Source organism: Mesorhizobium sp. M1338 (genome assembly GCF_040318045.1).
Taxonomy (GTDB): domain Bacteria; phylum Pseudomonadota; class Alphaproteobacteria; order Rhizobiales; family Rhizobiaceae; genus Mesorhizobium.
Window position 1 is genome coordinate 1 of record NZ_JAMYLL010000028.1, and the last position, 55,485, is coordinate 55,485.

Sequence of the window (55,485 nt, forward strand, 5' to 3'; positions counted from 1 at the left end):
GCAGATCCTTGAAATGACCCAGAAAAACAACCGTTTCCGCCAACGCACCGGCATCGCAAGCCACATCGTCCATCCAAAGCATCCTTCAAAGAATCAGATGCTCTCGACAGATTCAGCTCCTAAACCCCTTGTCACGCGTTAACTCACCCGATTGCCCTGGCGAGATCGTGCGTTCTCTTTACGTTCTGATTTGCCCCTGATAGCCTAGCCTGTCGGCGGCACTGAGGCGCCCGACCCGTCGATGGTGGTGATGGCTGTCTTGTCTTTCCCTTGCGAATCCGGTCTCTCGCGCTGATGGAATTCTCTCCCCAACAGGACGAGGCGCTGCAAGCGGTTGCTCGCTGGCTAAAGACCGGAAAGCCGCAGCTGTTCCGGCTGTTCGGTTATGCCGGCACCGGCAAGACGACGCTGGCGCGTTATTTCGCCGAGCATGTCGACGGCCAGGTGCAATTCGCCGCCTTCACCGGCAAGGCGGCACAGGTTCTGCGCTCCAAAGGCGCGGTCAATGCGCGCACCATCCATTCGCTGATCTACAGGCCGAAGGGCGAGGAGTCGGTGTCGGACGAGGTCACCGGCAAGACGTCGATGTCGCCGACCTTTTCGCTCAACCGGCAGAGCCCGATCACGCGGGCGAAACTGGTCGTCATCGACGAATGTTCGATGGTCGACGAGCAGCTTGGCCGCGACCTGATGAGCTTCGGCACGCCAATCCTGGTGCTCGGCGACCCCGGCCAGTTGCCGCCGATCTCGGGGGGCGGCTTCTTCACCGACCACGAGCCGGATTTCCTGCTCACTGAAATCCACCGGCAGGCGCGCGACAACCCGATCCTGCGGCTGGCGCTCGATGTGCGCGAGGGCCGTGAATTCATGCGTGGCGACTACGGCACGGCGCAGGTGATCGGCAAGGAAGACGTCACCCAGGAGCTGGTGCTGAAGGCCGACCAGGTCTTGGTCGGCACCAACCGCACGCGGCGCCGCTACAATCAGCGGCTGCGCGAACTCAAAGGCTTCAATGCCGACTATCCGCAGGCCGGCGACAAACTGGTCTGTCTGCGCAACGATCCGGCCAAGGGCCTGCTCAACGGCTCGCTATGGAAGGTGATGACCTCGTCGCGCGAAACGGTGAAGCCCGGCATCAATCTGCTGGTGTCACCGGAAGAGGACGATCCGGATCGCGGTGTCGCCAAGATCAAGCTGCTCAAGGCGGCGTTCGAGGATCCCGACGCCGATATTCCGTGGCAGCAGAAGAAGCGCTTCGACGATTTCGACTATGGTTACGCGCTGACCGTGCACAAGGCACAGGGCTCGCAGTGGAACGAGATCGTGCTGTTCGATGAAAGCTGGGCCTTCAAGGAAACCCGCCAGCGCTGGCTCTACACGGCAATCACGCGGGCGGCAGAGCGGCTGACGATCGTCAGGTAGCAGGCAATCGGACGCTATCGCTCCCCGACAGGCTGCGCAGCAAGCCATTGCCAGGCGGCGGCTTCGTCTTCCGCCTTGAAGTGTCTGAATTCGATAGGCGGTGAGGGCGGCAGGAAGCGTTTTGCGTCCGCTATCCAGTCCGGTTCGCCTATCGCCGCGCAACGGCCGACATGTTCCAATGCATGAATGGCGCCCTGCTTCAGGGTCTCGTCCGCGATATCGGCCCAGTCGACGCCCTCGTGGTCGATGAGGCGCACCAGTACGTCGATGCGCTGGTGGAGGGCATAGGCAGCCTCCAGCAACCCGAAAAGGTTTTCGCCATCGGCCGCGGAAACGTGCCCGACGACGTCGATGGCGAAAAGGTCGTCACGGTTGGTCTCGACACGGCGAATCGCCGGCACGGCATCGAGAAAATTCATGGGTGCGTCCTTTCCCGGACTCATTCTTCAGTTCTTGGAACACCCGAAACCCCCTGTCTGTTCCCGTCAAAGGCATTATAGGTGGCGCATCGAATGATTTCCGAGGCCATCGCCATGCCCGCAAAACTCTCCGTCAATCTCAATGCCATCGCCATGCTGCGCAACCGGCGCGACCTGCCGTGGCCCAGCGTCACCGGCCTCGGCCGCATTGCGCTCGCGGCCGGGGCGCACGGACTGACGGTGCATCCGCGCCCCGACGAGCGGCACACAAGACACTCCGACTTGCCTGAGATCCGGTCGCTGATCGACGACGAGTTTCCGCGTGCGGAATTCAACATCGAGGGCTATCCGACCGAGGAGTTCCTGGCACTTGTGGAAAAGCATCAGCCCGAACAGGTGACGCTGGTGCCGGACGATCCGGCCCAGGCAACCTCCGACCACGGCTGGAACTTCGCGGCACAGGCCGCGTTCCTCACTCCGATCGTCAAACGCCTGAAGAAGGGAGGCTTTCGCGTGTCGCTGTTTGCCGATCCGGACCCCGATTGCGTGGCCGCCGCGCGCGATACCGGGGCCGACCGCATCGAGCTCTATACGGGTCCGTATGGAAGCTGTCATTCGGATTCCGCCAAAGCAGCCAAGGAATTGGAAAGGTTGGGAAAAACCGCCGATGCCGCGCTTGCCGCCGGGCTTCAGGTCAATGCCGGGCATGACCTGGTGGTCAGCAATCTGCCTGCGCTTGCCAAGCGCATTCCGGCATTGGCCGAAGTGTCGATCGGACATGGGTTGACAGCCGACGCATTGGAGTATGGCATGGCCGGCACGGTGGGGCGATTTCTCAAGGCCTGCGGGTGGTAGCGATGGCAGACTCGCGCGACAGAGATGGCAGCCATTACCCAACGGCACTTGATATTGCATCGCAGCAAGCGTAGAGCACCGCGCGCTTATCGGAGTGTCGTCCATGGCCCTTACCAATGCTGGTACTGAGGCAGAATCTGTCGAACAATCGAGCCATCCAGAGGTCGAACAGCACAGCACCAAGATTCTGATGCTGGGCGCGCTCGGTGTCGTCTATGGTGATATCGGCACCAGCCCGATCTACGCCTTTCGCGAAGCATTGCACGCCTCGTCCGGCGGCGATGTCGCCGAACGTGGCGACATCCTTGGCGTTTTGTCGCTGATCATCTGGTCGCTCACGATCACGGTTACAGTAAAATATATCATGTTCGTGCTGCGCGCCGACAACCGCGGCGAGGGCGGCGTGCTGTCGCTGATGGCGCTGGCGCGCGGCAGCTTCCCGACGCGCTCGGCGATCATTCTCGCCATCGGCATTGTCGGGGCCTCGCTGTTTTTCGGCGATGCCGTCATCACGCCGGCCATCTCGGTGCTGTCGGCGGTCGAGGGCATGAATGTCGTCACGCCTGCTTTCCAACCTTATGTGGTACCGCTGACATTGGTCATTCTGGCCATACTGTTCGCGGTGCAGCGGTTCGGCACGGGTGGTGTCGGCTTGGTGTTTGGCCCGGTGACCGCCGTGTGGTTCCTGGCCATTGGCCTTTCCGGTCTCAATCACATCGTCGCCGATCCGGAAATCCTGTGGGCAATCAGTCCGCACTATATCGCCGCCTTCCTGATCAATTCGCCCGACGTCGCTTTCGTCACCGTCGGCGCCGTCTTCCTCGCGGTCACCGGTGCCGAGGCGCTCTATGCCGATCTCGGTCATTTCGGCCGCAAGCCGATCGTGCTGGCTTGGCTGGCGATCGTGTTTCCTTGCCTGCTGCTCAACTATGCCGGGCAGGGCGCATTCGTGTTGGCCAATGGCGGAGTCGTCGGCCATCCATTCTTCGAGATGAACGGAGGCTGGACGCTGATCCCGATGGTCGTGCTGGCGACCGCCGCGACCGTCATCGCCAGCCAAGCGGTCATATCAGGCGCTTTCTCGCTGACCCGGCAGGCGGTGCAGCTCAACATGTTGCCGCGCCTCGAAATCCTGCACACGTCGGAGAGACAGTCCGGCCAGATCTACATGCCGCGCGTCAACCTCTTGTTGGCGTTGGTGGTGATGATGCTGGTCGTCGGCTTCGGCGAGTCCAGCAGGCTGGCCTCGGCCTATGGCATCTCGGTGACCGGCAACATGCTGGTGACGACGACCCTGCTCTTCGTCATCATGACACGCATCTGGAAATGGAACCTCTGGCCGGCAATCGCGCTGACGGCGCTGTTCATGTTCATCGATATAGGCTTCTTTGCCTCCAACATCGTCAAGGTGTTCGAGGGTGGTTGGGCCTCGTTGGCGGTGGCCTTCGCTATAATCATGGCCATGTGGACCTGGGTGCGCGGCAGTCGCTACCTGTTCGACAAGACCCGCCGCAACGAGATCCCGCTCGATTTCCTCGCCGGCAATCTGTTGAAGAAAAAGCCGCAGCTGGTGTCCGGCACCGCCGTGTTCCTGACCAGCGATCCGCTCAGCGCGCCAACCGCGCTGATGCACAGCCTGAAGCACTACAAGGTGCTGCATGAGCAGAACGTCATTCTTTCGGTGGTGACGGCGCCGCAGCCAGTGGTGCCTGACAGCGACCGGGTCAAGATGGAGACGGTCAACGAGCTGTTCATGCGGGTGACGCTGACCTTCGGCTACATGGAGCAGCCCAACATCCCGCGCGCGCTGGCGATCTGCCGCAAGCAAGGCTGGAAGTTCGACATCATGACGACCTCGTTCTTCCTGTCGCGGCGTTCGCTCAAGGCCTCGCCCAATTCCGGAATGCCTGTGTGGCAGGACCGGTTGTTCATCGGCCTGGCGCGCACGGCGGCCGACGCGACGGAGTATTTCCAGATCCCGACCGGTCGTGTGGTGGAGATCGGTACACAGGTGGCGATCTGACCGGCTCGGAATAAAAGCGGCTCTGCCGCGATCCTTCGCGCCCCCCTCTGTCCTGCCGGACATCCCCCACGAGGGCAGGGCTATCGCATATGGATTCTTGCGAAGAAGACCCCCACCCTAACCCTCCCCACAAGGGGGAGGGAACGCTGCCGCGTGCCTTTAATTCTTCTTTGGCACCGAAAAGACAGGCGATTCGCCTAGGTCAGCACCAACGGAAGTCTCCCTCCCCCTTGTGGGGAGGGGTTAGGGGTGGGGGTCCGTGCCGCGCAGGCATCTCAGGACTATGCCCGGCGAAAACGCCGCTTCAGCCCGCCAGGGCTGCTTTGTTCGCCTCGAGAAATTGCTTCAACGTCTTTGGCGTTCTGCCGGAAAGTTTCTCGATCGCGTCGGTCACCATGGCGATGCGGCCGGAGCGCGTGTTGGCGTCGAAGGACACGACGACGTCAGCGAAATCCTCGGGGACACCGGCCGCCTTCACGCCTTCGGTCAAGGCTTCATCCGGAACCTGCACGACATCGAGCGGCTTGCCGGTGACCTCGCTCACCAGGGCGGCGATTTCGGCCGTGGTGTAGGCGTGCGGGCCGGTCAACGTGTAGGTCTTGCTTTCGTTTGAGGCGCCAGCGAGGCCGGCGGCGATCGCCGCGGCCATGTCATCGCGTGCGCCGTGCGCAATGCGGCCTTCGCCGGCGGACGTATACCAGTGTCCCGAGGCGATCGCGTGCGGCAGTGCCATGAACAGATTCTCCTGGTACCAGCCGTTGCGGAAGATCGTGTAGGGGATGCCGCTCGCCTTGATCGCCTGCTCGGTGCTGTAGTGATCGTTGGCGAACAGCACGGGCGAAACTGGCTCGGGATTGGGCATCGAAGTGTAGAGCAGATGCGAAATGCCGGCGTTCTTGGCCGCGGCGACTGCATTTTCGTGCTGCTTCAGGCGTTTGCCGCTTTTGAGATCGAGATCGCCGGTCGAAATGATCAGCACCTTGTCGGCGCCCTTGAATGCGGTTTCCAGCGAAGCCGCGTCGTTGAAATCGGCGGCCCTGACGACAACGCCGCGTGCCGCCAAATCGGCCACGTTTTCTGGATTGCGTGTTGTGGCGATGATCTTTGCCGGCGGAACTTTGTGCGTGTCCAGGAGATAGTGGATGACGCCGCGGCCAAGCTGGCCGGAGGCGCCGGTGACGAGAAGGGTTTCGGTCATGGGGGATCCTGACGTTGCGCCGCAAGGGCGGATCGAGTGGTAGTCTCGGAAAGAGACCAGCACTAAAATAGGAATTGACCCACCGCCGTAAAGAAGGCAGTTTTTCGGGAGGTAGGCACAGGCAGGGAACCACCCATGGACGGCAAGGTCATCAATCTGAAATCGAAGATGGAGATCTATAAGGCGATGAGCGGGGACGGCAATTTCGCCAATTGTCCGGTCCGCGATGTCATCCAGGGCGTCAGCGGCAAATGGAGATCGCTGCTGATGATGGCGCTGGCTGAAAGACCCTATCGCTTCGGCGAGTTGAGGCGCCTGGTGCCCGATATTTCGCAACGCATGCTGACCCAGACGCTGCACGATTTGCAGCGCGATGGCTATGTCCATCGTGAGGTGTTCCCGACCAAACCACCGAGTGTTGAATACAGCCTGACCGATCTAGGGCGCTCGATGTTCGGCGCTTTTCATCAATTGATTCTATGGGCCGAACTCAACCACGATGCGGTGCGGATAGCGCGCGCCGATTTTGATGCCGCCCAAGGTTGAGCCGGCCAATGCCCGGAGCCGCAACTTGATTTCGCCCGACGGCTGAAGGATTGTCCTCGCCAATCAGGCTTGGGGCATCGAGATTTCATACCATATCGCAATTGCGGGCGCCGGCCCGGCTGGGCTGGCCATGGCGCTCTATCTCAAGCGTGCCGGGCATCGGGTCACCGTCTTCGAGCGCTTCGACGAACCGAAGCCGGTCGGCTCCGGACTGATCCTGCAGCCGACCGGGCTGACGGTGCTGGCCGATCTTGGCCTGCTCGACGACATACTGGCGCTGGGCAGTCGCATCGACCGCCTGCATGGCGCCGACGCTAACACAGGTCGTACCGTGCTCGACGTCCGCTATGATGCGCAACATGGCGGTCGCTTCGGGTTGGCGGTGCATCGGGCGGCCTTGTTCGGGGTGCTTTATCGAGCAGCGCAGCGCGAGGCGATCGCTATCGAAACCGGCGTTGAAGTCGAGGCGCTGGAGACGGGCGAACGGGCAACGCTGATCCGTGGCAACGGACGAAGGGCGGGGCCATTCGATCTGGTCGTCGACGCCGGCGGTTCGCGCTCGAAACTGCGACGCGCAAGCGCTCCAGGCGAGCCACGACCACTTACCTATGGCGCGTTCTGGGCCTCGCTCGGTTGGCGCGGCGAAGGTTTTGACGAGCATGCGCTGCTGCAACGCTACGACAAAGCGAGCGTGATGATCGGCGTGCTGCCGATCGGCCGGCCGGAGCCGGGCGCTGAAAAGATGGTGGCATTCTTCTGGAGCCTCAAGCCGGCCGATGCCGAGCGGGTGCGGGCAGTGGGTCTCGACGCCTGGAAGGAGAGGCTGGTCGCGCTGTGGCCCGAATGCGAGGCGTTCACCAGCCAGGTCGAGGATTTCGACCAGCTCTCGCTGGCGCGCTATGGCCACCACACGATGAAATGGCCGGCCGGCCGGCGGCTGGCCATCATCGGCGATGCGGCACACTCGACCAGCCCGCAGCTCGGGCAAGGGGCCAATATGGCACTGCTCGACGCGGCGGCGCTCAGCCATGCGCTGGCGAGGACGGCGAGTGTCGAGGCAGCGCTTGAAGCCTATGCGAAGGCGCGCCGCTGGCATGTGCGGATCTTCCAGGCGCTGTCGCTGGCGTTCACGCCGTTCTACCAGTCGGATTCCGTGACGCTTCCCTTTATCCGCGACAGGCTGGTGGCGACGGTGGCAAAAATTCCGCCGGCACCGCGGTTCCTCGCCTCGATGGTGGCCGGCACGGTGATCGATCCGTTCAAGCGGATCGGGCTTGCAGAGGCGAAATGGCCGGATCGCTTCGGTGGATGAGGCTCGAAAGGTATGATCCCTTCGCCCGCAGGAAGGCATGCAGGCCTTGCGGGTAGCCCGGCGCCACGGCGTGCTTGATCGACGGGCGTTCACTCAACGCCTGGCGCCAGGCGCGGACGAGCGGTTTACCGTCAAGGATGCCGAAATCACCGATCCGGTCGAAGGCGTCCAGATAGCGGAAGACCGGACCGTAAACGGCGTCGACCAGCGAAAAGTGCTCGCCGGCGAACCAGGGTCCGCCAAGCTCGTCCGCCAGTTCGGTTTCGAGACGATCGAACATGGCTGACAGCGCGCTGGATTCGGCCAGGAAGCCGGCCTCGGTCGACGCTGAATAGAACCGGCCGATGGCGTTGAGCGTGGCCGAGCCGAACTCGATCCAGGCACGGTGCCGGGCGCGGGTATAGGGGTCGGTGGGGTGGAGGGGATTGGCCTGCGTCTCTTCGAGGAGTTCGAGGATGACCGCGGATTCGAAGATCACCGTTTCCTCGCCATTTCGCTGCAGGCGCAGCAGCGGCACCTTGCCGAGCGGTGAAATCGCCTTGAACCAGTCCGGCTTGTTGGCGAGGTCGATATCGACGCGCTCGAACGGCACGCCCTTTTCAGCCAGTGAAATCGCGGCGCGCTGAACATAGGGGCAGAGATGGTGGCTGACGAGAATGAGCTTGTCGGTCATTTTACTCGCCCCAATGTCGGCGAGTTCGCGGATTTCGTGTTTCATTGGACTGGCTTTCCATAATTTAATGCACTTGCATCTATGTAAATGCATATGCATTGAACGTCAAGCTTGATGCAATTGCATCTATTGCCTATGCTGGGCCATGACCGAGACAGCCATGCCTTCGCCCGAAGCCATCAAGGCCTGGGCCCGCCTGATGCGCGTTTCGCGCCAGCTGGTGGAAAGCGCTGAAGAGGCGTTAAAGGCCGCCGGCCTGCCGCCGCTTGCCTGGTATGACGTGCTGCATGAGATCGCCGAGGCGGGCGAGGGCGGGCTGCGGCCGTTTCAGCTGATCGAGCGCACTCTATTCGCGCAATACAACATATCGCGGCTGCTGGCGCGGCTCGAGGCCGATGGGCTGGTGGAGAAGCTGCCGGTGGCCGATGACGGCCGTGGCCAGACCATCCGCATCACCACCAAAGGCCGCGAGACGCGGCGTCGAATGTGGGCTGTCTACGGACTGTCGATCGCCGAACTGGTCGGCGCCAAGCTCTCGGGAGATGAGTTGACCATGGTCTCGGCACTGCTTGGCCGACTGCGCCATCCGCCCATCGCGGACTGATGCCACGGCGCCGAGCCGGCTCGGCGAGGTCAAGCCGGATGGCTGCCCCAGAGAAACGCCAGCGTCGACAAAACACCGAGCACCGTGCGAACCAGATGCAGATTGCCCCATTTGATGATCAGGGGCCTGGCTTGCGGATTGACGGCGCCTGCATCCATCGCCTCCAGCACCCTGTTGGTCGGCATCATCGCGATCAGCGTCCACGGCCAGGGCAGGATGATCAACACCGCGCCAACCAGGAAGGCGAGACCGCCGGTCTGCCACCAGGCAATCAGGCCAAGAACGCAGGCGACAATGGCAATCGACGCCTGCATGGCGGCGCCGCGTTTGTAGGAAGGCTGCCATTCCTGCAGCAGTGCCTTGTCGTCGAGACGAAGCCGCGCCGGCTGTTCCGCGACGCCGACGTAAATCGCGGCGCCGGAGAATACGGCGGCAACCGTCAAGGCGAGCAATCCGATCAGCATCTTCTTTCCCCGCGCAAGCCGCCGCCGTCCAGAAAGAAATAGGGCTTGCAAGGCCCAAAACAATACGCCATAGATCAGGCGAACCGTAACGTACGGTACGGCTTGCCGAAATAACCGGCCGGCCTTACCTGCCGAGAGAAGAGCGTGTTGCACATCGTACCCGAGATCGACACCAGCCAAGCGCTGACAGAGCGGCAGAAGGCCGTGCTCGACGCGGCGTTGCGGCTGCTGGTCGAGGAGGGCGATCAGCTGACCATGACCGCCGTGGCGCGCCGTGCGAGCTGTTCCAAGGAAACGCTCTACAAATGGTTCGGCGATCGTGACGGGCTGCTGACGGCGACAGTGCAATGGCAGGCCTCGAAGGTGCGGGTGGCGCAGGTCGATGGCAAGGGGCTTGATCTCGCCTCGCTGACGGCAAGCCTCGAACGCTTCGCTTCCGACTGGCTCCAAGTAATCTCCAGCGATACCTCGATCGCGCTCAACAGGGTTGCGGTCGGTCATGCCGGCTCGGGCAAGGACAACCTTGGCGCCGTCGTGCTGGAAAATGGCCGCTTCGCGCTGGCCAAGCGGCTGAAGCCTGTGCTTGAAGCCGGCCGGCGGGCCGGACTTCTGGAATTCTCGGATGCCGAAACGGCATTCCGTACCTTTTTCGGGCTGGTCGCCCGCGACGTGCAGATCCGTCTGCTGCTCGGCGACCGGCTGGAATTGACTGAGGCGGCGATCGGCGGCGATGCCGCGCGGGCGACGCAGCAGTTTCTCGCTCTTTTCGGAGCAAAAACCGGCCGTAAGGCTGATTCATAAAACGGGAAGGAAGACAAAATGCGCGTCTATTACGATCGTGATGCCGATCTCAATCTGATCAAGGGCAAGAAGGTCGCCATCATCGGCTATGGCAGCCAGGGCAGGGCGCATGCGCTCAACCTCAAGGATTCCGGCGCCAAGGAGATCGCCATCGGTCTCAAGGTCGGCTCGGCGACCGCCAAGAAGGTCGAGGCCGATGGGCTCAAGGTGATGAGCGTGGCGGATGCCGCCAAATGGGCCGACCTGATGATGATGGCAACGCCCGACGAACTGCAGGCCGACATCTACAAGAACGAGATCGCGCCGAACATCCGCGATGGTGCGGCGATCGCTTTCGCTCACGGCCTCAACGTGCATTTCGGCCTCATCGAGCCGAAGTCGACGGTCGACGTCGTCATGATCGCGCCCAAGGGCCCCGGCCACACGGTGCGCGGCGAATACCAGAAGGGCGGCGGCGTGCCGTGCCTGGTCGCGGTCAACCAGGACGCCTCGGGCAATGCGCTGGATCTAGCGCTGTCCTACGCCTGCGGCGTCGGCGGTGGCCGTTCGGGCATCATCGAGACCAATTTCCGCGAGGAATGCGAGACCGATCTGTTCGGCGAGCAGGTCGTGCTGTGCGGCGGTCTGGTCGAGCTGATCCGCGCCGGTTTCGAGACGCTGGTGGAAGCTGGTTATGCGCCTGAGATGGCCTATTTCGAGTGCCTGCACGAGGTCAAGCTGATCGTCGACCTGATCTACGAAGGCGGCATCGCCAACATGAACTACTCGATCTCGAACACCGCCGAATGGGGCGAATACGTCTCGGGTCCGCGCATCATCACCGCCGAGACCAAGGCCGAGATGAAGCGCGTGCTGAGGGATATCCAGACCGGCAAGTTCACCTCGGAGTGGATGCAGGAATACCGCGCCGGCATGTCGCGCTTCAAGGGCATCCGCCGTATGAACGACAGCCACCAGATCGAGGAAGTCGGCGCCAAGCTGCGCGCGATGATGCCCTGGATTTCGAAGAACAAGCTGGTCGACAAGGCGAAAAACTGAGCGAAATCAGCACATTCCAAGACAGACAGCGTCTACAGCTGAATCGGAAACGGCGCCCCGTGGCGCCGTTTCCTTATTCTGTCGGTAAGTGGCTGCAGATCAGCTGTAGGGCGACCAGCACTGCTGGCGCGGGCCGTTATAAGGCTGGAACGTGTTGTCCCAGGCGCGATACGACCGGTAACGGTTGTAGCACCATTGGACATGGGCACTCGAAAGCCGTCCTGCGCGGTAATAGCGGCGCGGCGCCGGCCTGTCATAGTAGTTGTAGTTGTTGTACATGCTGCCGAGGCTGAGCCCCAGCCCTAGGCCCAGGAGCGCGGCCGCTCCATCATCGTAATAGCGGCCGCCGCGATAATGATGGCGACCGTGACGCCAACGCCAGTCATTTCCGCCATCCCAGTTGCCGCGGCGCCAGTTGTCATGGTTCCAGTAGCGACGGCCGTCATGGCGGCGCCACCTCCAATTGTCACCGTAGAACTGACGGTCATTACCGCCCGCCCATTCGTCGCGGATCGGGGTGACCGTCGGCGCCGCCGTGCTGGTGGGAATCGACAGTGTCGGCTGCATGATCGGGCCGGCAGCGGACGGTGCCGTGATGCCGGAGACGATACCGAGCGCTATTAGCCCGGATTTTACCGTGGACGAAAAGAGCGAATTCATTGCACTCTCCAAGGGGTACAGGCCCCACGCCAAGCCGAGGAATGGGCCTAATGTGGACGTTTGCATCTGAACGGCGGATGAACGGAAAGGTTCCGTCAACCATGGCGCGAAGGCGCCTAGGACCCAACCGGTCTCGCTGGCGGTCCTGCGATCTTGTTTTCCGCGGCACTTGCGGGCAAAGGTCATGGCATGTCACTGCGCCTTGCCACCTTCAACGTCGAGAACCTGATGAACAGGTTCGATTTTTCCGGCTACCGCAACCAGCTCAACGAGGATCGCACGCTGGCGCTGTTCGATATCCAGAGCGAGGTGGAATACAAGATGCTGGAGCAGGCCCGCGCCATCGCACAGTCCGACGATACGCGCCAGCTGACGGCGCTGGCGATCGCCGCCACCCGCGCCGACATCGTCTGCATGCAGGAAGTCGACAACATCGAGGCGCTGAAGGCGTTCGAACACGGCTACCTGTTCAAGATGGTGGGGCAAGGCTACCGGCAGAAATACACCACATCGGGCAATGATACGCGCGGCATCGACGTTGCCGTGATGATGCGCAACGAAACCGCGCAGGGCCAGCCGATCGAATTCGTGCGCATGACCAGCCACGCCTATGTCACCTACGAACAGTTCGGGCTGCACACGCCGGAACTGGCGGCACTCGGCAACCAGGCCAATGAGCGCATCTTCCGGCGCGATTGCCTGGAAATCGACATCACGGTGGGCAGCGTGCCGCTGACGCTTTACCTCGTGCATTTCAAATCGATGGGCTCGCCGCGCAATGGGCTCGACGGGCGCGAGGCGACCATGCCGATCCGCATCGCCGAGGCGCAGGCCGTGCGGCGGATCATCGAGGAGCGTTTCGGCAAGGACCACGCCGCCGACAAACGCTGGGCGATCTGCGGCGACATGAACGATTACCGGCAGCGCGTGAAGGTGGCCGGCGACGCGATCGACGGCTACCGCTTCGAGGTGGTCGACGAGACCCTATCCTGCATCAACGTGCTGACGGCCGGCGGTTTCTGCGAAAACCTCGTCGAGCGGCGGCCCGAGATAGATCGCTGGAGTTTTTATCACACGCGCGGACCAGAAGAGCGGCATCTGTGCCAACTCGACTATATCCTGTTGTCGAAGGGGCTCGCTGCCAGCAACGCGACGGCCGTTCCCGACATTATCCGCAACGGCCAGCCCTGGCGCACGATTTTCCCATCCGGCCAGGAGGTCGACCGCTTTCCGCGCGCCGGCTGGGATCGGCCGAAGGCGTCGGACCATTGTCCGGTGGCCATCACCCTGGACATCGTTTGATACGCCCATGAGTTTCGACCTGCCGCGCAATGTCATCCTGCCCGTCGACGCCGTCGACGTCAGGCTCGATCCCCGTCCGCATCCCTTCGCCTGGGACAATGCAGAGGCCATCGCTGAGAATTGGCAGCGCGAAGTCGCCGCCAATCCGGCGCTGTTCGATGGCATGGTGGTGCTGCTGTCGCAACTCGCGTACCGCGACAACCGTCTCGTCGGCCGCTGCCATGCGGTCAATTACTCGACTTTCCTGCTGTGGCGAAAAAGGCGTGAGAATTCGGGCGCCGAGCATGCCTATGCGCATGCCATGCTGGTGGCCGGCGACAATGCGCTGGTGGCGATCCGCATGGGACCGCACACGGTCAACGCAGGCAGCGTCTATTTCGCCGCCGGCTCGTTCGAGCCGATCGACTTTCGCGATGGTCTGGTCGATGTCGATTTCAACATGATCCGCGAGGTGCGCGAGGAAACCGGGCTCGACCTGTCGGGTGCCGAACGCGGCAAGCGCTACCACGCCCTGTCGACCAATAGCGGCACGGTGATCTTCCGGCGTTATCACGCGACAGCGCCCGCCGACGAGATCGCCCGGCGCATCTCGGCTTTCGTCGCCACCGAAACCGATCCGGAGATCGAGGGCCCGGTGATCATCCGCCATGCCGCCGACCTGCCGGTCGGGCTGTCGCCGCATATGAAGCCGCTGATCGAGTGGCATTTTGCGGGCAAGGACTCTCTGTTTTGACGCAATTCCGGACGGAAAACCGCTTCACACTTTTCCTGGAATTGCTCTAACCGCGCGTCTTGTTCTGCGCGTCCTTGCGATCGTTGCGAGCAGCGACGAGGAACAGGATAAAGCCGATGCCCAGCAAGCCGCCCATCGCCATTCCTATGGTCTGGCCGACGATCGCCTGAAAATCCGATGTGACGCGATCGGGATTGGCAAGGCCGTAGCGGGCGAGATACCACCAGATGCCCGCCAGACAGGCCTCGATGATGACCATCGCCAGGATCAGCCGCGCTTTTTTGCTCATCCGCTATTCCTCCGCCCAAGGCGAGTGCCCTAGCATCGCGAACGGTGCGGCGACAGTGGCGGAGCAAGGTGGAGCTGTGAAGACTGTGCAAAAGCCGGTCGGAGCGCTGGGAGCGTTTCCGACTGCGTTGCCCCTACTCGTGCCTTAGCGCATCGATCGGGTCGAGCCTGGCGCCGCGCAGCGCCGGGAAGAAGCCGAACACCATGCCGATCAGCGCGGAGAAGCCGACGGCGAGCAGGATGACCGCCGGGCTTGGCGCGAAGGGGATGGTCAGCGTTACGGAAGCGAGGCCGGCCAACGCCAGGCCGATCAGGATACCGATGATGCCGCCGAGCAGCGACAGCACCGTCGCCTCGACCAGGAACTGGATGAGGATGTGCTTTTCATGCGCGCCGATGGCCAGCCTGATGCCTATCTCGCGGGTGCGTTCGGTGACCGACACCAGCATGATGTTCATGATGCCGATGCCGCCGACCAGCAGGCTGACGCCGGCGACCGCGCCCAGCATGCCGGTCATGGTGGTGGTGGCGCTGGCCATGGCGTCGGCGATCTGGGTCATGTCGCGGATGGCGAAATCGCTCTCGCGCTCGGGCGTGATGCGGCGCGCATCGCGCAAAATGTCCTCGACGCGCGGCTGCAGTTCGCTGGTCGGCGTGCGGTCGTCGGCGGCGATGTAGATGTTGTCGATGTCGCGGTTGCCGGCGATGCGGCGCTGATAGGCATGCAGCGGCATCAAGACGACATTGTCCTGGTCCTGGCCGAAGCCGGTATAGCCCTTGGGCTCGAGCAGGCCGATGATCTTGCAGGAGGTGCGGTTGACGCGGATGATCTCGCCCTCCGGATCACCGGCGCCGAAGAACTGCTGGCGCACCGTCTCGCCGATCAGGCACACGCCGGTGCCCGAGCGGGTTTCGGAATCGCTGAATGGGCGGCCGGACACCAGCTTCCAGTCGCGCGCATCGAGATAGGCGCTGTCGGTGCCGGTGACGCCCGAGGTCAGGCTCTCGGTGCCGAAGATGACGCGGACCTGCTTTTGCGAGGCCGGCGAAATGGCGCGAGCGCCGGTCAGGTGCGCAACGAGCGCCGCCAGGTCCTTTTCGGCCAGCGGACGCGCCACCTGATCGAGCCCTCCCGGACCGCCGGGACCGGCCGGGCGGCCGGAACGGACGACCAGCAGATTGCTGCCGAGCTTGGAGATGTCGGCCTTGACCTTTTCGGTGGTGCCCGAGCCGATGGTGAGCATGGCGATGACGGCTGCAACGCCGATGACGATGCCGAGCAATGTCAGGAACGAGCGCAGCACGTTGCGGCGGATCGAGCGGAGCGAGAGGCGGACGGTTTCCCAGATCATGGCTACGCCGTCTCCAGCTTTATTGTATCGGAGGCGACGTGGCCGTCGAGGAAGCGAATGGTGCGTTCGGCATAGCCGGCAACGTCGGCCTCGTGCGTGACCATGGCGATGGTCAGGCCAAGTTCGGTGTTCAGCCTGGTCAGCAACTCCATGATCTCGTGCGTGCGGGCGGTGTCGAGATTGCCGGTCGGCTCGTCGGCGACGAGTAAGGTTGGGCGGGTAACGATGGCGCGCGCGATCGCCACCCGCTGCTGCTGGCCGCCGGAGAGTTCCGCCGGGGTGTGGTGTTCGCGGCCGACAAGGCCGACCTCCGCCAACGTCTGCATGGCAAGGTCGCGGCGCTGGCGGGCGGCAACGCCGCGGTAGATCAGCGGCAGTTCGACATTTTCGGCCGCCGTGGTGCGGGCCAGCAGATTGTAGCCCTGGAAGACGAAGCCGACATAGAGGTTGCGCAGCATGGCGCGGCGGTTGCGGTCGAGACGGCCGGCGTCGATACCCATGAAGGAATAGGTTCCGGCCGTCGGCGTGTCGAGGCAGCCGATGATGTTCATCGCCGTTGACTTGCCGGAGCCGGACGGCCCCATGATGGCGACGAATTCGCCGCGCTGGATCGCAAGGTCGACGCCGGCCAGCGCATGAACCTTGGCTTCGCCCTGGCCGTAGCTCTTCCAGACCTTGTCGAAGGTGATGAGCGTCGCGCTCGGGGCCACGGTATCAGCTCCGCTGCTGCGACGCTGTGATAACCTGAGCGCCTTCGTCCAGGCCGGAGGTGATCTCGGTCAGTTCGCCGTCGGTGGAACCGATTTTGACGTTGACCGGGCGCGGACGCCCGTTCTCCAGCACGTACAGCGTGCGCGAGCCATCGGTAGGCGCCGTCGCGGCCTGGCGCTGGCGGTTGCCGCCGGGGCGACCCATGCGGCCGGTGAACAGGTCGCTCATGCTCCACGCGCGGGTGGCAGGCGCCGTGGGCCGATAACGAAAGGCGGTGGCCGGCACGGTGAGCACGCCCTTGGCCTGTTTGGTGACGACCGAAACGGTGGCGGTCATGCCGGGTCGCAGCAACAGCTCGTTGTTGTCGACCTTGAGCCGCGCATTGTAGGTGACGACGCCGTCGGTGGTCACCGAGGCATAGGAGATGTCGCGGATCTCGGCATCGAACGGCCGCTCCGGGAAAGCATCGACGGTGAAGCGGGCATGCTGGCCGGATCTGACCGCGCCGATGTCGGCCTCGTCCACCGCCGCCACCAGTTCCATGTTTCTGAGATCTGCGGCGATGATGAACAGCACCGGTGCCTGCAGGGAGGAGGCGACCGTCTGGCCGGGGTCGACCGAGCGCGTCAGCACGATGCCGTCGATCGGCGCATAGATGGTGCTGTTGGCAAGGTCGGTCTGCTGCGATTTCAGATCGGCATTGGCGATGGCGAGGTTAGCCTGGGCGCTGTCGAGCGCGGCCTTGGAGCGATCGCGCGTCGCGGTCGCCGCCTCGAGCGACTGGTCGGTCGCCATGCCGCGCTTGGTCAAAGCCGCCGCGCGGACAAGCGCCTTTTCGTTCTCGGCCAGCGTTACCGTGGCGTCCTCGACATTGGCCGCCGCTGCCTTGGCCGAGGCTTCGGCCCGTTCGATCTGGACCTGCAGCTTGGTCGTGTCGAGCGCCGCCAGCACGTCGCCCTTCTTGACCTGCTGGTTCTCCTCGACAGACACCGAACGGATGATCCCGGAGAGCTGGCTGGAAATATCGACCTGGGTGAGCGGCTGCAGCGTGCCGGTCGCCGACACCGCGACGGTAAGGTCAGCCTTGGCGGCAGGCACTGTGGTGTAATCAACCTTGGCCGGCGAGCCGGCATACCACTGATAGGCGCCAAGCCCGGCGGCGAGCACGATCAGCGCCAGCAGCGCATATAGCCAGCCGCGCCGGCGCGACTTGCGCAGGCCCGTCTTGTCGAGCCCAAGCGCCGTCTCGATGGCGGAATCCGATTCGGTCTTTGGCAGATTGACAATCTGGTCCACGCTGGACCCCTATAATGGGCAATGTCTCTATCTGTGCACAGATCAGGCTTGACGGTTCAAATATCAAATTAAATTTCGCCCATGTTGGGATTGAGGCAGGAATGAAAACCCGGAATTACTTGCTTTACGACGTGTTTACGACCGAGCGACTGGCCGGCAATCCTTTGGCCGTCGTGCTGGACAGCAAGGGATTGGATACCGCCGCGATGCAGGCCATCGCGCGCGAATTCAACCTGTCGGAATCGGTGTTCGTGCTGCCGCCGGACAATCCCAAGCATAAAAACCGCATCCGCATTTTCACGCCCGACTATGAAATGCCGTTCGCCGGCCACCCGACGGTGGGTTCGGCGATCGCGCTGGCCGAGCTGGCGGAGGAGGGCGGCGCCGGCATCTTCGTGCTGGAGGAAAACATCGGCCCGGTGCGTTGTGCCGTCAGCAAGCATGATGGAGCGACCTTTGCCGAGTTCGACCTGGCGAAGCTGCCGGAGCCGCTGAAGCTGGAGGCCGACCCGGAGGCTATCGGTGCGGCCCTTGGCCTGACGCCGCACGAAATCGGTTTCGAGAATCATCGCGTCGCGTTCTGGTCGGCGGGCGTGCCCTATGTGACCATTCCGGTCGCCAATCTCGAAGTGGCGGGCCGCATCCGTCTGGACAACCAGGCCTGGTCGGAACTGGCGCCACGCAAGAGCGAGTGGGCCTTCGCCAGCCCCTATGTCTATTGCCGCGAGACGGTGAACCACGAAAGCGCCTTCCATGTGCGTATGATCGTGCCAGGCACGCCTTCCTACGAGGATCCGGCAACCGGCTCGGCGGCAGCGGCTTTTGCCGGCGCGATCATGCATTTCGACGCGCCGACCGACGGCATTTCGCAGCTGTGGATCGAGCAGGGGCTGGAGATGGGCAGGCCATCTCGAATTCGCCTCGAACTAACCGTGGAAGGCGGAAAACTTGCCTCCGCACGCATCGGCGGTAATGCGGTCAAGGTCGCCGAAGGCAAGCTGTTCGTCTGACTATGTGCGGCACTTAAGCGATTTGTCGGGAAATGATTCCGGCAGGGCTGGACAGGACCGATGGTGGCGGCTATATGCCCGCCAACGCCGGTTTTTGCCGGCCGAGTGGGTGCGTAGCTCAGTTGGTAGAGCAGCTGACTCTTAATCAGCGGGTCCACAGTTCAATCCTGTGCGCACCCACCAAATTCTTCAAAGACTTGGTGGAAAGACCTTGGAATGCGAGATGCGTTTGACCGTGTCTCGGGCATGGCGCGGGCTTGCCGAGGCTGGCCTTGAACGTGACCTTCATGACGATCGGGCGGTCACAGGTATCTGCGATCCTGCGCTGCCTATGAGCGGCCCCTGGGCTGCGCTGCCTATGCGCGGTCCCTGTCGTTGACATTGGTGACCTTGGCTGCCGGCGAAGGTCTCGATGGACGATCATACTTATGTCGAGCAGATCGTTTCTTTCGAGTGTTGCAAAAAAATCACAGCTGGTATGCGCGCATCGTGGTAAAAAAGGGCGTTAACAAGGGGGATTGGTGCATGCGCGCTTTCATTTTTGTCGCCTCTGTATTCGTCACGGCTTTGATGGCCGGAACGGCACTTGCCGCCGATACAATGGTCGAGTTGCCGGTCGCATCGAATTACAACTGGACGGGCGGCTACGTAGGCGCGCAAATCGGCGGCGGATGGAGCAAAGTCGATCAGCCATGGGGCTTTTCAGAGGCCAGTCCGGACATCTTCGACCAGGACGATGCGGACGGCAGCGGTGTCCTTGGCGGCGTGCACGCAGGCTACAATTGGCAATCCGGTTCCTTCGTGTTCGGTGGCGAGGCAGATATCAACGCGACGAGCATTGATGGCGACGATGGCGGAAGCGGTGGGGACATCAATGGCTTTGAGGCGCAATGGATCGGTTCCGTCCGCGCTAGGGCAGGCGTCTCATTTGACCGAATGCTGATTTACGGCACGGGCGGCTACGCATACCTGCATGGAAAAGCGGACACTCGCGATCCGGGTCGAGAGGAAAGTCACTCGGCTTCATTCAACGGATGGACGGTCGGCGCCGGCGCTGAATACGCTATTACCGACAAGATCACGGTTCGCGGCGAATATCGGTACGCGGACTTCGGCTCGAAGACCATCGTCTTCAACAACTATGTTGAAGACATTAGCCCGACCCTGCAAACCGTTACGATAGGTTTTTCATACCGGTTCTGATCGCCCGAGGCGGCAAAACGTTCCCGGAGCAGGTGCGGCGAAATCCGCGCCTACTTCTCCGACACGCCAGCCTCGGCAAAACTTGCCATGCGGGCATGGCATTCCAGTGCCGAGCGGACGATGTTGACGGCGAGGCAGGCGCCCGAGCCTTCGCCAAGCCGCATGCCGAGATCGAGCAGCGGCGGCAGGTTGAGGGCTTCGAGCAGGCCGCGATGGCCTGACTCAGCCGAAACGTGCGCGGCGATCGTGTGGGCGAGGCCTGCCGGGTGCAGCCTGGCCAGCGGGGCCGCGGCTGCGGTGCAGACGAAGCCGTCGAGCAGCACGGGTATGCGCAGATGGCGGGCGGCCAGCGTCGCGCCGAAGATGGCGGCCAGTTCACGGCCACCGAGTGCGGCAGCGACAGCAAGCGGATCGGCAAGGGCGGCGGCGTGACGCTTCAGGCCGGCTTCGATGGCGACCACCTTGCGCTTCAGGCCGGCGTCGTCGACGCCGGTGCCGCGTCCGGTCCATATTTCCGCACCACCGCCGAACAGCGCCGCTGAAATAGCGGCGGCCGGCGTGGTGTTGCCGATCCCCATTTCGCCGAAGCAGACGAGGTCGAGGTCTTTCGTCACCGCGTCGTAGCCGGCCGACACGGCGGCGAGGAAGGCTTTCTCATCCATCGCCGGCGTTTGGGTGAAGTCGCCGGTCGGATGGTCGAGATCGAGCGGAATGACGTCGAGTTCGGCGCCAGCCATGCGGGCAAGCTGGTTGATGGCGGCACCGCCACCGGCGAAGTTCGCCACCATCTGCACGGTGACCTCGGATGGATAAGCCGACACGCCTTGCGCGGTGACGCCATGGTTGCCGGCGAAGACGAAGACTTTTACGCGGTCGAGCTTCGGCATGTCGCGGCCCTGCCAGCGCGCCAGCCATGCGGCGATGGTCTCCAGCCGGCCGAGGCTGCCTTGCGGCTTGGTCAGTGTGTCCTGGCGGCGCGCGACCGCATTGGCCGCGACATCGCTGCCAGCCGGCAGGTCGAGGCAAGCGGCGCGCAATTCATCGAGTGATTTGAAGGGCATGGGGGCAAAATCTCCAAAAGAGAATCAGGTCAAAGGGGAATCAGGAAAGGGCTACTGAAGCGACGAGAAGCACCGCGATTTCGCCCGCCTGCTGCAAGGCGCCGATCGTGTCGCCGGTCTGGCCACCGATCTGGTTGAGGCAAAGGGCGCGGAACGCGGCAAACAAAAGGCCAAGGAGGATGAGCGCAAGAACGGCGCCTCCCAGCCCAAGCAGGAGCAGCGGGATCGCGCCGAGCACGGCGCTGGCTGTTGCCGTTTCCTGCGAGACGGTGCCGGCATCGGCCGAGAGGCCGTCGATCCGCGCCGGGGGCAAGAGATGCATGAAGGTGCCAAGCATACCGCGTGAGGCCGCATGCGCAGCCACGAGGGCGAAGAGCGCCTGTGTGGGGTCGACGAATTCCGAAAGTGTGCTCCAGCGGATCAGCAGCGACAGAGCCAGCGCCGCGGCACCATAGGCGCCGATGCGGCTGTCGCGCATGATCTCGAGTTTCTTGCCGCGCGACTTGCCGCCACCAAAGCCGTCGGCGACGTCGGACAGCCCATCTTCATGCAGGCAGCCGGTGGTGAGCAGGGTAGCCACCAGGGCAAGGGCGGCCGCCGGCCCTATGGCAAGGCCAAACCGTTCCGCCGTGGCAAAGACGATGGCGCCGATCAGGCCGACGACGAAGCCGGCGACAGGTGCGGCCCAGATCGCCGCGGCAAGGCTGCGGCCGCGAAAATCGAAGGCAGGCAGCGGCAGCCTGGTGAAAAAGACCAGGCAAAGTGCGATGTCGTCGACGACCTGCCGGGGCGACAGACTGATGTTCTTCAGCTTCATGCTCTAGCCCCTCGCAATGGCGTGGAAGAAGGTGCCGCTGACATGGCCGCGCCGATAGCCTGAGGCGCCGATCGGATTGCCTTGGCCGTCGGCTAGGTCGGCCAGCGGCTCGTCATTGGCTGTCGCCGTCATCTGCGCATAGTGGAACTCGTGGCCACGGATCAGCGCGTCAGTTGGGCCCAGCGGGCAATCGGCACGCAGCCGCGCTTCGCGATAGCCGAGGTTCATCTTGCGCTTGGCGAAGCTGGTGGAATGGCCGAGCAGGCCGAGCATCGCATGCGTTTCGCCGGAGACGTCCTCCAGCGCTTCGCCAAGCACCATGAAGCCGCCGCACTCGCCATGGATGGGCTTCGTCGCGGCAAAACGCTCCATCCCGGCGCGGAAAGTCGCCGCGGCTGCGAGCCGGCCGGCGTGAAGCTCGGGATAGCCGCCGGGTAGCCAGCAGATGTCGCAATCCTCATCGGGTGCTTCGTCGGCGAGCGGCGAGAACGGGACGATTTCGGCACCCGCCTTGCGCCAGTAAGCGGCGACATGCGGATAGAGGAAGGTGAAGGCGGCATCCTCGGCCAGCGCGATGCGTTGACCGGGCGGTGCCAGCGCGTCGTCGAAGCCGCCAGGCGCCGGGGTGAAGGGTGTCGCCAGGGCCATGATCGCATCGAGGTCCAGCGACCTTTCCGCCATGTCGGCCAGCCGGTCGAGATGCGCCATCAGGTCGTCATATTCGCCGGCCTGGACGAGGCCGAGATGGCGCTCGGGCAGGTTCAGCGTGGGGTCGCGCAGGATAGCGCCGACGACCGGCAGGCCGATCGCCTCGATAGCGTCGCCTGACAGCCGGCGGTGCCGCTCGCTGCCCAGCCGGTTGAGCACGACGCCGGCCATGCGCACATCCGGATCATAGGTGGCAAAACCCTTGGCGACGGCGGCCGCCGTGGTCGACTGGCCGGACACGTCGAGCACCAGCAACACCGGCAGGCCGTAGAGCCGCGCCAGGTCGGCTGCCGAACCGCTGCGCCCCGGCGAGGCCGGAATGCCGTCGAACAGGCCCATGGCGCTTTCAAGGATGACGAAATCGGTGTCGTCGGCTGCTTGCGCGGCAAGCGCATTGAGCAGCGACGGCGGCATCGCCCAGCTGTCGAGATTGACGCCGGAAAGCCCGGTGGCTGCGGTGTGGAAGCCGGGGTCGATATAGTCGGGGCCGGATTTGGCGCCGCGCACTTTCAGGCCGCGCCGGGTCAACGCGCGCAGGATGCCGATGGTGACGCTGGTCTTGCCGGAGCCAGAGCGCGGCGCGCCGATGATGATCGCGCGAGCCGTCATGCGTTCCCCGCCAGTGCCGCGCGCATGGCGACGATGCCGCCGACGACGATCAGCGCCGGCGAGGCAAGGCCGGCGGCGGCGGCTTCCTCGGCAATTGTGGACAGCGTGGCGACGACGGTCCGCTCCTGCGGTGTCGTTGCGGCGACAATCACCGCCGCCGGCGTCGACGGGGCCAGCCCGCCATCGAGCAGCGCTGCGGCGATCAGCGGCAGATTGGCCATGCCCATATAGACGACGACAGGCTGGCCGGTGCGGGCGATTGCCGCCCAGTCGAGATCGTCATCGGTGCCGGCGGCGTGGCCGGTGGCCAGGATCACGGCCTTGTTGATGCCGCGCATGGTGGCCGGGATGCCGGTCGCGGCCAGCGCGCTGAGCCCCGACGTCAGGCCGGGCAGGACGCGGAACGGGATAGCTTCTCGCGCGAGCGCCAAGGCCTCTTCGCCGCCACGGCCGAAAATATAGGGGTCGCCGCCCTTCAGCCTGACGACGCGGCGGCCGTCGCGCGCCAGCCGCACCAAAAGGGCGGTGATGTCGTCCTGTTTCATCGACGGTTTTCCGCCGCGCTTGCCAGCAAAGAAGAGCTCGGCATTTTCGGCAACGGCGACGACATCCGATGACACCAGCGCGTCGTAGACCAGCGCATCCGCCTCGGCCAACGCCGCCAGTACTTCCAGCGTCAGGCAGCCGGGGTCGCCGGGGCCGGCGCCGGCCAGCCAGACCTGGCCTGGCTCGAGCCGGCGCGGCTTGAAATTCAGCCGCGACAAAGCTTTTTCGAGCGTGGCATTCTCGCCGGTATTTTTAGTGCTGCCGCTCACAATCCGTCCCGCCCGCGAAAACGCCGCTGGTAATGGGCGTCGTACAATGAACTGTCGCCAAAATCTTCCGCCGCCAGCGAGCGTCCGACGAAGATGATCGCCGTGCGCTCCATCGGGTCGACGGCCAGCAGCGCCTCGATGGTCGCCAGCGTGCCGGTCAGCACGCGTTCGTCCGGCCAGGAGGCGCGGAAGACGATCGCCACCGGGCAATCGCCGCCATAATGTGGGGTCAGCTCGGCGACGACGCGATCGATGGCGTGGATGGCAAGATGAATGGCGAGCGTGGCGCCGGTGCGGCCGAAGCCGGCCAGCGTTTCGCCGGGCGGCATTTTCGACGCGCGCCCGGAAATGCGGGTCAGCACCAGGCTTTGCGCGACCTCGGGAATGGTCAGTTCGCGGCGAAGTGCGGCGGCGGCGGCGGCGAAGGACGGGACGCCCGGCGTCAGCGTGTAGGGGATGCCATGCTTTTCCAGCCGGCGGATCTGCTCGGCCACGGCGCTCCATACCGACAGGTCGCCGGAATGCAGCCGGGCGACATCATGGCCGGCGTTATGAGCGTCCAGAAATGCGACCTCGATCTCGTCGAGTGACATCGGCGCGGTGTCGATCAGTTTTGTCCCAGGCGCGCAGTGCTGCAAAAGCTCGGGCGCGACGATCGAACCGGCATGGAGGCAGACCGGGCAGCTTGCCAGCAGCCTTGCGCCCCGCAGCGTGATGAGGTCGGCGGCGCCTGGACCGGCGCCGATGAAATGGACGGTCATGGCGCGTCTCCGCTGATGGCGATGGCGCAAGTGACCGGGCCGAGCACCGTGCGGGGGCCGAGCAGTTTTGCACCGGCGCCGGCGACGGCAAGGGCTGATGCCTCGGAAACCGATGGCGTGCCGGCCAGATCCTGCGAGAGGTCGGAACGGCTGAGCGTGTCCCGCGAGGCGGCCTGGAGCGCTGAGTCATCGACGACAATGACCGGAAGACGCAGCGCGCGGCCAGCGGAAGGGATGGCTTCTTCATCCTTCTTCAGCGCGGCGGTCGCCAGCGCCGAAAGCGCTGTCATCGCCAGCCCATGCGCTTCCAGAGCGGTTTCTATCGCCGCAAGCACGTCCTCGACACTCACGCCCTTTCGGCTGCCGATGCCCGCGACCATCATGGCTTCACCCAGCTCCATTGGGTGACCGGCATGGCCGGCCGCCAGGCCTGCATCGAGCCGACGGGCGAAGCGCGGGATATGGCGATCCGGGTAAGGTCGCCGCCGAGCGAGACATGGCGGGCGAGAAGCAGGGTTTCCATCTCCAGCGTCACCGCATTGGCCACAAGACGACCGCCGGCGCGCAGGGCCTTGATGGCGGCGTTCAACACGCCGGCATCGCTGCCGCCGCCGCCGATGAAGATCGCGTCAGGCATGTCGAGCCTGGCAAGCGCCTTGGGTGCGCTGCCTTGCACCACGACAAGGCCGGGAACGCCACAGGCGGTGGCGTTGCGGCCAATGCGGGCGGCGCGGATCGGGTCGGCCTCGATGGCGATGGCGCGCATCGAGGGGTGGGCCAGCATCCACTCGATGCCGATGGAACCGGACCCGGCGCCGATGTCCCACAGCAATTCGCCACGTCTCGGCGCCAGAGCCGACAGGGTGACGGCACGGATTTCGCGCTTGGTGATCTGGCCGTCATGGTCGAACAGATGATCGGCAAGGCCTGATGTGAGCGGCAGCACGCGCGCTTGCGGGCTAGAATCAATCTCGATGGCCAGCACGTTGAGTGGATTGATATTTTCGAGGTCGAAGGCGTCGGCGCGGGCCGTGCGCCGATTCTCGTTTGGCCCGCCCAGCGCCTCCAGGACAGTCAGCCGCGACGCGCCGAAGTCGAGTTCGGTGAGCAGGCGAGCGATTGCCGCGGGTGCTTCGGCATCCGAGGTCAGCGCCAGGATGCGCGCGTTCGGCTGCAACAGCGGGCGGATCAGGTCGAGCGGCCTGCCATGCAGCGAGACGGTATCGATATCCTGCAGCGCCCAGCCAAGCCGCGCGGCCGCCAGCGAAACGGCCGATGGCGCGGGAATGACATGCATCTCCCGGGGCTTGACCTTGCGGGCGAGAGTGGCGCCGACGCCGTGGAAAAAAGGGTCGCCGGAGGCGAGCACGCAGACGTTCTTGCCGGCAAGCGCCAGCACGTCGGCCATCTCGGCATCGAATGGAACCGGCCAAGGGCGCGCCTCGCCCTTGGCGAAGGAAGCGACAAGCGCCAGGTGCCGCTTGCCGCCGAAGATGACTTCCGCTTGGGCAATCCGCTGCTTGGCCTCGTCGCCGAGACCCGCTAAACCGTCCTCGCCGATACCGACGATGGTGAGCCATTTGGGTGTTGGCTGCTCGTTTTTTGACATGCCGCGCCGCCCCTCATCCGCCTGCCGGCACCTTCTCCCCGTATAGTGACGGGGAGAAGGGGGAAGCTCCGACGCTGACGCCTCCCTCTCCCCGTTCTTCACGGGGAGAGGATAAGGGTGAGAGGCAGCGCCGACGCGATTCAATGTGGTGCCTATGAAGAAAGTTCTGATCCTTGGCGGCACCACCGAAGCCCGGCAGTTGGCCGGAAAACTGGCCGCGCGCGCCGATTGCTCGGTCACGCTGTCGCTGGCTGGGCGCACCGAGAGCCCGGTTGCGCAGGGCGTGCCTGTACGAAGCGGAGGCTTTGGCGGTGCCGATGGGCTGGCCGCCTATCTCCGGGAGACGGGCGTCGACCTGATGATCGACGCCACGCATCCCTATGCGGCGCAAATCTCCGCCAACGCCGCGCAAGCCGCGCACGTGGCTGGGGTGCCGATCCTTGCCCTGCGGCGCCCGGGCTGGGAGATTGTCGAGGGCGACCGCTGGACGCTGGTAGATACGTCTGGCGACGCCGCGCAGGCGCTTGGACCGGCGCCGCGCCGCGTTTTCCTGGCGCTGGGCCGGCAAGAGGTCGCGGCCTTCGAAGCAGCACCCCAGCACCACTATCTCATCCGTAGTGTCGACCCGGTCGAGCCGAGGCTGGCGGTACCGGATGCGAACTATCTTCTGGCCCGAGGGCCATTCCGGGAGATGGATGAACGCGCTCTGCTCGAAGAGCATCGCATCGATGTCATCGTGTCCAAGAACAGCGGCGGTGAGGCGACCTATGGCAAGATCGCCGCGGCGCGGGCGCTTGGCATCGAGGTGATCATGATCCGACGACCTGATCTGCCGGATGTGCCTTCGGCTGAAACCGTCGAAGCGCTGGCCGCCATTGTTGATCAATTTGGGGTCGATCATTTTGTCGAGCCCGCTGCCGAACGGGGCGTGTAGACCAGCGCCGGTTTCTCCGCGCGCTTGATGATCCTGGTTTCCGGCGAGCCGATGATGATGCAGGTGGCCATGTCGGCCTTTTGCGCGTCGACGTCCGCCAGCAGATAGACCTCGATGCGCTCGTCCGGGCGGCCGGCGGCGCGGCCGAAAATCACCGGCGTGGTGCCAGGCAGGATCGCGGTCAGGCATTCAAAGGCGCGGCCGAGCTGCCAGGGGCGCGCCTTGCTGATCGGATTGTAGAGCGCGATGACGAAGCCGGCGCCGGCCGCCGCCAGCAGGCGCAGCTCGATCAGTTCCCACGGCTTCAGATTATCGGACAGCGAGATGGCACAGAAATCATGGCCGAGCGGCGCCCCGATGCGGGCGGCAACGGCAAGCATGGCGGTGATGCCGGGCACGACGGCGACATCGACCGTGCGCCATTCGGCCGGGCCGGCCTCGATCGCCTCGCAGACGGCCGCCGCCATGGCGAACACGCCGGGATCGCCGCCGGAAACTACGGCTACATCATGGCCCTCGGCCGCTTTCATCAGCGCGTCCTTGGAGCGGGCAAGTTCCTCGCGATTGTCGGAAGCGACGCGGGTCTGGTCCTGGCGCAGTTCCAGCCGATCGAGATAGGGTTTGTAGCCATAAAAGAATTTGGCCTCGGCGACGGCACGGCTGGCTTCCGGCGTGACCTGATCGGCATTGCCAGGCCCGAGGCCGATGACGGTGAGACGGCCGCTCATGCCTGGGCTCCCAGGACGCCGGGCCGGCCGGACCAGCCGGCGACCAGCACGATGGCGAAATAGGGGGCCTTGTCGTCCTGTTTGTCGGCAAGCTTCATCGAGACGCTGCCGGCCATGGTGCCACGCTCGATATAGACGGCGCGCGCCAGCTTGCCGGTGGCTTCCAGCGCCCGCCTGATCTTGGGCAGGTTACGGCCGACCTTCATGATGACGGCGGCATCGGTGTCGGCCAGCCGGCGCGTCAGCTCGAACTCGCTCATCGTGCCCGGCAGCACGGTCAGTACGTCATCGCCCTGGACGATCGGAACACCAGTCTGCGACCAGCAGCCGGACATCGCGGTGATTCCGGGAATGACTTCTGTGGGGAATCGATGGGCGAGCCGCACATGCAGATGCATGTAGGAGCCATAGAACAGCGGGTCGCCTTCCGACAGTACCGCAACCATCCTGCCTGCGTGGAGATGTTCGGCGACCCTCTCGGCGGACTCCTCGTAGAAGGCCGTGATCTGCGACCGGTAGTCGTCGTGATCCTTGTCGATTTCGGTGGTGACAGGGTAGAGCAACGGCAGTTCCGTCATTTCAGGCCGGAACTGGGCCTCGACGATGGCGCGCGCGTTGCTGTTGTTGCCGCGCTTGGCGAAATACGCCACGACATCGGCCTCGGCCAGAGCCCGCGCGGCCTTCAGCGTCAGGAGCTCGGGGTCACCGGGACCGGTGCCGACGCCAACAAGACGACCTTTGACAAGTGCGTTCACAGGCCAGGCCTCGCCAACGAATTGAGCGCGGCGGCGGTCATGGCGCTGCCGCCAAGCCGGCCGCGCACGATGGCATAGGGCACGCCGTAGGAATTCTCCGCCAATGCATCCTTGGATTCGGCCGCGCCAACGAAGCCGACCGGCATGCCGATGATGGCCGCCGGCTTCGGCGCGCCGTCGCGCAACTTCTCCAGCAGATAGAACAGCGCGGTCGGCGCATTGCCGATGGCGACCACCGAACCGGCCATGCGTTCGCCCCACAAATCGATCGCTGCGGCCGAACGGGTGTTGCCGATCTCCCTGGCGATGTCGTGCGTGCGCGGGTCGCGCAAGGTACAGATCACCTCGTTGCCGGCCGGCAGCCTGGCGCGGGTGACGCCATGCGAGACCATCTCAGCGTCGCAGAAGATCGGTGCGCCAGCCGCCAGAGCGGTGCGCGCGGCGGCGACGAAATCGGTGGAGAACACGAAATGACTTGATGCTTCGACCTGACCGCAGGCATGGATCATGCGGATGGCGACATCGGCCTCGGCTTCGGAGAAGCGCGAGAGATCTGCCTCGGCGCGGATGATGGCAAACGAGCGCTCGTAGATCGCCGTGCCGTCATGGATGTAGTCGTAGGCGGCCATGCTCATTCCTGTTGGTAAGTTCGGGCCTGTCGGTAAGCCTCGGCGATACCGTCTGGCCCGAGCCTTGTCAGGCAAGCGGCGGCGGTTTCGCCTTGATATCGTTCGCTGCGGATCATTGCCGCGACGCGGCCGATGCCACGCGCGGCGTCATAGCCCGGCCTGTAGCCGGCAGGAAGACCCTTCGCCGTCGCGTTCACGACAAGTCCGGCTCCGTTTTCGCCGCCGACCACCGTCAGTGCCGTCGGGCCGGGGTGGGCGCAGCCCTTGGCACAGCCGGAAATGTGCAGCGTGAAGTCGAGAATGTCGGCGTTTTCGGCGGCGATCGTCTCGGCGATGTCGCGCGTGGCGATCCGGCCGGAACCGCAGGCCGGCGTGCCGGGACAAGCGGCAATGCGCGTGCGCGGGTCGGTGGGAGAGGTGACGAAGCCGAGGGTGGCGGCCATGTGCTGGAGAGATTGGCTGGCGGCCGCCGGTTGGCCCAGGAGAAGCAAGGCGCGGCCGGGGGCGAGGCGGATTTCGGTTGTGCCGAGGGTGAGGGCGTTTTGGGCGAGGCCGATGATCTTGTCCGCCGGCATGCTGCCGTAGGGGAGAGCGATGCCGAGGGCGATGGCATGGCCGCTCAAAGGGAAAAGCCCGATGGGTCGGAGATCCTTCACACCCCCCTCTGTCCTGCCGGACATCTCCCCCACAAGGGGGGAGATCGGCAGTTCCAGCGCCGGCACTCCTTTTGCAGCCTCAGCGATTCGCACAACGTTGGTGATTGGCGAAATCATTGACGACAGCGCAATCTCCCCCCTTGCGGGGGAGATGTCCGGCAGGACAGAGGGGGGTGTGAAGGAATGCCAACCTGCGAGAGAAGCCAACTGCCTCTCCGACAAATCCCTCCCATGAGCCTCGCGGCCTTTCTCGGCAACCATCCTCAGCGTAGCCACAGCGATATCGCGCGCAGCATCGTCTTCTACGATGACGAGCGGCTTCGCGTTCTGCCCATCACCCGCGACAGACACCCGCCACCGAACTCCGGCATCGATGCGCACCGCCTTCAGCCTGATATCGGCGGTCACCGAATCCAGCCCAAGCTGCCCAGCCCCATCCACGACAACCGAAACCTTCGGGCCGAGCCGTTCCGTCAGCCCGGCCTCTTCGACCGCTGCCCTGATCCGTTCCGCCAAAGGCCGCGGATCGGCGATCTCCTGAGGATCGATGCCGGCAAGCGGCCCGGTCTCGACCGGCACACCGGTGCGCACCGCAATGCCCAGCGCATCGACCTCCGTTGCCAGCAACGCGGCGCTTTCCGCCGTCAGCCCGCGTATCTGCAGGCTGCCGCGCGCTGTCACTTCCATGATGCCGTTGCCATGACGCAAAGCGGATTGGGCAAGTTCGATCAAAAGCTTCGGCGACAATCCTCCGGAAGATGGGCCTCCAGCGACCGAGTTGAGCCGCACCAGCAGGCCATCGCCGGTCTGCATGGGCGCTGCCAGAGCCGGGCAGGCGCCGCGACGCGAGAAGGCGTTCATGCCGCCACCCCAAGCGCTTCCGCCTCGGCAATCAGGGCCGTGAGATCGTCGTCTATGGAATTGCGCAAGGGATGCCAGAGGCCCCGCCGGCGCGCCGACAGGAAGCGCTCGGCGATGACTTTTGCGGCGGCGGGGTTCTCGCGCAGGATGAAGGCGCGAACAGCCGGATCGCCCAGATAGGCGTCATGCACGGCTTCGATCAGCGTTCCCGATATGGCATGCGTGGTTTCGGCAAAGCCGACCAGCCGGTCGACCGTTTCGGCGAATTCGGAGGCGCCGCGCGGGCCGTGGCGCATCTGGCCTGATATGAAGCGCGGATTGACGGCGCGGGCGCGAACCACCCGCGATACGGCCTCGCTGACCGAGCGGGGCTTCGGCTTTTGCGGGTCCGTGGTGTCGAGCACGATGACGTCGGCATTCCTGCCGAGCGCCGCAAGGGCGGCCGAAAACCCGCCGATGAAGGCGACATCGGCGGAGCCTTCGAGAATGTCGCGGCCGGGGTCGTCGCCGGTGTGGACGAGAAGATCGGCCTCGGCGATGCGGCCCTCGAAGGCGCCGGGCGCCGAGATGCCTTCGCCCTCCGCGCCTCCATAGGCATGCGATGTGGCGTCGAGATAGGCGCGGCCGATCTCCTCGCGTGCCGCCCAGTCGCCGCTCGACAGCAGATCCTCGACGCCGGCGCCATAGGTGCCGGGCGAGGTGCCGAAGATGCGCGGGCTGATTCTGCCATCGGCACGGGTTTTGGCCGCGAGCGGGTTTTCAGAATCCTCCTCGTCGCGCGCGGCAACCGCGTTGGCGGCGGCATCGATCAGCGCGATCTGCGTCGGGAACATGTCGCGGAACAGGCCGGAGATACGCCAGGTGACGTCGACGCGCGGCCTTCCGAGGGCAGCCGGCGGCAGCACCTCGATGCCGGTGATGCGGCCGGTCGCCGAGTCCCACTGTGGCCGGCAGCCCATCAGTGCCAGGCCTTGCGCGATCTCCTCGCCGCCAGTGCGCAGCGATGCCGAGCCCCAGAGGTCGATGACCAGCGAGCGCGGCCAGTCGCCATGCGACTGCATGTAGCCGCGCACGACTTCCTCCGCCGCCGCCTTGCCCAGATCATAAGCGGTCGGCGTCGGCATGGTGCGTGGGTCCGACGTGAACAAATTACGGCCGGTGGGCAGCACATCGGAGCGCCCCCGCGCGGGCGCTCCGGCCGGACCGGCCTTGACGTGGCGGCCATCGAGCGCCGCTAGCAGCGCCATCTTCTCGGCTTGCGCGCTTTGGCGGCGCATGGCGTCGGGCTCGTCCTCGGGGGCGCGGCCATAGATATGCAGCCCATCCTTGATAGCGAAATCCTTGAGGTCGCAGAGCCAGGCGTCGATGCGGCGCAGCGCCTCGTCCGGCGCGTCGGTCCTGGCGACGCCGGCTTCGGAGGCGAGGCCGGTCTTTTGCGCGGTGTCGACGATAAGCTTGGCCAGACGGTCGCGGCGGCGGCGGTCGAGCCCGTCGGCCTGGGCGTATTCGTCGACCAGCCTTTCCAGCTTGTGCTGGTCTTCATCCAAGCCGGCACCGGTCAGCGGCGGCGGCAGATGGCCAAGCGTGACGGCGGCGATGCGCCGCTTGGCCTGTGCCGCTTCGCCGGGGTTGGAGACGATGAACGGATAGATCACGGGCAGGGGACCGGTGACGATCTCGGGAAAGCAGTTTTCCGAGAGCGCAACTGTCTTGCCAGGCAGCCATTCCAGCGTGCCATGGGCGCCGACATGGACCAGCGCATGAACGCCGAGCGATTTGCGCAGCCACAGACCGAAGGCGATCAGTGCATGGCGCGGCGGTAGTGTCGGGTCGTGGTAATCGGCGCGACGGTCGGCTGAACGGCCGCGGTCTGGGGCAAGTGCAACGGTGACGTTGCCGAAGGTTGCGGCGCGGAAGGAGAATTTGGCAGAGGTGTGCGCTTGAACACCCCCCTCTGTCCTGCCGGACATCTCCCCCGCAAGGGGGGAGATTGAGCTGTCACTGCTGCTTTCGCCAACTACGAACGTCGCAGAATGAGCGACGGCGGCGGAACTGCCAATCTCCCCCCTTGCGGGGGAGATGTCCGGCAGGACAGAGGGGGGTGCCTCGCGCAAACCTGTCTCGCCTTCAGCCTTGCCCCAAGCGGCTTCTACGGCTGTGATTGCCTCGGCGGGCAACTCTTTTGAGAACCCAACATAGTCTTCCAGCCCCAGCCCTTCGCCGCTCCGCGCCAGCAGCCCCAGCAACCCACGCGGCGTCTCCGGAATCCCCTCAACACCATAACCCTGCTCCCTCAGATCATGCAGCATGGCCAGCACGCTGGATGGCACGTCGAGGCCAACGGCATAGCCGGTGCGGCCCGGGGCACTGGGATAGTCCGGAATCAGAATGGCCAGCTTGCGCGTCGCGCGGGGCGTCTCCCGTAGGCGGATAAAGGCCGCTACACGATCAGCCACCTGCGCCACGCGATCCGCTTCCGGCCGGTTGGCGAAGGCGCGGTGGCCGAGTGCCGGGTCGACCTCGCTCTCGCCCTTGAAGGAAATGGCGCCGGCGAGGATGCGGCCGTCGAGTTCGGGCAGCACGACATGCATGGCAAGGTCGGCGGGCGCCAGGCCGCGCTGGTTGTTCTGCCAGATGTCGCGGCGGGTGGTGGCGACGATAACCTGGAAGACAGGCACGCCTGCTCTGTCGAAAAGGGTTTCGACGCCAGGTTCGGCACCGGAGGCGAAAGCGGTCGCGGTGATGATTGCCGCGGGCTTCAATGCGGCGAGCGCGGTCTCGACAAAGGCGAGGGACGCCGGGTCCTTGAGGCTGGAGACGAAGATGGGGACCGGGTTAATGCCGCGCTGCCGCAGCGCATCAAAAAGGGAGTCGATCGGCGCGACATCGGCGGCGAGCAGCATCGAGCGGTAGAACAGGATCGGCACGACCTTTCCCTCCCCCTCGAGGGGAGGGTGGCCCAAAGGGCCGGGTGGAGTCGGTACGACCGGACTCGACGTCTCTTTAAGTTGGCGCGTCTCGGAGAGGACCCCACCCCCGGCCTGCGGCCGGACCCTCCCCTCGAGGGGGAGGGGGACGACGCCGCGTTCGGGGTCGTAGTAACCGGCTTTCGGCACTGCGACCGGCTCTGCTACGTCCGCATCAGACCCCGCCAACCTTGCCAGCCTCCGCATCAGCGCGCTCATATTCGCCGGGCCGCCCTCGCGGAAATAGTCGAGCAGGCCGTCGAGTTCTTCGCGCGGCAGCGTCGAGGCTTCGATCAGGCGCAGATCCTCGTCGCGGCATTCGCCGGGCAGCAGCGCCAGTTTTATGCCGCGCTCGCGGGCGGTCGAGGCAAGCTGGTCGCAGCCATAGCGCCACCAGTCGTAGCCGCCGAGGATGCGGACGAGGATGATTTTGGCGTGGCGGGCGACGCTATCGACCCAGAGGTCAACGGACATGGGATGGCGCAGATCACGCAGGGCGGCCAGCCGCATCGAGGGCAGGCGGCCGGCATCGGCCTTCCACGCGGCCGCAAGGCCTGCAAGATCGCTGTCGGTGAAGGACAGGGCCACGATATCCGCCGGCATCTGCCGCAGATCGACCGGCTCGGCGAGGTCGTCGAGCGAGGCGGATGTCGTGGTTAGGATGTGCATCGCGACCCGTGTCCGAAATCAGCCGGCGAGTATACGCTCGATAGCCGGGCGGTTCAGCCCCTTGAGGCCAATGACGACGAGGCGCGAGCGGCGGTCGTCCGTGGCGGTCCAGGCGCGGTCATAATAGTGGTTGACGCGCGGCCCGACGGCCTGCAGCAGCAGCCGCATCGGCTTGCCGCCGACCTCGACGAAGCCCTTTATGCGCAGCACGTTCTCTTCCTCGGCGGCGGTGGCGACGCGCTTTGCCAGTTCATCGGGATTGGCGATCGAGGCAATGTCGACGATGAACGTGTCGAAGTCGTCATGCTCATGGTCGAATGCGCCGTCGTGATGGGACTTGCGGTTTTCGATGTCATCCTCGACGGCCAGACCGAGGCCGAGCAGCACCGAGGGATCGACCTTGCCGTGCGACGTCGGCACGATCTTCACCGCGCGAGCGGAGTGTTCGTTGATGATGGCATTGGCGCGGGCGGTGCCGGCTGCGTCCATCAGGTCGCTCTTCGACAGGATGATCAGGTCGGCGCAGGCGATCTGGTGCTCGAACACCTCCTCGACCGGATCGTCGTGATCGAGCGTCTCATCCTGGGTGCGCTGCGCCTGCAAGGCATCCATGTCGTTGGCGACGCGGCCGTCGGCCAGCGCCGGGCCGTCGACCACGGCGATCACACCATCGACGGTGACGCGGCTCTTCACGCTTGGCCACTGGAAAGCCTGGACCAGCGGCTTGGGCAGCGCCAGGCCCGAGGTCTCGATCAGGATGTGGTCGATCCTCGGCGTCAGCGCCAGGATCTGGTCGAGCGCCGGGACGAAGTCGTCGGCGACGGTGCAGCAGATGCAGCCATTGGCCAGTTCGACGATGTTTTCCTCCGGGCAGGTATCGATGCCACAGCCCTTAAGGATCTCGCCATCGATGCCGATGTCGCCGAATTCGTTGACGATGATGGCAATACGCTTGCCGCCGGCGTTTTCCAGGAGATGGCGGACCAGCGTCGTCTTGCCGGCGCCGAGAAAGCCGGTGACGACGGTGCAGGGAACACGGGAGACGGAAACGGTCATTTCAAGTCCTTCAGCATGTCGAGGGGAGGGATGCGGGCAACGAGGCCGCGCTTCAGGCTGTCGGGACGGCCGCGCCACGGGATCAGGCCGTCGGTCGAGGTGGCGAAGAGCTTGGCGCCGGTAACGAGGTCGGCGCCGCTGGTCGCGGTCAGGTCACCGAAGACATAGCTCCAGCAGCCGTCGCGCAGGATGGCGGCGCTGAGACGTCGCTTGCAATTGCCGAGGCATTCAACGCCGCGGACACGAATGTTGTCGCCAGATGCGGCGCGGCGCGTGTCGTCCGCCAGCAGTTCGCCAGCGCGAGGATGGGCGTCGGAGCCGGTCTCGTCGCGACAGGAGGCGCAGACGATCACGGTGACGCCGGCCAACGCATCATCGTGCCCGGACGAAACATCCGCTGTGCCAGCCGAAAAACTGCTGTCGTGGTCCAAAGATCGGCTCCTTGCCCGGAAACCCGCCGGGCGATCGGATTCTAAAGTCGCGGACGGCAGGTCTCCTGGCTCGCGGGTCATCGCCTTGGTAGCCGCCTTCCCGGGACCATCCCAGTGGCTTTCGGCCTTGGCTCTTCGCTTACAGTTGCGGGGACAGCCGCGGATTTGGGACAGATATCCCTCACCGCATTCCCTCTTGGCTCCTCTCGTTGAAGAGAAGAGACCGTCTCGACCGGGATTTAGGCTTTTGCGGGTAGCGGTGTCAACGCGAGCTTACGACACGGTTAGGTCGGCCAACGCCGGACCCAAGTCACCGGCGGACGTCACTTCGATGTGTTCGAGGCCGAGCCAGCCCTGCATCTGCTTCAATTCCTCGAACAGTTCGACGGCGGTCCGCGGCGGCGCGTTGGGCTCGGCGTAGGCGGCGTGGACGCGCAGCACGCCGGCCGGCCGGTCGGCCTTGAGATCGACGCGCGCCACGATCCTGTCGCCGAGCAGGAACGGCAGGACGTAATAGCCGTATTGTCGCTTGTCGGCCGGCGTGTAGATCTCGATGCGGTAGTGGAAGTCGAAGAGACGCTCGGTGCGCGACCGCTCGAAGACGACCGGATCGAACGGCGCCAGCAAGGCTCGGGCCTCGACCTTGCGCGGCAGGCGAGCGTCCCGGTGAAGATAAGCCGGCTTGTCCCAGCCTTCGACACGCACCGGCAAAAGCTCGCCTGTTTCGACCAGTTCCTCCAGCCGGCCCTTCATGTCCGCCGGCGACAGCCGAAAGTAGTCGCGCAAATCGCCTGATGTCGCGATGCCGTGGGCGCGGGCCGAAATGCGCAGCAATTCGCGGTGCGCGTCCTCGGCGGCCGGCACCGGCAGATCGAGGATCGCCTGCGGCAGCACACGCTCGGGCAGATCATAGAAGCGTTCGAAACCGCGACGGTGCGCAGTGGTGATGCGCCCGGCCCAGAACAGCCATTCGAAGGCATGCTTGGAGTGGCTCCAGCCCCACCAGCCGCCCGAGCCCTTCTGGCCTTCGAGCGCGGAAGCGGCGATCGGGCCGCGATCGGCGACCTGGCGGTAGATCTCTTCGATATAGGCGGCATGTTCGCGGCCCCATTTGGCGAGGCCCAGATACATCTCATCGCCGCGCTCGGCCCGTTCCATGCGCCAGCGCATCAGCGGGTATGTCTCGACCGGCAGGAAGGAAGCCTCGTGCGCCCAGTATTCGAACACCGTGCGCTTGCGCGTCACAGCCGCGTTGTCGAGCAGAGCGAGCGGGTAGGGGCCAAGGCGCGAATAGAGTGGCATATAATGGGCGCGCACCACCGCGCTGACGGAATCGATCTGCAGCAGGCCGGTGCGGGCCAGTACCCGGGCGAAGTGCCGGCGGTTCGGGGTGCCGATTGGGCGGGGATCGAGAAACCCTTGGGCGGCAAGCGCGATGCGCCGGGCCATGGGGAGCGAAATCTTTTCCTTCATGCAGGCGTCACTCTGAGGGCGATTGAGGGGTGATTCCGGCCGATGCTAGCAGGGTTTTGGCGGCAACCATGTCAGGAGAGAAAAGTGGAGTAAAAAGCGAAGGAAATCAAACAAGAGGGGATCGGACCAGTTTGCCGCGATATGCCGTCCAGGTCGGTGTTTTGAACAAGGTTTGACTTGCTTCGCTGGAAGTGCTGCGCTAACCCTCGCCGCGTTGCAGCATAGGCCCTTAAAACGGTTCAGCGGTTAAACTGTCACGCTTCCGCATTAGGGTCCGGTGCTGTAATCAACGTGGATTGGCGCCAACGGAAAGCCGAGCATGAACGCACTCTTGAGCTCATACCTGCCCATCGTCCTGTTCATCGGCGTGGCGCTGGTTGTCGGCCTGGCGCTGCTGGCCGCGCCCTTCCTGGTGGCCTACCGCAATCCCGATCCCGAAAAGCTCTCCGCCTACGAGTGCGGTTTCAACTCGTTCGATGACGCCCGCATGAAATTCGACATCCGCTTCTACCTGGTGTCGATCCTGTTCATCATCTTCGACCTGGAAGTGGCCTTCCTGTTTCCGTGGGCTGTGTCGTTCTCGAAGATCGGCATGCTCGGCTTCTGGTCGATGATGGTGTTTTTGGCGGTGCTGACCATCGGCTTTGCCTATGAATGGAAAAAAGGAGCGCTGGAATGGGATTGAACGATAGTTCAGGCACCCTCGTCGCGCCGAAGCCCAAAGGTATCATCGATCCTAATACCGGCCAGCCGGTAGGGGCGGACGATCCCTTCTTCCTCGAGATCAACAATGAGCTGGCCGACAAGGGCTTTCTCGTCACCTCGACCGAGGCACTGATCACGTGGGCGCGCAGCGGTTCGCTGATGTTCATGACCTTCGGTCTTGCCTGCTGCGCGGTCGAGATGATCCACACTTCGATGCCGCGCTATGACAGCGAGCGCTTCGGTGTCGCGCCGCGCGCGTCTCCGCGCCAGTCCGACATCATGATCGTTGCCGGCACACTGACCAACAAGATGGCGCCGGCGCTGCGCAAGGTCTACGACCAGATGCCCGAGCCGCGCTACGTCATCTCGATGGGCTCCTGCGCCAATGGCGGCGGCTACTACCACTATTCCTATTCGGTGGTGCGCGGCTGCGACCGCATCGTGCCGGTCGACATTTATGTGCCCGGCTGCCCGCCGAGCGCCGAAGCGCTGCTTTACGGCATTCTTCTCTTGCAGAAGAAGATCCGCCGCACCGGCACGATCGAACGGTAAATCCATGACCGCATCCCTGAGTGAACTGTCGACCTATCTCGGCGAGAAGCTGATCGACCGCGTGAATGACGCTGATATCGCCTATGGCGAGCTTACCATTCACGTCGAGCCGCGCGATCTGGTCGAGGTGATGACCTTCCTGCGCGACGATGCGCGCTGCCAGTTCATCTCGATCATCGACGTCTGCGGCGCCGACTATCCGTCGCGGGCCAAGCGCTTCGACGTCGTCTACCATCTCTTGTCGCCGAAGCAGAACGTACGCATCCGCGTCAAGGTGCAGGCCGACGAGGAAACCATGGTGCCGTCGATCACCGGCGTGTTCCCCGGCGCCGACTGGTTCGAGCGCGAGGCCTACGATCTCTACGGCGTGCTATTCTCCGGCCATCCCGATCTGCGCCGCCTGTTGACCGATTACGGTTTCGAAGGCCATCCGCTGCGCAAGGATTTCCCGCTGACCGGCTTTGTCGAAGTGCGCTATGACGACGAAGCCAAGCGCGTCATCTACGAGCCTGTGGAATTGAAGCAGGAATTCAGGAACTTTGACTTTTTGAGCCCATGGGAGGGAACTGATTACGTTCTTCCCGGGGACGAAAAAGCGAAGCAGTGAATGGTGAATGGTGAATAGTCAATGGTGAATGGACAAGACGCCGGAAGCTATACGCGATTATCGCGATCTCATCGTCTGGAAAGAGGCGATGGATATCGCCGAGGAAATCTATGTTTTGACGCGCGGGTTTCCGCGCGAGGAATTGTATGGAATCACATCCCAGATGCGACGCTGCGCAGTCTCAATCCCGGCGAATATAGCGGAAGGGTTTGGTCGCGCACAGCGACGAACGTTCATTCAGTTTCTTCGCATCGCACAAGGTTCCTTGAAGGAACTGGAAACACATACCATGCTTTGCATACGGATCGGGTTGTTGTCCCAGGAGCAGGCAGCGAAGCTGGAACCGAGCTACACAAAGCTCGGCAAGAGGCTGGTTTCGTTCGTTCGGTCGCTGGACCAGGATGGGGCACGCGCATGACCATTCACCATTCACCATTCACCATTCACTCATCGCCAAGGGCGATCCATGGCTGAGACCTCCGTCCGCAATTTTAACATCAACTTTGGACCTCAACACCCTGCAGCGCATGGTGTTTTGAGGTTGGTTCTCGAACTTGACGGCGAAGTCGTCGACCGCGTCGATCCGCATATCGGGCTCTTGCATCGCGGCACGGAAAAGCTGATCGAGGCCAAGACCTATCTGCAGGCGATCCCCTATCTGGACCGGCTCGACTATTGCGCGCCGATGAACCAGGAGCACGCCTTCGCGCTGGCCGCTGAGCGCCTGCTCGGCATCGACGTGCCAAAGCGCGGGCAGCTGATCCGCGTGCTCTATTGCGAAATCGGCCGCATCATGTCGCACATCCTCAATGTGACGACGCAGGCGATGGATGTCGGTGCGCTGACGCCGCCGCTGTGGGGGTTTGTCGAGCGCGAAAAGCTGATGGTGTTCTATGAGCGCGCCTCCGGCTCGCGCATGCATGCCGCCTATTTCCGTCCCGGCGGTGTCCACCAGGACCTGCCGCAAAAGCTGGTCGAGGATATCGGCAAGTGGATCGACCCGTTCCTCAAGTCGATCGACGACCTCGATCAGTTGCTGACCGGCAACCGCATCTTCAAGCAGCGCAATGTCGATATCGGCATCGTCACATTGGCCGACGCCTGGGCCTGGGGCTTTTCCGGCGTCATGGTGCGCGGCTCGGGCGCGCCCTGGGACCTGCGCAAGTCGCAACCCTATGAGTGCTATTCGGAAATGGATTTCGACATCCCGATCGGCAAGAATGGTGACTGCTTCGACCGTTACCTCGTGCGCATGGAAGAGATGCGCCAGTCGGCGAAGATCATGCGCCAGTGCGTCGATCTTCTGCTCGGCAAGGAAAGCGCCGGCCCGGTGTCGAACCTCGACGGCAAGGTGGTGCCGCCCAAGCGCCAGGCGATGAAGCGCTCGATGGAAGCGCTGATCCATCACTTCAAGCTCTACACCGAGGGTTATCGCGTGCCGGCCGGCGAGGTCTATGCGGCGGTCGAGGCGCCGAAGGGCGAATTCGGCGTCTATCTGGTCTCCGACGGCTCCAACAAGCCCTACCGCTGCAAGCTGCGCGCGCCTGGTTTTGCGCATCTGCAAGCGATGGATTTCCTCTGTCGTGGCCACATGCTGGCCGACGTCACCGCCGTTCTCGGCTCCCTCGACATCGTGTTTGGTGAGGTCGATCGCTAATGTCAGTCCGCCGTCTCGCAGAAGCCAGCGTCCAGCCAGTCTCCTTCGCCTTCAACCGGGCGAACGCGGCAGCGGCGAAGCAATGGATCAAGAAGTACCCGAAGGGCCGCGAACAGTCGGCCATCATTCCATTGCTGATGATAGCACAGGAGCAGGAAGGCTGGGTGACCAAGGCGGCGATCGAGACGATTTCCGACATGCTCGGCATGCCCCGGATCCGCGGGCTCGAGGTCGCGACCTTCTACACGCAGTACCAGCTGAATCCGGTCGGTACCCGCGCGCATATCCAGGTCTGCGGCACAACGCCCTGCATGCTGCGCGGCTCGGAAGCGCTGATGGATGTCTGCCGGTCGAAGATCCACCACGACCAGTTCCACACCAACGACAAGGGCACCTTGTCGTGGGAAGAGGTCGAATGCCTCGGCGCCTGCGTCAACGCGCCGATGGTGATGATCTTCAAGGACACTTTCGAAGACCTCACTCCGGAACGGCTGGCCGAGATCATCGATCTCTACGGCGCCGGCAAGGGCGCCTCGGTGCCAACGGGGCCGCAGAACGGCCGCACCGGCTCGGAGCCGGCCTCCGGCCTCACAACCTTGAAGAGTGAAAAGGCGATCCTCAAGTCGACCCGCGACAGGGAAGCCAAGGCCGCGACCAAGGCCGCCCAGGCGGCGCCTGATGCGATCATCGCCACGGTCGCACCAATAGCGGCTGCCGCTCCGGTTGGGCCTTCGAAGGCCAGCAAGCCGAAAACCGATGCGCCGGAGACCAGCCCTGCGCTGAAATCGCCTTCGCCGGTCAAGGTGGCGCCGGCCGTTGAAAAGGCGGCGAGCGTTTCGGCACCGTTGCATTCGGCCGCCAATGCCAACAAGGCGGACCCCGAGGTCGAGCAGGTTTCCAAGCAGCGCAGTGGCCCCAAGAACAAGGCCGAGCCGGCTTCTGCCTTCAAATCGCCGGAAGTCAAGGTGCCAGCCGCGAAGGCGGCCAAGCCGGCCAAACCGTCGCTCGAGGACAAGAACCGTCCGGCCGGTATCGACAGGCCGGCGCTGGTCGATGACCTCAAGCTGATTTCCGGCGTCGGGCCGAAGATCGAAGGCATCCTGCATTCGCTGGGCATCTTCACCTTCGCCCAGGTCGCTTCGTTGAAGAAAGCGGAGCGCGAGTGGGTGGACGGCTATCTCTCCTTCCAGGGCCGCATCGACCGCGACGACTGGGTCAAGCAGGCCAAGGCGCTCGCCAAGGGCGGCGTCGCCGAATACATCCGCGTCTTCGGCAAGAAGCCGGTCTGAGGGACGAAAAATGCTTCAGGACAAAGACCGCATCTTCACCAACATCTACGGCCTGTTCGACAAGTCGCTGGCCGGCGCGATGGCGCGCGGCGCTTGGGACAACACGCCCGGCATCGTCGCCAAGGGACGCGACTGGATCGTCAACGAGATGAAGGCGTCGGGCCTGCGCGGCCGCGGCGGCGCCGGTTTCCCGACGGGCCTCAAATGGTCGTTCATGCCCAAGCAGAGCGACGGCCGGCCGAGCTATCTGGTCATCAACGCCGATGAATCCGAGCCCGGCACCTGCAAGGACCGCGACATCCTGCGCAATGACCCGCACACGCTGGTCGAGGGCGCATTCCTCGCCGGCTTCGCCATGGGCGCGATCGCCGCCTACATCTATGTACGCGGCGAGTTCGTCCGTGAGCGCGAGGCGCTGCAGCGGGCGATCGACGAGGCCTATGAGGCCAAGCTGATCGGCAAGAACAACACCTCCGGCTATGATTTCGAAATCTACATGCACCATGGCGCCGGCGCCTATATCTGCGGCGAGGAGACAGCACTCCTCGAAAGCCTCGAGGGCAAGAAGGGCCAGCCCAGGCTGAAGCCGCCATTCCCCGCCAATGTCGGCCTCTATGGCTGCCCGACCACTGTCAACAATGTCGAATCGATCGCCGTTGCGCCGACCATCCTGCGCCGCGGTGCAGCCTGGTTCTCGTCCTTCGGGCGGCCCAACAATGTCGGCACCAAGCTGTTTTGCATCTCCGGCCACGTCAACAATCCGTGCACGGTCGAAGAGGCGATGTCGATCCCGTTCCGCGAACTGATCGAGACGCATTGCGGCGGTATTCGCGGCGGCTGGGACAATCTTTTGGCGGTCATCCCGGGCGGTGCTTCGGTGCCGCTGGTGCCGGCAGCGCAGATCATCGACACATCGATGGACTTCGACGCATTGCGCGACCTTAAATCCGGCCTCGGCACGGCGGCTGTCATCGTCATGGACAAGTCGACCGATATCGTGAAGGCGATCGCGCGGCTTTCCTATTTCTACAAGCATGAGAGCTGCGGCCAGTGCACGCCGTGCCGCGAAGGCACCGGCTGGATGTGGCGGGTGATGGAGCGACTGGTGCGCGGCGAGGCGCAGAAGCGCGAGATCGACATGCTGCTCGACGTGACCAAGCAGGTGGAGGGCCACACGATCTGCGCGCTGGGCGACGCGGCGGCATGGCCGATCCAGGGCCTGATGCGGCATTTCCGCGGCGAGGTGGAGCGGCGCATCGACGAGTTTTCCCGCAACGCGCACCGGGCAGAACCGGTGATGGTAGCGGCCGAATAGAAGATTTTGAATGCGGGCGAAAGCCCGAAGCGAGATACGGGCGAAGGCCCGATTTGAAATACGGGCGAGTGCCCGATTTGAGACAACCGGGGCGGGCGAACGAAAAACGACCAGGAGAACTCTATGGCGCCGTATTCGACACCCAATCCAATGCCCAATTTGGACCAGTTCGAGAAAATGAACCAGGATCTGACCAGGATGATGCCGAAAGAGATGGCCAGCGCCGTCAACCTTTTCGTGCATCCCGTGGCGGGTGCGGCGGCGATGTCGGCGCTTGGCCTCGGGTTCGCCAATCACGCGTTCGGCGTCTGGCTGGGCGCGCTTTCGGGAGCGGCCGAAGCCTCGCAACGGTTGCTGCAGCCGATCGTCGATGATTTCGAGGCGCGCGTCGCGCGGTTCGACGATCCGAGCCCGTCCTCCACCAAGGCGCGCGCGACGGCGAAAACCATGATCGCCGAGGCGCAGTCCTTTGCCCAGGAAGTCACCGATATTGCCGCGAAGGAAGCCGTATCTGCAGTGCCGGCGGCGAATGCCGTCCCGGCGGCCGGCGACGCCGCCGATGTGCTGATGCCAGAGGATTTCAGGCAGCCCAGGGCGATGGAAAAGCCGGCGAAACCGGCGGATCTCAAGGCCATATCGGGTATCGGTCCCAAGCTGGAAAAGGTTCTCAACGGCCTGGGCATCTGGACGTATGACCAGATCGCGGCATGGACGCCGCAAGAGGTTGCCTGGGTCGAGGACTATCTGTCGCTCGGCGGCCGTATCGGCCGCGACGACTGGACGGCCCAAGCGGCGGCGCTCGCCGTCAAGAATTGAATGAAATGCCCGGTGTGGTCTCGACCATGTCCGGAAAAAGAGATTGCGGGCACTCCGCAGAGGTTTGAGGCGAATGGCAAAGCTCAAGGTCGACGGGAAAGAGATCACTGTACCCGACCACTACACGCTGCTGCAGGCGGCGGAAGACGCTGGCGCGGAAGTGCCGCGCTTCTGCTTCCATGAGCGGCTGTCGATCGCCGGCAATTGCCGGATGTGCCTGATCGAGGTGAAGGGCGGACCGCCCAAGCCTCAGGCTTCCTGTGCCATGGGCGTGCGCGACCTGCGCCCCGGCCCGAATGGCGAGCCGCCGGAAATCTTCACCAACACGCCGATGGTCAAGAAGGCCAGGGAAGGCGTCATGGAGTTCCTGCTGATCAACCATCCGCTGGATTGCCCAATCTGCGACCAGGGAGGCGAATGCGACCTGCAGGACCAGGCGATGGCCTTCGGCGTCGATTCCTCGCGCTATCACGAGAACAAGCGTGCGGTCGAAGACAAGTATATCGGACCGCTGGTCAAGACGGTGATGAACCGCTGCATCCACTGCACGCGCTGCGTCCGCTTCACCACGGAAGTCGCCGGCATTTCCGAACTCGGCCTGATCGGCCGTGGCGAGGATGCCGAGATCACCACCTATCTCGAAAGCGCGATGACTTCCGAGCTGCAGGGCAATGTCATCGATCTTTGCCCGGTTGGCGCGCTGACCTCAAAACCCTTCGCCTTCCAGGCGCGGCCGTGGGAACTGACCAAGACCGAATCCATCGACGTGATGGACGCGGTCGGCTCGGCGATCCGCGTCGACAGCCGGGGCCGCGAAGTGATGCGCATCCTGCCGCGCGTCAACGAAGCGGTGAACGAGGAGTGGATTTCCGACAAGACCCGCTTCATCTGGGACGGCCTGCGCACGCAGCGCCTCGACCGCCCCTATGTGCGCAAGGACGGCAAGCTGGTTCCGGCAAGCTGGGCCGAGGCGTTCGCCGCGATCAAGGACGAGGTGTCGAAGACCGCTCCCGAGAAGATCGGCGCCATTTCAGGCGATCTCGCCGCGGTCGAGGAAATCTATGCACTGAAGCTGCTGATGGCCTCGCTCGGCTCAAAAAATGTCGATTGCCGCCAGGATGGTGCCGCACTCGATCCGGCGCTTGGCCGTGCGAGCTATATCTTCAACCCGACCATTGAAGGCATCGAGCAGGCGGATGCGGTGCTGATCATCGGCGCCAACCCGCGCTATGAAGCCTCGGTGCTCAACACCCGCATCCGCAAGCGCTGGCGGATCGGCAATCTGCCGGTCGGTGTCATCGGCGATGTCGGCGACACGCGCTACGACTACGAACAGCTGGGCGCCGGACCGGATTCGCTGAAGGATTTGGCGGACGGCAACGGCAAGTTCTTCCAGGTGCTGAAGAAGGCTACACATCCGCTTGTTATCGTCGGCCAGGGCGCGCTGGCGCGATCCGACGGCGCGGCCGTGCTCGGCCAGGCGGCAAAACTGGCCACCGCCGTGAACGCTGCTCGCGCGGACTGGAACGGCTTTGCCGTACTGCACAATGCGGCCGGACGCGTCGGCGGTCTCGATCTCGGATTCGTGCCGGGCGAGGGCGGCAAGAATGTCGCCGGCATGCTGGGCGACATGGAGCTGCTGTTCCTGCTCGGCGCCGACGAGATCGACATGGCCAAGACCGGCGGCGCCTTCGTCGTCTATATCGGCACGCATGGCGACCAGGGCGCGCACCGCGCCAATGTCATCCTTCCGGCGGCGGCCTACACGGAAAAGTCGGCCACCTATGTCAACACCGAAGGCCGCGTGCAGCAGACCAACCGCGCCGGCTTCGCGCCGGGCGATGCCCGCGAGGACTGGGCTATCCTGCGGGCACTATCGGATGTGCTGGGCAAGAAACTGCCGTTCGATTCGCTGCCGCAGCTGCGTGCCAAGCTCTATGGCGAATACCCGCATCTGGCCCGCATCGATCAGGTCGCGGCCGGCAATGCCGAGGACATCGGCAAAGTGGCGAAGCTCGGCGGGCGCCTGAACAAGGGCACCTTCACCTCGCCGGTCAAGGATTTCTACCTGACCAACCCGATCGCGCGGGCATCGGCCGTGATGGCGGAATGCTCGGCGCTGGCCAAGAGCGGCTTCAAGCAGGCGGCGGAATAAGCATGGACACTTTTTTCTCCTTCTACGTGCTGCCGGCGCTGCTGATCCTCTTGAAGTCGGTCGTGCTGATCGTCGTGCTGTTGATCTTCGTCGCCTACATCCTCTACGCCGACCGCAAGATCTGGGCGGCGGTGCAACTGCGCCGCGGCCCGAATGTCGTCGGTCCCTGGGGCACGCTGCAGGCTTTCGCCGATCTGCTGAAATTCGTCTTCAAGGAACCGGTGATCCCGTCAGGCGCCAACAAGGGCGTCTTCCTGCTGGCGCCGCTGGTCTCGGCCGTGCTGGCGATCTCGGCCTGGGCGGTCATTCCGGTCAGCCAGGGCTGGGCGATCGCCAACGTCAATGTCGGCATCCTCTATGTCTTCGCCATTTCCTCGCTCGAGGTCTATGGCGTGATCATGGGCGGCTGGGCGTCGAACTCGAAATATCCGTTCCTCGGCGCGTTGCGCTCGGCTGCGCAGATGGTGTCCTACGAAGTCTCGATCGGCTTCGTCATCGTCACCGTGCTGCTCACCGCCGGCTCGCTCAACCTGTCCGAAATCGTGCTGTCGCAGCATGACGGGCTTGGTACGCGGCTTGGCCTGCCCAACACCTTCCTCGATTGGAACTGGCTGGCACTGTTCCCGATGTTCATCATCTTCTTCATCTCGGCACTGGCCGAGACGAACCGTCCGCCTTTCGACCTGGTGGAAGCCGAATCGGAGCTGGTCGCCGGTCATATGGTCGAGTACTCGTCGACGCCGTTCCTGCTGTTCTTCCTCGGCGAGTATGTCGCCATCGTGCTGATGTGCGCGCTGGCCACCATCCTGTTCCTCGGCGGCTGGCTGCCGCCCTTCGACTTCGCGCCGTTCACCTGGGTGCCGGGTGTCATCTGGTTCGTGCTGAAGGTCTGCTTCGTGTTCTTCGGCATCTCCATGGTGAAGGCCTTCGTGCCGCGCTATCGCTACGACCAGCTGATGCGGCTCGGCTGGAAGGTGTTCCTGCCGATCTCGCTGTTCATGGTGGTCGCCACAGCCGCCTTCCTCAAGATCACGGGGTTTGCGTGATGTCCGCTCTTTCCCAAGCCGCAAAATCGCTGCTGCTGCAGGATTTCGTCAGCGCCTTCTTCCTGTCGATGCGCCAGTTCTTCGCGCCGAAGGAGACGATCAACTATCCGCACGAGAAGGGGCCGACCAGCCCGCGCTTTCGTGGCGAGCATGCGTTGCGCCGCTATCCCAATGGCGAGGAACGCTGCATCGCCTGCAAGCTGTGCGAGGCGATCTGCCCGGCGCAGGCCATTACCATCGAGGCCGGTCCGCGCCGCAATGACGGCACACGCCGCACCGTGCGTTACGACATCGACATGGTGAAGTGCATCTATTGCGGCTTCTGCCAGGAAGCCTGCCCGGTCGACGCCATCGTCGAGGGGCCGAATTTCGAATTTGCGACGGAGACGCGCGAAGAACTCTACTACGACAAGGACAAGCTGCTGGCGAATGGCGACCGGTGGGAGCGCGAACTGGCGCGCAACATCTCGCTGGACTCGCCTTACCGCTGATATTTGACGCATGGACGGGGCGAGGGGCCTCGTCCAGAGGATGATCCCGAAAAGTTGCAGACTTTTTCGGACCAGATCGTCCTCCGGAATCCAGAGTGGCCCATGTTTCTTTCGATCGGGTCTTTCAACCCGATCGGAACATGGGCTAGGAACACGCAACTTGCCGACCGGAGGCGGTGGCAAAAAATCGAAACAGGACGAGCGTCCTGTTTTGACAGGAACCTTGGGGAACCCCAATGCTGAGTGGACTAGAGGCGGCCTTTTTCTACCTCTTCGCCTTTGTCGCGGTGGCGTCGGCGTTCATGGTCATTTCGTCGCGCAACCCCGTGCATTCGGTGCTGTTCCTGATCCTGACCTTCTTCAACGCCGCCGGCCTGTTCATGCTGACCGGGGCCGAGTTCCTGGCGATGATCCTGCTCGTCGTCTATGTCGGCGCGGTCATGGTGCTGTTCCTGTTCGTCGTCATGATGCTCGACGTCGATTTCGCCGAGATGAAGGAAGGCGCTCTTCAGTATGCGCCGATCGGCGCGATGGTCGGGCTGATCCTGGCGGCGGAGCTGATCGTCGTGCTCGGCGGCTATACATTCGCGCCGCAGCTCGCCTCGACGGTCTCGAAACCCATCCCGGATCTCGCCGCGCGGACAAATACGGCCGCACTCGGCGACATCCTCTATACCGACTACCTCTACTACTTCCAGATTTCGGGCCTCATCCTGCTCGTCGCCATGATCGGCGCCATCGTGCTGACGCTGCGCCATAAACCAGGCATCAAGCGGCAGTCGATCGCGGCCCAGGTCGGCCGTACGCCGGCGACGGGCATGGAAATCCGCAAGGTCAAGACAGGCGAGGGGCTCTGAGATGGTTGTCGGCATCGCACATTACCTGACCGTATCGGCGATCCTGTTCACGCTCGGCGTGTTCGGCATCTTCCTGAACCGCAAGAACGTCATCGTCATCCTGATGTCGGTCGAGCTGATCCTGCTTGCGGTCAACATCAATTTCGTCGCCTTTTCGGCAGCACTTGGTGATCTGGTCGGCCAGGTGTTTGCACTGTTCGTGCTGACAGTCGCGGCGGCCGAGGCCGCCATCGGACTTGCCATTCTCGTCGTCTTCTTCCGCAACCGCGGCTCGATCGCGGTCGAAGACGTGAACATGATGAAGGGTTGACGGAACCACCATGTATCAGGCCATCGTCTTCCTTCCCCTGCTCGGCTTCCTGATCGTCGGCCTGTTCGGCACGTCGCTCGGCGCCAAGGCGTCCGAATACATCACCTCCGGCTTCCTGGTGATCGCGGCCGTGCTGTCGTGGGTCGCCTTCTTCACCGTCGGTTTCGGCCATGGCGAGGTGTTCACCGTGCCGGTGCTGCGCTGGATCCAGTCGGGTGGGCTGGAAGCGTCCTGGGCGCTGCGCATCGACACGCTGACGGTGGTGATGCTGGTGGTGGTCAACACGGTGTCGGCGCTGGTCCACATCTATTCGATCGGCTACATGCACCACGATCCGAACCGGCCGCGTTTCTTCGCCTACCTGTCGCTGTTCACCTTCGCCATGCTGATGCTGGTGACGGCGGACAATCTGGTGCAGATGTTCTTCGGCTGGGAAGGGGTCGGCCTCGCATCCTACCTGCTGATCGGCTTCTGGTACAAGAAGCCATCGGCCAATGCCGCGGCGATCAAGGCCTTCGTCGTCAACCGCGTCGGCGATTTCGGCTTCGCGCTCGGCATCTTCGGCTTGTTCGTGCTGTTCGGCTCGGTCAATCTCGGCACCATCTTCGCCAATGCGGCGACGTTCATTCCGGCCGAAGGCGCGCCACAGGGCGCCGCCGTCCTGACTTTCCTTGGCTATGCGCTGGACAAGCAGGCGGCCATGACGGTCGTCTGCCTGCTCTTGTTCATGGGTGCCATGGGCAAGTCGGCGCAGGTGCCGCTGCACACCTGGCTGCCGGACGCCATGGAAGGCCCGACGCCGGTTTCCGCACTGATCCATGCCGCCACCATGGTGACGGCGGGCGTATTCATGCTGGCGCGTCTGTCACCGCTGTTCGAACTGTCGCATTCGGCGCTAATGGTCGTCACCTTCATCGGCGCCTTCACCGCCTTTTTCGCGGCGACGGTCGGCCTCGTGCAGAACGACATCAAGCGCGTCATCGCCTATTCGACCTGTTCGCAGCTCGGCTACATGTTCGTGGCGCTCGGCGTCGGCGCCTATGGCGCGGCGATCTTCCATCTGTTCACGCATGCCTTCTTCAAGGCGCTGCTGTTCCTCGGCTCGGGCTCGGTCATCCATGCCGTCTCCGACGAGCAGGACATGCGCAAGATGGGCGGCTTGCGGCAGCTGATCCCGACCACTTACTGGATGATGGTGATCGGCACGCTGGCGCTGACCGGCGTCGGCATCCCGGTGACGGTCATCGGCACCGCCGGCTTCTTCTCCAAGGACGCCATCATCGAGAGCGCGTTTGCCAGCCACAATCCGGTTGCCGGCATGGCGTTCGTGCTTTTGGTCATCGCCGCCTGCTTCACCTCCTTCTACTCCTGGCGGCTGATCTTCATGACGTTCCACGGCCAGCCGCGGGCGAGTCATGAGGTGATGCACCACGTCCATGAATCGCCGCCGGTGATGCTGGTGCCGCTGTTCATCCTGGCCGCGGGCGCGCTGTTTGCCGGCATCATCTTCCATGGCGCCTTCATAGGCGAGGGCTATGCCGAGTTCTGGAAGGCGTCGCTGTTCACGCTGCCGGACAACCACATATTGCACGAGATCCACGAATTGCCGCTGTGGGTCGAACTGTCGCCCTTCATCGCCATGCTGATCGGCTTCGCGGTGGCCTGGAAATTCTACATCCGCTCGCCCGAAATGCCCGTCAATCTGGCGGCCCATCATCGCGGGCTCTACGCCTTCCTGCTCAACAAGTGGTATTTCGACGAGCTCTACGATTTCCTGTTCGTGCGACCCGCCAAGCGCCTTGGCCATTTCCTGTGGAAGACCGGCGACGGCACCGTCATTGACGGCCTTGGTCCGGATGGCATCTCGGCGCGCGTCGTCGATGTCACCAACCGCGTCGTCAAGCTGCAGACCGGCTACCTCTACCACTATGCCTTCGCCATGCTGATCGGCGTTGCCGCACTCGTCACCTGGATGATGCTCTGATGACCGCCTGGCCAATCCTCTCGCTGGTCACCTTCCTCCCGCTGGTTGGTGTGCTGCTCATCCTGTTCATCAACGATGACAGTGAAAGCGCGCGCCGCAACATCCGCGCCATCGCGCTGTTGACGACGACGTTCACGTTCGTCATCTCGCTGTTCATCTGGACCGGCTTCGACAATTCGCAGTCCGGCTTCCAGTTCGTCGAGAAGGTTGCCTGGCTCGACTCCGGCATTTCCTACCATATGGGCGTCGACGGCATCTCGATGCTGTTCGTCATCCTGACGACCTTCCTGATGCCGCTCTGCATCCTGGCGTCGTGGGAATCGATCGAGAAGCGCGTCAAGGCCTACATGATCGCCTTCCTGCTGCTCGAAACATTGATGATCGGCGTGTTCTGCGCGCTCGATATCGTGCTGTTCTACGTTTTCTTCGAAGCCGGCCTGATCCCGATGTTCATCATCATCGGCGTCTGGGGCGGCAAGCGGCGCGTCTACGCCTCGTTCAAGTTCTTCCTCTACACGCTGGCCGGCTCGGTGCTGATGCTGCTCGCCATCATGGCGATGTTCTATCAGTCCGGCACGACCGACATCCCGACGCTGTTGACGCACAATTTCCCCGCCAACATGCAGACATGGCTATGGCTCGCCTTCTTCGCCTCCTTCGCGGTGAAGATGCCGATGTGGCCGGTGCACACCTGGTTGCCGGACGCGCACGTCGAGGCACCAACCGCAGGGTCGGTCATCCTGGCCGCCATCCTGTTGAAGATGGGCGGGTACGGCTTCCTGCGTTTCTCCTTGCCGATGTTCCCGCTGGCGTCCGAGATGTTCGCGCCGCTGGTGTTCACACTGTCCGTCGTCGCCATCATCTACACCTCGCTGGTGGCGCTGATGCAGGAGGACATGAAGAAGCTGATCGCTTATTCGTCGGTCGCCCATATGGGCTTCGTCACCATGGGCATCTTCGCCATGAACCAGGAAGGCGTGCAGGGCGCCATCTTCCAGATGCTCAGCCACGGCCTCGTCTCCGGCGCGCTGTTCCTGTGCGTCGGCGTCATCTACGACCGCATGCACACGCGTGAGATCGACGCCTATGGCGGCCTGGTCAACAACATGCCGAAATACGCCACCGTGTTCATGATCTTCACCATGGCCAATGTCGGCCTGCCCGGCACCAGCGGCTTCGTCGGCGAGTTCCTGACCATGCTCGGTGTATTCCGGGTCAACACCTGGGTGGCGTTCTTCGCCGCCACCGGCGTCATCCTGTCGGCCGCCTACGCGCTCTGGCTCTATCGCCGGGTGATCTTCGGCGCGCTGACCAAGGACAGCCTGAAGAACCTGCTGGATCTGTCGCCGCGCGAGAGGGTAATCATTTACCCGCTGGTCGTGCTGGTCATCTTCTTCGGCGTCTATCCCGCGCCCGTCTTCGACGCGACGGCCGAATCGGTCAAGTCGCTCGTCACCAATGTCACTGCATCCATCGGCGCCGCGCAGACCGCGGCGGCGAACTGACCAGAGGTTTTGCGAAACATGACGCCGGACCTTCTTTCCAGCCTGTCGCTCTCGACGCCAGAATTGATCCTCGCCGTCGGCGCCCTGGCGCTGCTGATGGTCGGGGCTTATTCGCGCGCCAACACCGCCAACACGGTGACCGGCCTTGCGGTCGCCGTGCTGGTGATATCAGGCGCCTGGCTGATCTTCCATACCGTGCAGGGCAGCGCCTACGGCAATGCCTTCATCCAGGATACCTTCGCCCGCTTCATGAAAGTGCTGGCGCTGGTCGGCTCGGCGGTGACGCTGGTTATGTCGATGCGCTTTGCCAAGGCGGAACGGTTCGACAAGTTCGAATATCCGGTGCTGATCCTGCTCTGCACGCTCGGCATGATGCTGATGATCTCCGCCAACGGCATGATCGGGCTCTATCTCGGCCTTGAGCTGCAGTCGCTGGCGATCTACGTGCTGTGTGCGATCAATCGCGACAATCTGCGTTCGACCGAAGCCGGCCTCAAATATTTCGTCCTCGGCGCGCTGTCGTCGGGCATGCTGCTCTACGGCATCAGCCTGGTCTACGGCTACACCGGCAATACCGGCTTCCAGGAGATCGCTTCGGCGCTGGGCGGCGGCGAGCGCCAGCTTGGCCTTGTCTTCGGTCTCGTCTTCGTGCTGGCCGGCCTTGCCTTCAAGATCTCGGCGGTGCCGTTCCACATGTGGACGCCCGACGTCTATGAGGGCGCCCCGACACCGGTGACGGCCTTCCTGGCGGCGGCACCGAAGATGGCGGCGATGGCGCTGATCGTGCGCGTCACCATGGGCGCGTTCAAGCCGATCGCCGCCGACTGGCAGCAGATCATCGTCTTCATTTCGATCGCTTCGATGGCGCTCGGCGCTTTCGCCGCGATCGGCCAGACCAACATCAAGCGGCTGATGGCTTATTCCTCGATCGGCCATATGGGCTACGCGCTGGTCGGCCTTGCCGCCAACAGCCAGGCCGGCGTGCGCGGCGTTGCCATCTATATGCTGATCTATCTGGTGATGACGCTCGGCACCTTCGCCTTCATTCTCGCCATGCGGCGCAAGGAAGGCAATGTCGAGCAGATCAGCGATCTGGCCGGCCTGTCGTCGACCAATCCGATCATGGCGACGATCCTGACCATCCTGATGTTCTCGCTTGCCGGCATCCCGCCGCTCGCCGGCTTCTGGGGGAAATGGTACGTCTTCCTCGCCGCCATCAATGCCAATCTCTACGCGCTGGCGATCATCGGTGTGCTGGCCTCTGTCGTGGGCGCCTATTATTACCTGCGCATCATCAAGATCATGTGGTTCGACGAACCGGTTGGCGGCTTCGTGCCGATGGCGAGCGAATTGCGTGTCGTCCTCGGCATCTCTGGCGCCTTCGTGCTGTTCTATGTGCTGATCGGCGGACCGATCGGCACCTATGCCGAAGCCGCCGCCAAGACGTTTTTCTAGACGGCATGGTATTTCGGCTGGCTCCAACCTCGGCGTCGGAAGGGTTCCGGCTCGAAGCGCATGACAGCGTCGGCTCAACCAATGCGCTGGCGCTGGACCATGCAAGGGCGGGCGATCCGGGCAGGCTGTGGATCGTTTCCAAAAGGCAGGAAAGCGGGCGTGGGCGGCGCGGGCGCGTCTGGGCGACGCCGGAAGGCAATCTGGCGGCGACGCTGCTCGTCATCACCAGTGCCGAGCTTCGCCTTGCCGCAACGCTGGGCTTCGTCGCCGGGCTGGCGCTGGCCGATGCGCTCGATGCCGTGGTGCCGAAGGGGCGGATCGCCATCGGCCTCGACGGCGGCAATGAGGGAAAGAACCGTTTCGAGCTGAAATGGCCGAACGACGTGCTTGCCTCGGGCGCCAAGCTGGCCGGCATCCTGCTGGAATCGGCGATCCTGGACGGCGGCCGTTTCGCGGTGGCGGTCGGCATCGGCGTGAATGTGGTGGCATACCCCGAGGATTTGCCTTATCCGGCAACATCACTCAACGCGCTGGGCGCGACATGCGATGCGGAAACACTGTTCCTGGCGCTGTCGGATGCCTGGAGCGAGAATGCCCGCTTGTGGGACGAAGGCCGCGGACTTGCGGCCGTCAGGCGACGCTGGTTGGCTCGCGCGGCGGGGCTCGGCGAGCAGGTTGCTGTCAGAATTGACGGTAGTGTGGTGCGTGGGGTGTTTGAAACCATTGACGAGGACTGCCGTTTCGTGATCCGCGACGATGAAGGTTCGGTTCTGACGATCGCCGCCGGCGACGTGCATTTCGGCGCGGTCGCGTCTGCCCGCGTTTAGAGCCGTTCGCTAACGGCTCTAAGTGTTTGTTTTCATGCAATTCCTGTGGGAAAACCGTTAGAGACTTTTCCTGGAATTGCTTTATGGACTTGGTCTGAGGACCAGGAAGGGAAAAATCATGGCGAAAGCGGAAAACGCCGAACTCGTCTTCGTGCCGCTCGGCGGCGTTGGCGAGATCGGTATGAACTTCGCTCTTTACGGCTACGGTCCGCCCACTGCGCGCGAGTGGATCATCATCGATGTCGGTGTGACCTTCCCCGATGCCGCGCATCCGGGCGTCGATCTGATCTTGCCCGATACGCGCTTCATCGAGGAGAACCTTGCCAATCTGCGCGGCATCGTCATCACCCATGCGCATGAAGACCACTATGGCGCGCTGCTCGACACCTGGCCGAAGCTGAAGGCGCCGGTCTGGATGACGCCGTTCAGCGCCGGCTTGCTCGAAGCCAAGCGGCAAGGCGAGCAG

At 63.8% G+C, this 55,485-nt stretch carries 55 protein-coding genes, 1 tRNA gene and 1 riboswitch (1 of these 57 only partly in view); of the genes, 32 read left to right on the forward strand and 24 right to left on the reverse strand.

Translation table 11 applies throughout. From position 1 onward, the window contains the following. The first annotated feature begins 294 nt into the window (after positions 1-294). Positions 295-1,422 carry an ATP-dependent DNA helicase gene (locus tag NKH19_RS21785; protein ID WP_352870914.1) on the forward strand — a complete coding sequence of 376 codons (1,128 nt, stop codon included), beginning with the start codon at positions 295-297 and terminating at the stop codon, positions 1,420-1,422. Positions 1,423-1,436: 14 nt separating this feature from the next. On the opposite strand, the gene NKH19_RS21790 is transcribed toward NKH19_RS21785, so the two are convergent. After that, entirely contained in the window at positions 1,437-1,841 is a 405-nt protein-coding gene (locus NKH19_RS21790; protein ID WP_352870915.1) for a SpoIIAA family protein, read from the reverse strand. A gap of 114 nt (positions 1,842-1,955) precedes the next feature. Here NKH19_RS21790 and NKH19_RS21795 point away from each other — a divergent pair, with 114 nt between their 5' ends. Both NKH19_RS21795 and NKH19_RS21800 read left to right on the forward strand, forming a co-directional pair. Next, positions 1,956-2,696 (forward strand): pyridoxine 5'-phosphate synthase, encoded by a 741-nt coding sequence (locus NKH19_RS21795; RefSeq protein WP_352870996.1) that lies wholly within the window; start codon positions 1,956-1,958, stop codon positions 2,694-2,696. Positions 2,697-2,799: 103 nt separating this feature from the next. Beyond that, the gene (locus NKH19_RS21800) at positions 2,800-4,719 is read left to right on the forward strand and encodes a potassium transporter Kup (protein ID WP_352870917.1); all 1,920 of its coding nucleotides are present in this window, start codon (positions 2,800-2,802) and stop codon (positions 4,717-4,719) included. Between the two features lie 304 nt (positions 4,720-5,023). Here NKH19_RS21800 and NKH19_RS21805 read toward each other — a convergent pair whose 3' ends face one another. Next, entirely contained in the window at positions 5,024-5,917 is an 894-nt protein-coding gene (locus tag NKH19_RS21805) for an SDR family oxidoreductase (protein ID WP_352870919.1), read from the reverse strand. Between the two features lie 135 nt (positions 5,918-6,052). On the opposite strand from NKH19_RS21805, the gene NKH19_RS21810 reads away from it, so the two are divergent. Both NKH19_RS21810 and NKH19_RS21815 read left to right on the forward strand, forming a co-directional pair. Next, positions 6,053-6,463, forward strand: a complete 411-nt coding sequence (locus NKH19_RS21810; RefSeq protein WP_352870921.1) for a winged helix-turn-helix transcriptional regulator — start codon at positions 6,053-6,055, stop codon at positions 6,461-6,463. A 130-nt stretch (positions 6,464-6,593) separates the two neighbouring features. Next, on the forward strand, positions 6,594-7,775 hold the full coding sequence (locus tag NKH19_RS21815) for an FAD-dependent oxidoreductase (RefSeq protein ID WP_352870922.1): 1,182 nt from the start codon (positions 6,594-6,596) through the stop codon (positions 7,773-7,775). On the opposite strand, the gene NKH19_RS21820 is transcribed toward NKH19_RS21815, so the two are convergent. Then, positions 7,723-8,448, reverse strand: coding sequence for a glutathione S-transferase family protein (locus NKH19_RS21820; protein ID WP_352870924.1), 726 nt, complete (start codon positions 8,446-8,448; stop codon positions 7,723-7,725). The two genes, NKH19_RS21815 and NKH19_RS21820, sit on opposite strands and share 53 nt — an antisense overlap. 145 nt (positions 8,449-8,593) lie before the next feature. Here NKH19_RS21820 and NKH19_RS21825 point away from each other — a divergent pair, with 145 nt between their 5' ends. Continuing rightward, positions 8,594-9,052 (forward strand): MarR family winged helix-turn-helix transcriptional regulator, encoded by a 459-nt coding sequence (locus tag NKH19_RS21825; protein WP_352870925.1) that lies wholly within the window; start codon positions 8,594-8,596, stop codon positions 9,050-9,052. Between the two features lie 29 nt (positions 9,053-9,081). Here NKH19_RS21825 and NKH19_RS21830 read toward each other — a convergent pair whose 3' ends face one another. Then, the gene (locus tag NKH19_RS21830) at positions 9,082-9,516 is read right to left on the reverse strand and encodes an anthrone oxygenase family protein (protein ID WP_502910998.1); all 435 of its coding nucleotides are present in this window, start codon (positions 9,514-9,516) and stop codon (positions 9,082-9,084) included. A 144-nt stretch (positions 9,517-9,660) separates the two neighbouring features. Here NKH19_RS21830 and NKH19_RS21835 point away from each other — a divergent pair, with 144 nt between their 5' ends. Both NKH19_RS21835 and ilvC read left to right on the forward strand, forming a co-directional pair. Next, the gene (locus NKH19_RS21835) at positions 9,661-10,317 is read left to right on the forward strand and encodes a TetR/AcrR family transcriptional regulator (RefSeq protein WP_352870926.1); all 657 of its coding nucleotides are present in this window, start codon (positions 9,661-9,663) and stop codon (positions 10,315-10,317) included. An 18-nt stretch (positions 10,318-10,335) separates the two neighbouring features. After that, positions 10,336-11,355, forward strand: a complete 1,020-nt coding sequence (gene ilvC, locus NKH19_RS21840) for a ketol-acid reductoisomerase (protein WP_352982785.1) — start codon at positions 10,336-10,338, stop codon at positions 11,353-11,355. Between the two features lie 99 nt (positions 11,356-11,454). Here the strand turns inward: ilvC and NKH19_RS21845 are convergent, their stop codons facing one another. Then, positions 11,455-12,015 (reverse strand): BA14K family protein, encoded by a 561-nt coding sequence (locus tag NKH19_RS21845; RefSeq protein WP_352870928.1) that lies wholly within the window; start codon positions 12,013-12,015, stop codon positions 11,455-11,457. Positions 12,016-12,204: 189 nt separating this feature from the next. Between NKH19_RS21845 and NKH19_RS21850 the strand changes: the two genes are divergently transcribed. Together NKH19_RS21850 and NKH19_RS21855 are read left to right on the forward strand one after the other, a co-directional pair. Next, the gene (locus NKH19_RS21850) at positions 12,205-13,317 is read left to right on the forward strand and encodes an endonuclease/exonuclease/phosphatase family protein (RefSeq protein WP_352870929.1); all 1,113 of its coding nucleotides are present in this window, start codon (positions 12,205-12,207) and stop codon (positions 13,315-13,317) included. Positions 13,318-13,324: 7 nt separating this feature from the next. Further along, positions 13,325-14,050: an NUDIX hydrolase gene (locus NKH19_RS21855; protein ID WP_352870930.1), complete on the forward strand. Its 726-nt coding sequence runs from the start codon at positions 13,325-13,327 to the stop codon at positions 14,048-14,050. Positions 14,051-14,096: 46 nt separating this feature from the next. Here NKH19_RS21855 and NKH19_RS21860 read toward each other — a convergent pair whose 3' ends face one another. From NKH19_RS21860 to NKH19_RS21875, 4 genes are all read right to left on the reverse strand, one after another. Further along, complete coding sequence (locus tag NKH19_RS21860) at positions 14,097-14,339, reverse strand: hypothetical protein (RefSeq protein ID WP_352870932.1); 243 nt, start codon at positions 14,337-14,339, stop codon at positions 14,097-14,099. 133 nt (positions 14,340-14,472) lie between these two features. Next, on the reverse strand, positions 14,473-15,690 hold the full coding sequence (locus NKH19_RS21865; protein ID WP_352870933.1) for an ABC transporter permease: 1,218 nt from the start codon (positions 15,688-15,690) through the stop codon (positions 14,473-14,475). Between the two features lie 2 nt (positions 15,691-15,692). Beyond that, positions 15,693-16,400, reverse strand: coding sequence for an ABC transporter ATP-binding protein (locus NKH19_RS21870; RefSeq protein ID WP_352870934.1), 708 nt, complete (start codon positions 16,398-16,400; stop codon positions 15,693-15,695). 4 nt (positions 16,401-16,404) lie between these two features. After that, on the reverse strand, positions 16,405-17,697 hold the full coding sequence (locus NKH19_RS21875; RefSeq protein ID WP_352870935.1) for an efflux RND transporter periplasmic adaptor subunit: 1,293 nt from the start codon (positions 17,695-17,697) through the stop codon (positions 16,405-16,407). Positions 17,698-17,798: 101 nt separating this feature from the next. Here NKH19_RS21875 and NKH19_RS21880 point away from each other — a divergent pair, with 101 nt between their 5' ends. From NKH19_RS21880 to NKH19_RS21890, 3 genes are all read left to right on the forward strand, one after another. Further along, positions 17,799-18,707: a PhzF family phenazine biosynthesis protein gene (locus tag NKH19_RS21880; RefSeq protein WP_352870936.1), complete on the forward strand. Its 909-nt coding sequence runs from the start codon at positions 17,799-17,801 to the stop codon at positions 18,705-18,707. Positions 18,708-18,814: 107 nt separating this feature from the next. Next, a tRNA-Lys gene (locus NKH19_RS21885) sits at positions 18,815-18,890 on the forward strand. Positions 18,891-19,232: 342 nt separating this feature from the next. Continuing rightward, positions 19,233-19,910: an outer membrane protein gene (locus NKH19_RS21890; protein WP_352870938.1), complete on the forward strand. Its 678-nt coding sequence runs from the start codon at positions 19,233-19,235 to the stop codon at positions 19,908-19,910. A 50-nt stretch (positions 19,911-19,960) separates the two neighbouring features. Here NKH19_RS21890 and cobT read toward each other — a convergent pair whose 3' ends face one another. Genes cobT through cbiE form a run of 7 tightly spaced genes read right to left on the reverse strand, consistent with a single transcriptional unit; the run spans position 19,961 to position 26,290 of the window. Next, positions 19,961-20,971, reverse strand: a complete 1,011-nt coding sequence (cobT, locus tag NKH19_RS21895) for a nicotinate-nucleotide--dimethylbenzimidazole phosphoribosyltransferase (protein WP_352870939.1) — start codon at positions 20,969-20,971, stop codon at positions 19,961-19,963. Positions 20,972-21,011: 40 nt separating this feature from the next. After that, positions 21,012-21,788 (reverse strand): adenosylcobinamide-GDP ribazoletransferase, encoded by a 777-nt coding sequence (gene cobS / locus NKH19_RS21900; protein ID WP_352870940.1) that lies wholly within the window; start codon positions 21,786-21,788, stop codon positions 21,012-21,014. Positions 21,789-21,791: 3 nt separating this feature from the next. Beyond that, entirely contained in the window at positions 21,792-23,105 is a 1,314-nt protein-coding gene (locus NKH19_RS21905; protein ID WP_352870942.1) for a cobyrinic acid a,c-diamide synthase CobB, read from the reverse strand. Beyond that, entirely contained in the window at positions 23,102-23,920 is an 819-nt protein-coding gene (gene cobA / locus NKH19_RS21910; RefSeq protein ID WP_352870944.1) for a uroporphyrinogen-III C-methyltransferase, read from the reverse strand. Before cobA ends, NKH19_RS21905 begins: the two co-directional genes overlap by 4 nt. Beyond that, positions 23,917-24,681: a precorrin-4 C(11)-methyltransferase gene (cobM, locus tag NKH19_RS21915; RefSeq protein WP_352870945.1), complete on the reverse strand. Its 765-nt coding sequence runs from the start codon at positions 24,679-24,681 to the stop codon at positions 23,917-23,919. The genes cobA and cobM overlap by 4 nt, the downstream gene beginning before the upstream one ends. Continuing rightward, positions 24,678-25,064, reverse strand: coding sequence for a cobalamin biosynthesis protein (locus NKH19_RS21920; RefSeq protein ID WP_352870947.1), 387 nt, complete (start codon positions 25,062-25,064; stop codon positions 24,678-24,680). Before NKH19_RS21920 ends, cobM begins: the two co-directional genes overlap by 4 nt. Continuing rightward, positions 25,061-26,290, reverse strand: a complete 1,230-nt coding sequence (gene cbiE / locus NKH19_RS21925) for a precorrin-6y C5,15-methyltransferase (decarboxylating) subunit CbiE (RefSeq protein WP_352870948.1) — start codon at positions 26,288-26,290, stop codon at positions 25,061-25,063. The genes NKH19_RS21920 and cbiE overlap by 4 nt, the downstream gene beginning before the upstream one ends. A 154-nt stretch (positions 26,291-26,444) precedes the next feature. Here cbiE and NKH19_RS21930 point away from each other — a divergent pair, with 154 nt between their 5' ends. Beyond that, entirely contained in the window at positions 26,445-27,224 is a 780-nt protein-coding gene (locus tag NKH19_RS21930; RefSeq protein ID WP_352870949.1) for a cobalt-precorrin-6A reductase, read from the forward strand. On the opposite strand, the gene NKH19_RS21935 is transcribed toward NKH19_RS21930, so the two are convergent. The 8 genes from NKH19_RS21935 to NKH19_RS21970 form a co-directional block, all read right to left on the reverse strand. Next, the gene (locus NKH19_RS21935) at positions 27,188-27,952 is read right to left on the reverse strand and encodes a precorrin-3B C(17)-methyltransferase (RefSeq protein WP_352870950.1); all 765 of its coding nucleotides are present in this window, start codon (positions 27,950-27,952) and stop codon (positions 27,188-27,190) included. The two genes, NKH19_RS21930 and NKH19_RS21935, sit on opposite strands and share 37 nt — an antisense overlap. Then, the gene (locus NKH19_RS21940) at positions 27,949-28,707 is read right to left on the reverse strand and encodes a precorrin-2 C(20)-methyltransferase (RefSeq protein WP_352870952.1); all 759 of its coding nucleotides are present in this window, start codon (positions 28,705-28,707) and stop codon (positions 27,949-27,951) included. The genes NKH19_RS21935 and NKH19_RS21940 overlap by 4 nt, the downstream gene beginning before the upstream one ends. Continuing rightward, positions 28,704-29,336: a precorrin-8X methylmutase gene (locus tag NKH19_RS21945; RefSeq protein WP_352870953.1), complete on the reverse strand. Its 633-nt coding sequence runs from the start codon at positions 29,334-29,336 to the stop codon at positions 28,704-28,706. Before NKH19_RS21945 ends, NKH19_RS21940 begins: the two co-directional genes overlap by 4 nt. Before the next feature lie 2 nt (positions 29,337-29,338). After that, positions 29,339-30,853: a precorrin-3B synthase gene (gene cobG, locus NKH19_RS21950; RefSeq protein WP_502910999.1), complete on the reverse strand. Its 1,515-nt coding sequence runs from the start codon at positions 30,851-30,853 to the stop codon at positions 29,339-29,341. Beyond that, positions 30,850-34,488 carry a cobaltochelatase subunit CobN gene (locus tag NKH19_RS21955; protein ID WP_352982790.1) on the reverse strand — a complete coding sequence of 1,213 codons (3,639 nt, stop codon included), beginning with the start codon at positions 34,486-34,488 and terminating at the stop codon, positions 30,850-30,852. Before NKH19_RS21955 ends, cobG begins: the two co-directional genes overlap by 4 nt. An 18-nt stretch (positions 34,489-34,506) precedes the next feature. Further along, positions 34,507-35,544 carry a cobalamin biosynthesis protein CobW gene (cobW, locus tag NKH19_RS21960; protein WP_352870956.1) on the reverse strand — a complete coding sequence of 346 codons (1,038 nt, stop codon included), beginning with the start codon at positions 35,542-35,544 and terminating at the stop codon, positions 34,507-34,509. Beyond that, positions 35,541-35,975 carry a DUF1636 family protein gene (locus NKH19_RS21965; RefSeq protein ID WP_352870958.1) on the reverse strand — a complete coding sequence of 145 codons (435 nt, stop codon included), beginning with the start codon at positions 35,973-35,975 and terminating at the stop codon, positions 35,541-35,543. Before NKH19_RS21965 ends, cobW begins: the two co-directional genes overlap by 4 nt. A 38-nt stretch (positions 35,976-36,013) precedes the next feature. Beyond that, positions 36,014-36,217: riboswitch (cobalamin riboswitch) on the reverse strand. Positions 36,218-36,248: 31 nt separating this feature from the next. After that, positions 36,249-37,448 carry a winged helix-turn-helix domain-containing protein gene (locus tag NKH19_RS21970; RefSeq protein ID WP_352870960.1) on the reverse strand — a complete coding sequence of 400 codons (1,200 nt, stop codon included), beginning with the start codon at positions 37,446-37,448 and terminating at the stop codon, positions 36,249-36,251. A 319-nt stretch (positions 37,449-37,767) separates the two neighbouring features. On the opposite strand from NKH19_RS21970, the gene NKH19_RS21975 reads away from it, so the two are divergent. From NKH19_RS21975 to NKH19_RS22060, 18 genes are all read left to right on the forward strand, one after another. After that, a complete protein-coding gene (locus NKH19_RS21975) occupies positions 37,768-38,133 on the forward strand; it encodes an NADH-quinone oxidoreductase subunit A (protein WP_010910112.1) in 366 nt (121 codons plus the stop codon). Continuing rightward, positions 38,124-38,705, forward strand: a complete 582-nt coding sequence (locus NKH19_RS21980; RefSeq protein ID WP_352870961.1) for a NuoB/complex I 20 kDa subunit family protein — start codon at positions 38,124-38,126, stop codon at positions 38,703-38,705. The genes NKH19_RS21975 and NKH19_RS21980 overlap by 10 nt, the downstream gene beginning before the upstream one ends. A gap of 4 nt (positions 38,706-38,709) precedes the next feature. Further along, positions 38,710-39,312, forward strand: coding sequence for an NADH-quinone oxidoreductase subunit C (locus NKH19_RS21985; protein WP_352870962.1), 603 nt, complete (start codon positions 38,710-38,712; stop codon positions 39,310-39,312). Positions 39,313-39,340: 28 nt separating this feature from the next. Continuing rightward, on the forward strand, positions 39,341-39,730 hold the full coding sequence (locus NKH19_RS21990) for a four helix bundle protein (RefSeq protein WP_352870963.1): 390 nt from the start codon (positions 39,341-39,343) through the stop codon (positions 39,728-39,730). A 48-nt stretch (positions 39,731-39,778) separates the two neighbouring features. Then, complete coding sequence (locus NKH19_RS21995) at positions 39,779-40,969, forward strand: NADH-quinone oxidoreductase subunit D (RefSeq protein WP_352870964.1); 1,191 nt, start codon at positions 39,779-39,781, stop codon at positions 40,967-40,969. Next, a complete protein-coding gene (locus tag NKH19_RS22000; RefSeq protein ID WP_352870965.1) occupies positions 40,969-42,258 on the forward strand; it encodes an NADH-quinone oxidoreductase subunit E in 1,290 nt (429 codons plus the stop codon). The genes NKH19_RS21995 and NKH19_RS22000 overlap by 1 nt, the downstream gene beginning before the upstream one ends. 10 nt (positions 42,259-42,268) lie before the next feature. Continuing rightward, the gene (gene nuoF, locus NKH19_RS22005) at positions 42,269-43,573 is read left to right on the forward strand and encodes an NADH-quinone oxidoreductase subunit NuoF (RefSeq protein ID WP_352870966.1); all 1,305 of its coding nucleotides are present in this window, start codon (positions 42,269-42,271) and stop codon (positions 43,571-43,573) included. A 123-nt stretch (positions 43,574-43,696) separates the two neighbouring features. After that, the gene (locus NKH19_RS22010) at positions 43,697-44,389 is read left to right on the forward strand and encodes a helix-hairpin-helix domain-containing protein (RefSeq protein WP_352870968.1); all 693 of its coding nucleotides are present in this window, start codon (positions 43,697-43,699) and stop codon (positions 44,387-44,389) included. A 73-nt stretch (positions 44,390-44,462) separates the two neighbouring features. Further along, positions 44,463-46,544 (forward strand): NADH-quinone oxidoreductase subunit NuoG, encoded by a 2,082-nt coding sequence (gene nuoG / locus NKH19_RS22015; protein WP_352870969.1) that lies wholly within the window; start codon positions 44,463-44,465, stop codon positions 46,542-46,544. Between the two features lie 2 nt (positions 46,545-46,546). Further along, a complete protein-coding gene (gene nuoH, locus NKH19_RS22020; RefSeq protein WP_352870971.1) occupies positions 46,547-47,590 on the forward strand; it encodes an NADH-quinone oxidoreductase subunit NuoH in 1,044 nt (347 codons plus the stop codon). Next, the gene (gene nuoI, locus NKH19_RS22025; protein WP_023812382.1) at positions 47,590-48,081 is read left to right on the forward strand and encodes an NADH-quinone oxidoreductase subunit NuoI; all 492 of its coding nucleotides are present in this window, start codon (positions 47,590-47,592) and stop codon (positions 48,079-48,081) included. Before nuoH ends, nuoI begins: the two co-directional genes overlap by 1 nt. Before the next feature lie 236 nt (positions 48,082-48,317). Then, positions 48,318-48,938 (forward strand): NADH-quinone oxidoreductase subunit J, encoded by a 621-nt coding sequence (locus NKH19_RS22030; RefSeq protein ID WP_352727724.1) that lies wholly within the window; start codon positions 48,318-48,320, stop codon positions 48,936-48,938. A 1-nt stretch (position 48,939) separates the two neighbouring features. Further along, positions 48,940-49,248 (forward strand): NADH-quinone oxidoreductase subunit NuoK, encoded by a 309-nt coding sequence (gene nuoK / locus NKH19_RS22035; RefSeq protein WP_019858930.1) that lies wholly within the window; start codon positions 48,940-48,942, stop codon positions 49,246-49,248. Positions 49,249-49,258: 10 nt separating this feature from the next. After that, positions 49,259-51,232, forward strand: a complete 1,974-nt coding sequence (gene nuoL, locus NKH19_RS22040) for an NADH-quinone oxidoreductase subunit L (RefSeq protein WP_352870973.1) — start codon at positions 49,259-49,261, stop codon at positions 51,230-51,232. Then, on the forward strand, positions 51,232-52,737 hold the full coding sequence (locus NKH19_RS22045; RefSeq protein ID WP_352870974.1) for an NADH-quinone oxidoreductase subunit M: 1,506 nt from the start codon (positions 51,232-51,234) through the stop codon (positions 52,735-52,737). Before nuoL ends, NKH19_RS22045 begins: the two co-directional genes overlap by 1 nt. 18 nt (positions 52,738-52,755) lie before the next feature. Beyond that, complete coding sequence (nuoN, locus tag NKH19_RS22050; protein WP_352870976.1) at positions 52,756-54,192, forward strand: NADH-quinone oxidoreductase subunit NuoN; 1,437 nt, start codon at positions 52,756-52,758, stop codon at positions 54,190-54,192. Between the two features lie 5 nt (positions 54,193-54,197). After that, complete coding sequence (locus NKH19_RS22055) at positions 54,198-55,019, forward strand: biotin--[acetyl-CoA-carboxylase] ligase (protein WP_352870977.1); 822 nt, start codon at positions 54,198-54,200, stop codon at positions 55,017-55,019. A 118-nt stretch (positions 55,020-55,137) separates the two neighbouring features. Then, positions 55,138-55,485, forward strand: the 5' end (the start) of a protein-coding gene (locus NKH19_RS22060) for a ribonuclease J (RefSeq protein ID WP_352870978.1). Its footprint extends 1,323 nt past the window's final position; only the first 348 of its 1,671 coding nucleotides appear in the window; it begins with the start codon at positions 55,138-55,140; its stop codon lies beyond the right edge, outside the window.

What these genes read in the sequence shown, in the direction of transcription:
- NKH19_RS21785 (WP_352870914.1), top strand. Translation starts at nt 295, where the DNA reads ATGGAATTCTCTCCCCAACAGGACGAGGCGCTGCAAGCGGTTGCTCGC.
- NKH19_RS21790 (WP_352870915.1), bottom strand. Translation starts at nt 1,841, where the DNA reads ATGAATTTTCTCGATGCCGTGCCGGCGATTCGCCGTGTCGAGACCAAC.
- NKH19_RS21795 (WP_352870996.1), top strand. Translation starts at nt 1,956, where the DNA reads ATGCCCGCAAAACTCTCCGTCAATCTCAATGCCATCGCCATGCTGCGC.
- NKH19_RS21800 (WP_352870917.1), top strand. Translation starts at nt 2,800, where the DNA reads ATGGCCCTTACCAATGCTGGTACTGAGGCAGAATCTGTCGAACAATCG.
- NKH19_RS21805 (WP_352870919.1), bottom strand. Translation starts at nt 5,917, where the DNA reads ATGACCGAAACCCTTCTCGTCACCGGCGCCTCCGGCCAGCTTGGCCGC.
- NKH19_RS21810 (WP_352870921.1), top strand. Translation starts at nt 6,053, where the DNA reads ATGGACGGCAAGGTCATCAATCTGAAATCGAAGATGGAGATCTATAAG.
- NKH19_RS21815 (WP_352870922.1), top strand. Translation starts at nt 6,594, where the DNA reads ATGGCGCTCTATCTCAAGCGTGCCGGGCATCGGGTCACCGTCTTCGAG.
- NKH19_RS21820 (WP_352870924.1), bottom strand. Translation starts at nt 8,448, where the DNA reads ATGACCGACAAGCTCATTCTCGTCAGCCACCATCTCTGCCCCTATGTT.
- NKH19_RS21825 (WP_352870925.1), top strand. Translation starts at nt 8,594, where the DNA reads ATGACCGAGACAGCCATGCCTTCGCCCGAAGCCATCAAGGCCTGGGCC.
- NKH19_RS21830 (WP_502910998.1), bottom strand. Translation starts at nt 9,516, where the DNA reads ATGCTGATCGGATTGCTCGCCTTGACGGTTGCCGCCGTATTCTCCGGC.
- ilvC (WP_352982785.1), top strand. Translation starts at nt 10,336, where the DNA reads ATGCGCGTCTATTACGATCGTGATGCCGATCTCAATCTGATCAAGGGC.
- NKH19_RS21845 (WP_352870928.1), bottom strand. Translation starts at nt 12,015, where the DNA reads ATGAATTCGCTCTTTTCGTCCACGGTAAAATCCGGGCTAATAGCGCTC.
- NKH19_RS21850 (WP_352870929.1), top strand. Translation starts at nt 12,205, where the DNA reads ATGTCACTGCGCCTTGCCACCTTCAACGTCGAGAACCTGATGAACAGG.
- NKH19_RS21855 (WP_352870930.1), top strand. Translation starts at nt 13,325, where the DNA reads ATGAGTTTCGACCTGCCGCGCAATGTCATCCTGCCCGTCGACGCCGTC.
- NKH19_RS21860 (WP_352870932.1), bottom strand. Translation starts at nt 14,339, where the DNA reads ATGAGCAAAAAAGCGCGGCTGATCCTGGCGATGGTCATCATCGAGGCC.
- NKH19_RS21865 (WP_352870933.1), bottom strand. Translation starts at nt 15,690, where the DNA reads ATGATCTGGGAAACCGTCCGCCTCTCGCTCCGCTCGATCCGCCGCAAC.
- NKH19_RS21880 (WP_352870936.1), top strand. Translation starts at nt 17,799, where the DNA reads ATGAAAACCCGGAATTACTTGCTTTACGACGTGTTTACGACCGAGCGA.
- NKH19_RS21890 (WP_352870938.1), top strand. Translation starts at nt 19,233, where the DNA reads ATGCGCGCTTTCATTTTTGTCGCCTCTGTATTCGTCACGGCTTTGATG.
- cobT (WP_352870939.1), bottom strand. Translation starts at nt 20,971, where the DNA reads ATGCCCTTCAAATCACTCGATGAATTGCGCGCCGCTTGCCTCGACCTG.
- cobS (WP_352870940.1), bottom strand. Translation starts at nt 21,788, where the DNA reads ATGAAGCTGAAGAACATCAGTCTGTCGCCCCGGCAGGTCGTCGACGAC.
- NKH19_RS21905 (WP_352870942.1), bottom strand. Translation starts at nt 23,105, where the DNA reads ATGACGGCTCGCGCGATCATCATCGGCGCGCCGCGCTCTGGCTCCGGC.
- cobM (WP_352870945.1), bottom strand. Translation starts at nt 24,681, where the DNA reads ATGACCGTCCATTTCATCGGCGCCGGTCCAGGCGCCGCCGACCTCATC.
- NKH19_RS21920 (WP_352870947.1), bottom strand. Translation starts at nt 25,064, where the DNA reads ATGATGGTCGCGGGCATCGGCAGCCGAAAGGGCGTGAGTGTCGAGGAC.
- cbiE (WP_352870948.1), bottom strand. Translation starts at nt 26,290, where the DNA reads ATGTCAAAAAACGAGCAGCCAACACCCAAATGGCTCACCATCGTCGGT.
- NKH19_RS21930 (WP_352870949.1), top strand. Translation starts at nt 26,445, where the DNA reads ATGAAGAAAGTTCTGATCCTTGGCGGCACCACCGAAGCCCGGCAGTTG.
- NKH19_RS21935 (WP_352870950.1), bottom strand. Translation starts at nt 27,952, where the DNA reads ATGAGCGGCCGTCTCACCGTCATCGGCCTCGGGCCTGGCAATGCCGAT.
- NKH19_RS21945 (WP_352870953.1), bottom strand. Translation starts at nt 29,336, where the DNA reads ATGGCCGCCTACGACTACATCCATGACGGCACGGCGATCTACGAGCGC.
- cobG (WP_502910999.1), bottom strand. Translation starts at nt 30,853, where the DNA reads ATGAACGCCTTCTCGCGTCGCGGCGCCTGCCCGGCTCTGGCAGCGCCC.
- NKH19_RS21955 (WP_352982790.1), bottom strand. Translation starts at nt 34,488, where the DNA reads ATGCACATCCTAACCACGACATCCGCCTCGCTCGACGACCTCGCCGAG.
- cobW (WP_352870956.1), bottom strand. Translation starts at nt 35,544, where the DNA reads ATGACCGTTTCCGTCTCCCGTGTTCCCTGCACCGTCGTCACCGGCTTT.
- NKH19_RS21970 (WP_352870960.1), bottom strand. Translation starts at nt 37,448, where the DNA reads ATGAAGGAAAAGATTTCGCTCCCCATGGCCCGGCGCATCGCGCTTGCC.
- NKH19_RS21975 (WP_010910112.1), top strand. Translation starts at nt 37,768, where the DNA reads ATGAACGCACTCTTGAGCTCATACCTGCCCATCGTCCTGTTCATCGGC.
- NKH19_RS21980 (WP_352870961.1), top strand. Translation starts at nt 38,124, where the DNA reads ATGGGATTGAACGATAGTTCAGGCACCCTCGTCGCGCCGAAGCCCAAA.
- NKH19_RS21985 (WP_352870962.1), top strand. Translation starts at nt 38,710, where the DNA reads ATGACCGCATCCCTGAGTGAACTGTCGACCTATCTCGGCGAGAAGCTG.
- NKH19_RS21990 (WP_352870963.1), top strand. Translation starts at nt 39,341, where the DNA reads ATGGACAAGACGCCGGAAGCTATACGCGATTATCGCGATCTCATCGTC.
- NKH19_RS21995 (WP_352870964.1), top strand. Translation starts at nt 39,779, where the DNA reads ATGGCTGAGACCTCCGTCCGCAATTTTAACATCAACTTTGGACCTCAA.
- NKH19_RS22000 (WP_352870965.1), top strand. Translation starts at nt 40,969, where the DNA reads ATGTCAGTCCGCCGTCTCGCAGAAGCCAGCGTCCAGCCAGTCTCCTTC.
- nuoF (WP_352870966.1), top strand. Translation starts at nt 42,269, where the DNA reads ATGCTTCAGGACAAAGACCGCATCTTCACCAACATCTACGGCCTGTTC.
- NKH19_RS22010 (WP_352870968.1), top strand. Translation starts at nt 43,697, where the DNA reads ATGGCGCCGTATTCGACACCCAATCCAATGCCCAATTTGGACCAGTTC.
- nuoG (WP_352870969.1), top strand. Translation starts at nt 44,463, where the DNA reads ATGGCAAAGCTCAAGGTCGACGGGAAAGAGATCACTGTACCCGACCAC.
- nuoH (WP_352870971.1), top strand. Translation starts at nt 46,547, where the DNA reads ATGGACACTTTTTTCTCCTTCTACGTGCTGCCGGCGCTGCTGATCCTC.
- nuoI (WP_023812382.1), top strand. Translation starts at nt 47,590, where the DNA reads ATGTCCGCTCTTTCCCAAGCCGCAAAATCGCTGCTGCTGCAGGATTTC.
- NKH19_RS22030 (WP_352727724.1), top strand. Translation starts at nt 48,318, where the DNA reads ATGCTGAGTGGACTAGAGGCGGCCTTTTTCTACCTCTTCGCCTTTGTC.
- nuoK (WP_019858930.1), top strand. Translation starts at nt 48,940, where the DNA reads ATGGTTGTCGGCATCGCACATTACCTGACCGTATCGGCGATCCTGTTC.
- nuoL (WP_352870973.1), top strand. Translation starts at nt 49,259, where the DNA reads ATGTATCAGGCCATCGTCTTCCTTCCCCTGCTCGGCTTCCTGATCGTC.
- NKH19_RS22045 (WP_352870974.1), top strand. Translation starts at nt 51,232, where the DNA reads ATGACCGCCTGGCCAATCCTCTCGCTGGTCACCTTCCTCCCGCTGGTT.
- nuoN (WP_352870976.1), top strand. Translation starts at nt 52,756, where the DNA reads ATGACGCCGGACCTTCTTTCCAGCCTGTCGCTCTCGACGCCAGAATTG.
- NKH19_RS22055 (WP_352870977.1), top strand. Translation starts at nt 54,198, where the DNA reads ATGGTATTTCGGCTGGCTCCAACCTCGGCGTCGGAAGGGTTCCGGCTC.